The 54,092-nt window shown below is 72.9% G+C and carries 59 protein-coding genes (1 of these 59 running past the window's edge); 41 read left to right on the top strand and 18 right to left on the bottom strand.

The features are described 5' to 3' along the window. Positions 1 to 557 carry the final stretch of a glycoside hydrolase family 5 protein gene (locus ACFW3D_RS15940; RefSeq protein ID WP_500504730.1) on the top strand. 1,387 nt of this gene lie to the left of the window's left edge, so only the last 557 of its 1,944 coding nucleotides appear in the window; its start codon lies beyond the left edge, outside the window; its stop codon occupies positions 555 to 557. Between the two features lie 61 nt (positions 558 to 618). Here the strand turns inward: ACFW3D_RS15940 and ACFW3D_RS15935 are convergent, their stop codons facing one another. Then, on the bottom strand, positions 619 to 2,058 hold the full coding sequence (locus tag ACFW3D_RS15935) for a cellulose binding domain-containing protein (protein ID WP_500504729.1): 1,440 nt from the start codon (positions 2,056 to 2,058) through the stop codon (positions 619 to 621). Positions 2,059 to 2,296: 238 nt separating this feature from the next. On the opposite strand from ACFW3D_RS15935, the gene ACFW3D_RS15930 reads away from it, so the two are divergent. The 5 genes from ACFW3D_RS15930 (at position 2,297) to ACFW3D_RS15910 (ending at position 5,674) form a co-directional block, all read left to right on the top strand. Then, the gene (locus ACFW3D_RS15930; protein WP_500504728.1) at positions 2,297 to 3,139 is read left to right on the top strand and encodes a GntR family transcriptional regulator; all 843 of its coding nucleotides are present in this window, start codon (positions 2,297 to 2,299) and stop codon (positions 3,137 to 3,139) included. A 39-nt stretch (positions 3,140 to 3,178) separates the two neighbouring features. Continuing rightward, a complete protein-coding gene (locus ACFW3D_RS15925; protein WP_500504727.1) occupies positions 3,179 to 3,841 on the top strand; it encodes a DUF4328 domain-containing protein in 663 nt (220 codons plus the stop codon). A gap of 14 nt (positions 3,842 to 3,855) precedes the next feature. Next, positions 3,856 to 4,590 (top strand): PhzF family phenazine biosynthesis protein, encoded by a 735-nt coding sequence (locus ACFW3D_RS15920; protein ID WP_500504726.1) that lies wholly within the window; start codon positions 3,856 to 3,858, stop codon positions 4,588 to 4,590. A gap of 321 nt (positions 4,591 to 4,911) precedes the next feature. Beyond that, entirely contained in the window at positions 4,912 to 5,148 is a 237-nt protein-coding gene (locus ACFW3D_RS15915; protein ID WP_500504725.1) for an ATP-dependent Clp protease adaptor ClpS, read from the top strand. Beyond that, on the top strand, positions 5,141 to 5,674 hold the full coding sequence (locus tag ACFW3D_RS15910) for a hypothetical protein (RefSeq protein ID WP_500504724.1): 534 nt from the start codon (positions 5,141 to 5,143) through the stop codon (positions 5,672 to 5,674). Before ACFW3D_RS15915 ends, ACFW3D_RS15910 begins: the two co-directional genes overlap by 8 nt. 123 nt (positions 5,675 to 5,797) lie before the next feature. On the opposite strand, the gene ACFW3D_RS15905 is transcribed toward ACFW3D_RS15910, so the two are convergent. Further along, entirely contained in the window at positions 5,798 to 6,181 is a 384-nt protein-coding gene (locus tag ACFW3D_RS15905) for a hypothetical protein (RefSeq protein WP_500504723.1), read from the bottom strand. Between the two features lie 170 nt (positions 6,182 to 6,351). On the opposite strand from ACFW3D_RS15905, the gene sigJ reads away from it, so the two are divergent. Continuing rightward, positions 6,352 to 7,314, top strand: coding sequence for an RNA polymerase sigma factor SigJ (gene sigJ, locus ACFW3D_RS15900; protein ID WP_500504722.1), 963 nt, complete (start codon positions 6,352 to 6,354; stop codon positions 7,312 to 7,314). 21 nt (positions 7,315 to 7,335) lie between these two features. Here sigJ and ACFW3D_RS15895 read toward each other — a convergent pair whose 3' ends face one another. The 4 genes from ACFW3D_RS15895 to ACFW3D_RS15880 all read right to left on the bottom strand — a co-directional run bounded on the left by ACFW3D_RS15895 (position 7,336) and on the right by ACFW3D_RS15880 (position 11,693). After that, entirely contained in the window at positions 7,336 to 7,695 is a 360-nt protein-coding gene (locus ACFW3D_RS15895; RefSeq protein ID WP_500504721.1) for a nuclear transport factor 2 family protein, read from the bottom strand. A gap of 96 nt (positions 7,696 to 7,791) precedes the next feature. Beyond that, complete coding sequence (locus ACFW3D_RS15890; RefSeq protein ID WP_500504720.1) at positions 7,792 to 9,441, bottom strand: M4 family metallopeptidase; 1,650 nt, start codon at positions 9,439 to 9,441, stop codon at positions 7,792 to 7,794. Positions 9,442 to 9,680: 239 nt separating this feature from the next. Further along, positions 9,681 to 10,460 (bottom strand): crotonase/enoyl-CoA hydratase family protein, encoded by a 780-nt coding sequence (locus tag ACFW3D_RS15885; RefSeq protein WP_500504719.1) that lies wholly within the window; start codon positions 10,458 to 10,460, stop codon positions 9,681 to 9,683. A 36-nt stretch (positions 10,461 to 10,496) separates the two neighbouring features. Next, positions 10,497 to 11,693 carry an alginate lyase family protein gene (locus ACFW3D_RS15880; RefSeq protein ID WP_500504718.1) on the bottom strand — a complete coding sequence of 399 codons (1,197 nt, stop codon included), beginning with the start codon at positions 11,691 to 11,693 and terminating at the stop codon, positions 10,497 to 10,499. Between the two features lie 294 nt (positions 11,694 to 11,987). Between ACFW3D_RS15880 and ACFW3D_RS15875 the strand changes: the two genes are divergently transcribed. Then, positions 11,988 to 12,782, top strand: coding sequence for an SDR family NAD(P)-dependent oxidoreductase (locus ACFW3D_RS15875; RefSeq protein WP_500504717.1), 795 nt, complete (start codon positions 11,988 to 11,990; stop codon positions 12,780 to 12,782). Between the two features lie 118 nt (positions 12,783 to 12,900). Here the strand turns inward: ACFW3D_RS15875 and ACFW3D_RS15870 are convergent, their stop codons facing one another. Together ACFW3D_RS15870 and ACFW3D_RS15865 are read right to left on the bottom strand one after the other, a co-directional pair. Beyond that, positions 12,901 to 13,338: a subtilase-type protease inhibitor gene (locus ACFW3D_RS15870; RefSeq protein WP_500504716.1), complete on the bottom strand. Its 438-nt coding sequence runs from the start codon at positions 13,336 to 13,338 to the stop codon at positions 12,901 to 12,903. Positions 13,339 to 13,638: 300 nt separating this feature from the next. Then, the gene (locus ACFW3D_RS15865; protein WP_500504715.1) at positions 13,639 to 15,207 is read right to left on the bottom strand and encodes a cellulose binding domain-containing protein; all 1,569 of its coding nucleotides are present in this window, start codon (positions 15,205 to 15,207) and stop codon (positions 13,639 to 13,641) included. A gap of 262 nt (positions 15,208 to 15,469) precedes the next feature. Here ACFW3D_RS15865 and ACFW3D_RS15860 point away from each other — a divergent pair, with 262 nt between their 5' ends. The 18 genes from ACFW3D_RS15860 to ACFW3D_RS15775 all read left to right on the top strand — a co-directional run bounded on the left by ACFW3D_RS15860 (position 15,470) and on the right by ACFW3D_RS15775 (position 32,349). Next, positions 15,470 to 17,182 carry a hydrogenase maturation protein gene (locus ACFW3D_RS15860; protein WP_500504714.1) on the top strand — a complete coding sequence of 571 codons (1,713 nt, stop codon included), beginning with the start codon at positions 15,470 to 15,472 and terminating at the stop codon, positions 17,180 to 17,182. A gap of 201 nt (positions 17,183 to 17,383) precedes the next feature. Then, a complete protein-coding gene (locus ACFW3D_RS15855; RefSeq protein ID WP_326579194.1) occupies positions 17,384 to 18,469 on the top strand; it encodes an NADH-quinone oxidoreductase subunit B family protein in 1,086 nt (361 codons plus the stop codon). A gap of 66 nt (positions 18,470 to 18,535) precedes the next feature. Continuing rightward, positions 18,536 to 20,320 carry a nickel-dependent hydrogenase large subunit gene (locus tag ACFW3D_RS15850; protein WP_500504713.1) on the top strand — a complete coding sequence of 595 codons (1,785 nt, stop codon included), beginning with the start codon at positions 18,536 to 18,538 and terminating at the stop codon, positions 20,318 to 20,320. Continuing rightward, the gene (locus ACFW3D_RS15845; protein WP_500504712.1) at positions 20,317 to 20,838 is read left to right on the top strand and encodes a NifU-related iron-sulfur-binding protein; all 522 of its coding nucleotides are present in this window, start codon (positions 20,317 to 20,319) and stop codon (positions 20,836 to 20,838) included. Before ACFW3D_RS15850 ends, ACFW3D_RS15845 begins: the two co-directional genes overlap by 4 nt. After that, positions 20,835 to 21,485 carry a DUF5947 family protein gene (locus ACFW3D_RS15840; RefSeq protein ID WP_500504711.1) on the top strand — a complete coding sequence of 217 codons (651 nt, stop codon included), beginning with the start codon at positions 20,835 to 20,837 and terminating at the stop codon, positions 21,483 to 21,485. The genes ACFW3D_RS15845 and ACFW3D_RS15840 overlap by 4 nt, the downstream gene beginning before the upstream one ends. Continuing rightward, positions 21,482 to 22,129, top strand: a complete 648-nt coding sequence (locus ACFW3D_RS15835) for a DUF6084 family protein (protein WP_500504710.1) — start codon at positions 21,482 to 21,484, stop codon at positions 22,127 to 22,129. Before ACFW3D_RS15840 ends, ACFW3D_RS15835 begins: the two co-directional genes overlap by 4 nt. Beyond that, positions 22,126 to 23,490, top strand: a complete 1,365-nt coding sequence (locus ACFW3D_RS15830; protein WP_500504709.1) for a hypothetical protein — start codon at positions 22,126 to 22,128, stop codon at positions 23,488 to 23,490. Before ACFW3D_RS15835 ends, ACFW3D_RS15830 begins: the two co-directional genes overlap by 4 nt. After that, the gene (locus ACFW3D_RS15825; RefSeq protein ID WP_500504708.1) at positions 23,487 to 24,005 is read left to right on the top strand and encodes a hydrogenase maturation protease; all 519 of its coding nucleotides are present in this window, start codon (positions 23,487 to 23,489) and stop codon (positions 24,003 to 24,005) included. The genes ACFW3D_RS15830 and ACFW3D_RS15825 overlap by 4 nt, the downstream gene beginning before the upstream one ends. Positions 24,006 to 24,057: 52 nt before the next feature. Continuing rightward, positions 24,058 to 24,162: a DUF6893 family small protein gene (locus ACFW3D_RS15820; protein ID WP_499609831.1), complete on the top strand. Its 105-nt coding sequence runs from the start codon at positions 24,058 to 24,060 to the stop codon at positions 24,160 to 24,162. Between the two features lie 163 nt (positions 24,163 to 24,325). Next, positions 24,326 to 24,724 carry a hydrogenase maturation nickel metallochaperone HypA/HybF gene (locus tag ACFW3D_RS15815; RefSeq protein ID WP_500504707.1) on the top strand — a complete coding sequence of 133 codons (399 nt, stop codon included), beginning with the start codon at positions 24,326 to 24,328 and terminating at the stop codon, positions 24,722 to 24,724. Positions 24,725 to 24,729: 5 nt separating this feature from the next. Further along, on the top strand, positions 24,730 to 25,533 hold the full coding sequence (hypB, locus tag ACFW3D_RS15810; RefSeq protein ID WP_500504706.1) for a hydrogenase nickel incorporation protein HypB: 804 nt from the start codon (positions 24,730 to 24,732) through the stop codon (positions 25,531 to 25,533). After that, positions 25,533 to 27,902: a carbamoyltransferase HypF gene (gene hypF / locus ACFW3D_RS15805; protein WP_500504705.1), complete on the top strand. Its 2,370-nt coding sequence runs from the start codon at positions 25,533 to 25,535 to the stop codon at positions 27,900 to 27,902. Before hypB ends, hypF begins: the two co-directional genes overlap by 1 nt. After that, positions 27,902 to 28,198, top strand: coding sequence for a HypC/HybG/HupF family hydrogenase formation chaperone (locus ACFW3D_RS15800; protein ID WP_500504704.1), 297 nt, complete (start codon positions 27,902 to 27,904; stop codon positions 28,196 to 28,198). Before hypF ends, ACFW3D_RS15800 begins: the two co-directional genes overlap by 1 nt. Continuing rightward, positions 28,195 to 29,319, top strand: a complete 1,125-nt coding sequence (gene hypD, locus ACFW3D_RS15795; RefSeq protein WP_500504703.1) for a hydrogenase formation protein HypD — start codon at positions 28,195 to 28,197, stop codon at positions 29,317 to 29,319. The genes ACFW3D_RS15800 and hypD overlap by 4 nt, the downstream gene beginning before the upstream one ends. A gap of 79 nt (positions 29,320 to 29,398) precedes the next feature. Further along, a complete protein-coding gene (gene hypE, locus ACFW3D_RS15790) occupies positions 29,399 to 30,388 on the top strand; it encodes a hydrogenase expression/formation protein HypE (RefSeq protein WP_500504830.1) in 990 nt (329 codons plus the stop codon). Positions 30,389 to 30,487: 99 nt separating this feature from the next. Continuing rightward, positions 30,488 to 30,859: a low affinity iron permease family protein gene (locus ACFW3D_RS15785; protein WP_500504702.1), complete on the top strand. Its 372-nt coding sequence runs from the start codon at positions 30,488 to 30,490 to the stop codon at positions 30,857 to 30,859. 278 nt (positions 30,860 to 31,137) lie between these two features. Next, on the top strand, positions 31,138 to 31,587 hold the full coding sequence (locus ACFW3D_RS15780) for a sortase (RefSeq protein WP_500504701.1): 450 nt from the start codon (positions 31,138 to 31,140) through the stop codon (positions 31,585 to 31,587). 300 nt (positions 31,588 to 31,887) lie between these two features. Beyond that, on the top strand, positions 31,888 to 32,349 hold the full coding sequence (locus ACFW3D_RS15775; protein ID WP_500504700.1) for a DUF5709 domain-containing protein: 462 nt from the start codon (positions 31,888 to 31,890) through the stop codon (positions 32,347 to 32,349). Between the two features lie 37 nt (positions 32,350 to 32,386). Here the strand turns inward: ACFW3D_RS15775 and ACFW3D_RS15770 are convergent, their stop codons facing one another. Continuing rightward, positions 32,387 to 33,961, bottom strand: coding sequence for an MFS transporter (locus ACFW3D_RS15770; RefSeq protein ID WP_500504699.1), 1,575 nt, complete (start codon positions 33,959 to 33,961; stop codon positions 32,387 to 32,389). A 151-nt stretch (positions 33,962 to 34,112) separates the two neighbouring features. Between ACFW3D_RS15770 and ACFW3D_RS15765 the strand changes: the two genes are divergently transcribed. The 3 genes from ACFW3D_RS15765 to ACFW3D_RS15755 all read left to right on the top strand — a co-directional run bounded on the left by ACFW3D_RS15765 (position 34,113) and on the right by ACFW3D_RS15755 (position 35,525). After that, a complete protein-coding gene (locus ACFW3D_RS15765; protein WP_500504698.1) occupies positions 34,113 to 34,247 on the top strand; it encodes a hypothetical protein in 135 nt (44 codons plus the stop codon). 19 nt (positions 34,248 to 34,266) lie between these two features. After that, entirely contained in the window at positions 34,267 to 34,437 is a 171-nt protein-coding gene (locus tag ACFW3D_RS15760; RefSeq protein ID WP_500504697.1) for a hypothetical protein, read from the top strand. Positions 34,438 to 34,499: 62 nt separating this feature from the next. Further along, entirely contained in the window at positions 34,500 to 35,525 is a 1,026-nt protein-coding gene (locus ACFW3D_RS15755; RefSeq protein WP_500504829.1) for an MsnO8 family LLM class oxidoreductase, read from the top strand. A gap of 152 nt (positions 35,526 to 35,677) precedes the next feature. On the opposite strand, the gene ACFW3D_RS15750 is transcribed toward ACFW3D_RS15755, so the two are convergent. Next, positions 35,678 to 35,875: a hypothetical protein gene (locus ACFW3D_RS15750; protein WP_500504696.1), complete on the bottom strand. Its 198-nt coding sequence runs from the start codon at positions 35,873 to 35,875 to the stop codon at positions 35,678 to 35,680. A gap of 141 nt (positions 35,876 to 36,016) precedes the next feature. Here ACFW3D_RS15750 and ACFW3D_RS15745 point away from each other — a divergent pair, with 141 nt between their 5' ends. Beyond that, the gene (locus tag ACFW3D_RS15745) at positions 36,017 to 37,159 is read left to right on the top strand and encodes a glutathione-independent formaldehyde dehydrogenase (RefSeq protein WP_018560801.1); all 1,143 of its coding nucleotides are present in this window, start codon (positions 36,017 to 36,019) and stop codon (positions 37,157 to 37,159) included. Between the two features lie 730 nt (positions 37,160 to 37,889). On the opposite strand, the gene ACFW3D_RS15740 is transcribed toward ACFW3D_RS15745, so the two are convergent. The 3 genes from ACFW3D_RS15740 to ACFW3D_RS15730 form a co-directional block, all read right to left on the bottom strand. Beyond that, positions 37,890 to 38,129, bottom strand: a complete 240-nt coding sequence (locus ACFW3D_RS15740) for a hypothetical protein (protein WP_499509601.1) — start codon at positions 38,127 to 38,129, stop codon at positions 37,890 to 37,892. 109 nt (positions 38,130 to 38,238) lie between these two features. Beyond that, positions 38,239 to 38,478 carry a DUF397 domain-containing protein gene (locus ACFW3D_RS15735; RefSeq protein WP_500504695.1) on the bottom strand — a complete coding sequence of 80 codons (240 nt, stop codon included), beginning with the start codon at positions 38,476 to 38,478 and terminating at the stop codon, positions 38,239 to 38,241. A 5-nt stretch (positions 38,479 to 38,483) separates the two neighbouring features. Further along, positions 38,484 to 39,347, bottom strand: a complete 864-nt coding sequence (locus ACFW3D_RS15730; protein ID WP_500504694.1) for a Sco1979 family transcriptional regulator — start codon at positions 39,345 to 39,347, stop codon at positions 38,484 to 38,486. 125 nt (positions 39,348 to 39,472) lie between these two features. On the opposite strand from ACFW3D_RS15730, the gene ACFW3D_RS15725 reads away from it, so the two are divergent. Further along, on the top strand, positions 39,473 to 39,907 hold the full coding sequence (locus ACFW3D_RS15725) for an ATP-binding protein (RefSeq protein WP_500504693.1): 435 nt from the start codon (positions 39,473 to 39,475) through the stop codon (positions 39,905 to 39,907). 290 nt (positions 39,908 to 40,197) lie between these two features. Continuing rightward, positions 40,198 to 40,368, top strand: a complete 171-nt coding sequence (locus tag ACFW3D_RS15720; RefSeq protein ID WP_018560806.1) for a hypothetical protein — start codon at positions 40,198 to 40,200, stop codon at positions 40,366 to 40,368. 69 nt (positions 40,369 to 40,437) lie between these two features. On the opposite strand, the gene ACFW3D_RS15715 is transcribed toward ACFW3D_RS15720, so the two are convergent. Genes ACFW3D_RS15715 through ACFW3D_RS15705 form a run of 3 tightly spaced genes read right to left on the bottom strand, consistent with a single transcriptional unit; the run spans position 40,438 to position 41,726 of the window. Then, entirely contained in the window at positions 40,438 to 40,833 is a 396-nt protein-coding gene (locus tag ACFW3D_RS15715; protein ID WP_500504692.1) for a (2Fe-2S) ferredoxin domain-containing protein, read from the bottom strand. After that, entirely contained in the window at positions 40,830 to 41,216 is a 387-nt protein-coding gene (locus tag ACFW3D_RS15710) for a PPOX class F420-dependent oxidoreductase (protein WP_500504691.1), read from the bottom strand. Before ACFW3D_RS15710 ends, ACFW3D_RS15715 begins: the two co-directional genes overlap by 4 nt. Positions 41,217 to 41,225: 9 nt before the next feature. Next, positions 41,226 to 41,726, bottom strand: a complete 501-nt coding sequence (locus ACFW3D_RS15705) for a GNAT family N-acetyltransferase (RefSeq protein ID WP_500504690.1) — start codon at positions 41,724 to 41,726, stop codon at positions 41,226 to 41,228. A gap of 72 nt (positions 41,727 to 41,798) precedes the next feature. On the opposite strand from ACFW3D_RS15705, the gene ACFW3D_RS15700 reads away from it, so the two are divergent. Further along, on the top strand, positions 41,799 to 42,599 hold the full coding sequence (locus ACFW3D_RS15700; RefSeq protein WP_500504689.1) for an exodeoxyribonuclease III: 801 nt from the start codon (positions 41,799 to 41,801) through the stop codon (positions 42,597 to 42,599). A gap of 38 nt (positions 42,600 to 42,637) precedes the next feature. On the opposite strand, the gene ACFW3D_RS15695 is transcribed toward ACFW3D_RS15700, so the two are convergent. Beyond that, a complete protein-coding gene (locus ACFW3D_RS15695) occupies positions 42,638 to 42,991 on the bottom strand; it encodes a hypothetical protein (RefSeq protein WP_500504688.1) in 354 nt (117 codons plus the stop codon). 179 nt (positions 42,992 to 43,170) lie between these two features. On the opposite strand from ACFW3D_RS15695, the gene ACFW3D_RS15690 reads away from it, so the two are divergent. From ACFW3D_RS15690 to ACFW3D_RS15670, 5 genes are all read left to right on the top strand, one after another. Further along, positions 43,171 to 43,797 carry a GntR family transcriptional regulator gene (locus ACFW3D_RS15690; protein WP_500504687.1) on the top strand — a complete coding sequence of 209 codons (627 nt, stop codon included), beginning with the start codon at positions 43,171 to 43,173 and terminating at the stop codon, positions 43,795 to 43,797. A 142-nt stretch (positions 43,798 to 43,939) separates the two neighbouring features. Beyond that, positions 43,940 to 46,615: a pyruvate dehydrogenase (acetyl-transferring), homodimeric type gene (gene aceE / locus ACFW3D_RS15685; RefSeq protein ID WP_500504686.1), complete on the top strand. Its 2,676-nt coding sequence runs from the start codon at positions 43,940 to 43,942 to the stop codon at positions 46,613 to 46,615. A 222-nt stretch (positions 46,616 to 46,837) separates the two neighbouring features. Then, complete coding sequence (locus tag ACFW3D_RS15680) at positions 46,838 to 47,317, top strand: MarR family winged helix-turn-helix transcriptional regulator (protein WP_500504685.1); 480 nt, start codon at positions 46,838 to 46,840, stop codon at positions 47,315 to 47,317. Between the two features lie 31 nt (positions 47,318 to 47,348). After that, positions 47,349 to 49,097, top strand: coding sequence for an MFS transporter (locus ACFW3D_RS15675; protein WP_500504684.1), 1,749 nt, complete (start codon positions 47,349 to 47,351; stop codon positions 49,095 to 49,097). A 138-nt stretch (positions 49,098 to 49,235) separates the two neighbouring features. Further along, positions 49,236 to 50,762 (top strand): glutamate synthase subunit beta, encoded by a 1,527-nt coding sequence (locus ACFW3D_RS15670; protein WP_500504683.1) that lies wholly within the window; start codon positions 49,236 to 49,238, stop codon positions 50,760 to 50,762. Here ACFW3D_RS15670 and ACFW3D_RS15665 read toward each other — a convergent pair. Next, positions 50,731 to 51,768 carry a Gfo/Idh/MocA family protein gene (locus ACFW3D_RS15665; RefSeq protein WP_500504682.1) on the bottom strand — a complete coding sequence of 346 codons (1,038 nt, stop codon included), beginning with the start codon at positions 51,766 to 51,768 and terminating at the stop codon, positions 50,731 to 50,733. The genes ACFW3D_RS15670 and ACFW3D_RS15665 overlap by 32 nt on opposite strands. A gap of 260 nt (positions 51,769 to 52,028) precedes the next feature. Here ACFW3D_RS15665 and ACFW3D_RS15660 point away from each other — a divergent pair, with 260 nt between their 5' ends. From ACFW3D_RS15660 to ACFW3D_RS15650, 3 genes are all read left to right on the top strand, one after another. Further along, on the top strand, positions 52,029 to 52,607 hold the full coding sequence (locus ACFW3D_RS15660) for a helix-turn-helix domain-containing protein (RefSeq protein WP_500504681.1): 579 nt from the start codon (positions 52,029 to 52,031) through the stop codon (positions 52,605 to 52,607). Between the two features lie 235 nt (positions 52,608 to 52,842). Next, entirely contained in the window at positions 52,843 to 53,367 is a 525-nt protein-coding gene (locus ACFW3D_RS15655) for a GNAT family N-acetyltransferase (RefSeq protein ID WP_500504828.1), read from the top strand. A gap of 54 nt (positions 53,368 to 53,421) precedes the next feature. Beyond that, positions 53,422 to 53,820, top strand: coding sequence for a VOC family protein (locus ACFW3D_RS15650; RefSeq protein WP_500504680.1), 399 nt, complete (start codon positions 53,422 to 53,424; stop codon positions 53,818 to 53,820). Positions 53,821 to 54,092 lie beyond the last annotated feature (272 nt).

Here is a 54,092-nt window from a genome sequence, read left to right as displayed (position 1 = left end):
CCCCCGTCGCCCGCTGGTCGATGCTCGGCCCCGACCACGGCGACTTCGTGCAGAGCCTGCGCATGCGCGCCCGCCCCGACTGGGACTCCGGGGCGCGCAAGGCCGCCTGCCCGGACGGGCAGCGGCTGATCGGGCTGGCGCACACCGGCAACCGCGGTCTGTGCACGGACGCCGGCGCCGGGGACCTGTGGGCCTCCTCCGGCGCGTACCAGGTCGTCACGGACGAGCGGTACGTGCCGTCGGGCGGCGACTGGGCCTCGGGCTACACCAAGTTCCAGTGCCCGGCCGGCTCGTTCCTCGTCGGCTACGCGGTCCGCGGCGCCGCCGTCTCCAGCGCGCTGTGCGCCACCGCGGGCACGGCCCTGGGCGGCGCCGGGCGCACCGTGTGGTTCGACCGGGGCGACAACCGTCCCGCGTCCGGCGCGGGCGGGGACTTCGCGTACGGCAGCTACAAGGGTCAGTGCGCGGACGGCGAGTACGCGGCGGGCATCGCCTGGACCGGTCGCTTCGGCTCCTCCCGGACGCCGGACGCACTGTACTGCCGGTCGCTTCCGTAGGGGCGGCCCGTACCGCCGCCCATCGCGCCCCTGTGGCGGTGGGCGGCGGTACGGGGCCCGGTCAGCTGCCCGGGACGGTGTCGGTGAAGGCGGTGCCCGCGGTGCGGTACCCGGCCACCTTGGCGGCGACCTGGGCCGGGGTCAGCACCTGGTCCTTGACGAAGTAGACGTAGTCCACCTGCTGGTTGTACGAGCGCGGGGTGCTGCCCGTCTGGCCGGTGAGGTCGATGAGCCAGTGGTTGAAGTCGATCCACTGGCTGGTCTCGGGCAGGTAGGGCTCGCCGTGGGAGCCGAAGACCTGGCCGTCGATGTAGTAGGTGATGGCGCTGTTGTCGATGGTGATCTGCAGGTCGTGCCACCCCTCGTAGCTCTGGCGGCTCTCCGAGTGGGTGTTGACCGCGTTCCACGGGTCCGGGTTGTAGGTCTCCCAGGACGTCGTGTACATGATGTTGCTCGGCTCGCCCCAGCCGCCGTTGGGCAGGTACTCGAAGTCCTGCTCGCTGTAGTTCGGGTCCATCGGCGCGTTGAGCGGGGTGAAGGCGAAGAAGGTCTGGACGACGTGGTCCCCGTCGGGGCCGCCGGTCGGGGTGTCGTTGAAGCGCACGCGGGCGGCGTAGGTGCCGTTGCGGAACTTCCGGGCGGTGGTCTGTATCTCGCTCTCCTTGGTGCCGGCGGCGGTGCCGTCGGTGGTGAGGCGGAGGTTCATGACCTTGTTGCTCCCGGTGCCCGCCACGAAGGTGACGTCCTGCGGGGACCAGGTGGCGCCCGGCACGCCGGGACCGCCCTGGCCCGACTTCACGGTCCAGCCGTGGCTCTGCAGTGCCGGGTCGCTGCTGGAGGTGTAGCTGAAGTCGTCGAAGAGTGCGGGCGCGTTGGGGTCGGTCGGCGGGTCAGTCGGGGGATCGGTGGGCGGGTCCGTGGGGTCGTTGCCGGCGGGCGCGGTGCCCCAGACGACCGAGCCGCCGCGCTGCACGGTGACCTTGTCCCAGTCGGCGTACGTCGTCCGGGAGCCGTTGAACGAGTAGTCGTCGGACTGGGTCAGGCGCTGCCAGTCCGCGCGGTAGAAGCGCAGTTGCATGTCGCCGGTGTTCTGCCCGGCGGCGAGCGATCCCGCCCCGGAGGTGAAGCCGATCTCCAGGTAACGGTCGGCGGTGGCGGTCGGATTGGCCAGGGTACCGAAGGTGCCGGTGATGTTGGCGCACCCCTTGACCGCCCAGGAGCACGCGAAACGGTACGCGGTGGTGGGGCTGTCGGCCTTGAAGTAGTACCGCAGGGTCACCTCGCTCAGCGGTACGGAGGAGGCGCCCCGGTTGGTGATCTCGAGCCAGGGCTCGGCCTGGTCCGCGGTGGCCCCGGACGCGCTCGTCCGGTACTGCGCGGTGAGCGTGGTCGCCGCGGCCGACGCGGGCAGCGCGACGAGCCCGGCACAGGCGAGGCCCGCCGTCGTACAGGCGGCGATGGCGGTGCGGACCCGGGCGGTGGTGCGGAACGGTCCTGACATGGGGACCCCTTCCAGTCGGGTGGAGCGCGTGGGGGAGGGCTTACCACTTGGCAACTGGTCTTCCACTGGTAAGGGAAGGTGGCATAGACCAGATGGGGGGTCAAGTCCCATGACAGGAAGGGAATTCGGAGCGACGGCAACACATGCGACTGCGGGAAACCCTGGAGAACTGGTCAGCAACTGGATAGCCTCATGGGCACGGCACTCACCGCACGGCCACGGAGAGGGGGCGGGGCACATGCCGGGCGAGGCACCGCGGTCGCCGCTGAAGCGCGAACGGGTCCGCGACCATCTCCTGGAACTCGTCGAGTCACAGGCCCCGGGCACCCCGATCCCCTCGGAACGCGCCCTGTGCGAGCAGCTGGACGTCTCCCGGCCGACCGTGCGCTCGGCCGTCGACGAACTGGTCACCACCGGACTGCTCGTCCGTCGCCACGGGAGCGGCATGTTCGTCGCCCCCGCGAAGATCACCCAGGAACTCGCCCAGGGGGAGAACACCTTCAGCCTGCCGCAGGCCTCCGGCCACTGGCTCAGCCGCGTCCTGGAGTTCGCCACGGTGCGGGCGGGAGCCCGTGTCGGCCGCAAACTCCGGGTGTCGCCCGCCGCCGAGATCGTCTACATCGCCCGCCTCCGCCTCGTCGACGCCGAGCCGATGGCCGTCGAGTACCTGCACGTGCCGTCCGACCTGGTGCCGGGCCTGCGCGCGGCCGACATGGAGTCAGGGGACTTCTACGCCTGCCTGCGCGAGCGGCACGGCGTCCACGTCCACGAGGCCGTCCAGTCCATCGAACCCACCGTCGCCAACGAGGAGGAGGCCCGGCTGCTGCAGGTGCCGGTGCTCTCCCCCGCACTGCTCTTCGACCGCCTCACCAGCGACGCCGCCGGCCGCCCCGTGGAGTACGTGCACTCCCTCTACCGCGGCGACCGCTACCGCATCGTCTCGCGCCTGTCCCTCGCCGGCTCCGCGTCCGCCGGCCTGCCCGTGACGGCGGGCCACCACCCGGGCATGCCCCCCGACGAACGCGCCGCCCCGGCCGGCACGCTCGCCCACGTGGTGGGGGACGTACAGCCCCGGGGATGAGGACCCGCAACCCGTACACACGTGCGCCCCTCAGCCCCTATGATCACTCCGCTCCCGTGTCCACCGGAGCCGCGCACGACCCGAGACAGGCCATCCACGATGTCCAGCAAGCCCCCCAAATCCCCCTTGTTGCTCGCCCGTTGCGCCCAGACGGCGATAGCGGCGGCCGCGATCCTGGATGTGTTCCGGGCGGTTGCCGTCCAGAACCGACAGATCCATCCCTCGGCCGCGACCCGGCACACTTCCGGCTCCGTGTCCCAGGTCTTCGTCTATCTCATGACGCTCACAGTCGTGCTCTTCCTCGTGTGGCTGGCCCGGTCCCGGCGCAATGCCCTGGCGCTGGCCCCGCAGGCCAAGCTCCCGGGCGGAGGCTGGCTGATCGGGGCGTGGTTCGTCCCCCTGCTGAACCTCTTCGTGCCACGGCAGTTCGTCCTCGACATCGGGCGCGCGAGCTCCCCGTCGTGGAACCCGAAACGCGACTCGGTACTGGTGAACCTCTGGTGGGCAGCCTGGATCGGGCACGGGATCGCCCTCACGCTGACCACCGAGGCCGCCCCGGGCTCCCGGGCCGCCCTGGCGGTCGCCGAAGCGCTCATGCTCGCCGCGGCGGGGCTGCTGTGCCTCGTCATCGAGCGCATCACCACGCTCCAGAGCGCCGCGCTCCGCACCCCGGCGCCCCTCTCCCCCGCCACGCAGGCATGAGGCAGGCTGCGACCATGACCGGCTACGACATAGTGCGGGTCTTCTGCGGACCCGACGGCGGCCACGGCGAACGGCTCGCCGTGGTGCGTGACGGAAGCACCGTCGCCGACGAACAGGACCGTGTCGCCTTCGCAAGGCGATCGGGATTCACCGAGACCGTGTTCGTCGACGACCCCGAGCGGGGCATCATCGACATCCGCTCCGCGGACGGACGGCTGCCCTTCGCCGGCTCCCCCTGCATGGGTACCGCGTGGCTGCTGGACGCCCCCGAACTGATCACCCCCGCAGGGGTCGTGGGCGTCCGCCTCGACGGCGAGTTCACCTGGCTCGAGGCCAGCCCCTCGTGGGCCCCGCCCCGCACACTGCGGCAGTACGGCTCGCCCGAGGAGGTGGACGCACTGCCCGTCCCCCCACCGGGCGACTGGATCTACGCCTGGGCCTGGGAGGACGAGCCCGCCGGACGCGTCCGCGCCCGCGGTTTCCCGGGCCGCGGCGACGGCGTCGAGGAGGTCGAGGCCACCGGCTCGGCGGCGCTCCTGCTCACCGACCGCCTCGACCGCGCCCTCAACATCGCCCAGGGCCGCGGCTCCCAGATCCTCACCGCCCCGGCACCGGACGGCCTGGTCGAACTCGGCGGCCGCGTCCACCTCGAGCGGGCCGTACCGGACACCACCGCGAGGTCGCGCCCCCGGATCACGCTCGGCACGCCGACCTCGTCCCGCCGCCGCATCCATCTGCTCGACCTCTGACCCGCGGGCTCCCCGATGCCCGCATCGCCCCCTCCACGGACCGGCCGATGCGGGCGGGGACCCGTCCCCGACGCGTGGTCGATCGGCACCATGGCCGAGCGGGCGAACCCCGCCGTCAGCCGAGTCGACACGATCCGGAGCGCGTGCGAGACCTTGCCCGGCACGCGGGAGCCGACGAGGGTGCCCCCGGTCACGCCCGAAGTTGTGCCCGCGCGATGATGTCCTCCGCCCGCCCGTACCCGAGGGCTCTTTCACCGCTGAGAGGACACCGTGGCCACGCCGGTCCAAGCCGCCCCCGTCGCAGACGAACACACCGACACCGTGACGCCCTCCGCTTGGGCGGTCCTGCTCTGGAACGATCCGGTCAATCTGATGTCGTACGTGGTGCGGACCCTCGTCCGCGTCCTGTCGATCAGCGAGGAAGAGGCGAAACGCCTCATGCTGCTGGCCCACACGCACGGGAAGACAGCCGTCTTCAGCGGGGACCGCGAGGAGTGCGAGGTCATCGCCGTGCAACTGATGTCGGCGAGCCTGTGGGCGACGGTGCGCCATGGGTGACGCCGATCTCAGCGTCGACGGCGACACCGTCGTCGTCCGTCTGCGAGACCCCCTGCGGCACGCACTGCTGGAGCTGGCCGACCTGCTGGTGGCCGACGCGGCCCCCGTCCACAACGGCCCGGAAAGCGTGGTGGAGTTGACGGAGGAGGCGATCGGCGATCCCCTGCGGCGCTGGGAGGCGGACTCGGCGGCGCAGTCCATTCGCGACCGCCTGGCCGACCGCATCGCCGCAGCCGATGCCGTCGTCCGGGACGCCCTGACCGCGCCCGGGCCCGTTCGGGTGCGGCTCCGGCCCGAGGCGGCGGAACTGTGGCTGGAATGGCTGAACCGTCTCTACCTCGCGGTCCGGGCCCGCGAGCTGGGTCCGCTCAAGGTGGGCGGGGGCCAGCGCCTGGACGTCAGGGGCAGTGGGCTGCGGGAGCCCGGCGCCCACCTTCCGGAGGACTTCGGGCCCGCCGGTGCGGCCGTGGGCCGGCTCCTGACGCGGCTGATGGACACCCTCGACGAGCGGAACCGCGGCCGGTAGGCCACCGGCACGGCCCCGTCGCGAGTGGCTGCTCCCCACGCTCCTGCCCGGGTGGGAGCGCGATCTGCGCGCCGCGGCCCTGGCCCTGGTGACGGCCGCCGGCCGGATGTGACCGCGTGCCCGTCACGCCCGGCGGGCGTAGAGCACATGGCCCAGCGCCAGGACGCTCAGGCCGAACATCAGGACGCCCAGGGGGACGTGGAGCGACGGCTTGTGGGCGATGCCCAGTACCACCTGCACCGAGGCGAGGGCCAGGAAGCCGGAGGCGTACAGGATCGGGCGGGGCGATCCGCCGCCCGGTCGCCACGCGAGGACCGCGGCGAGGACGTACAGCATCGATGCCGCGTACATCACGCGCGCTCCGGCGCTGTGCAGCGCCTCGCCGTGGGACGAGGACAGCAGTGCTCCGGCGGTGGCCGCCTGGAAGAAGATCGCCACGGTCTGCAGCGCGACCGCGGTCCGAAGGAACGTGAGGCTGCGGTGTTCTGCCGTTGTACGTGTGGTCATGGCGCGGTCCCTCTTCTGTCCCTCGGCGGCGGGTCGGTACTGTCCCGTCGGTCCGACGAACCGGGCCCGTGAACTGTCAGGCGGAGCCCCGCCCTGACAAACGGGGGCGGTGTCTCGTCGTAGGTGCGAGAGCGGAAGCGGACGGGACGGACGAGGGAGCGGTCGCGGCGATGAGCACCCCATTCCAGGCAGGGCGGGACGGGTCCGAACCGGACCTGAGCGCGGTCGTCGGCGAGCGGCGTCATCTGATCAACCTGGCCTACCGGCTGCTCGGTTCGCTGGCCGAGGCCGAGGACGCCGTGCAGGAGACCTACGCGCGCTGGTACGCCATGTCGCGGCAGCAGCAGGAGGCGATCGAGTCGCCGGGCGCCTGGCTGACGACGGTGGCCGCCCGCGTCTGTCTGGACCTGCTCGGCTCGGCGCGCGTCCGGCGCGAGCGTTACGTCGGCTCCTGGATACCCGAGCCGCTGCCCGACCGTTCGGAGTGGGCCGGCGGGCCGGCCGGCGGCGGCGCGGGAGGAGGCACCGAGTCGGCCGACCCCGCCGACCGGGTCACCCTGGACGAGTCGGTGACCATGGCCTTCCTCGTCGTGCTGGAGTCGATGACGCCGGCCGAGCGCGTGGCGTTCGTCCTGCACGACGTCTTCCGGTTCCGTTTCCCCGAAGTGGCCGAGATCGTCGGCCGAACGCCGGCGGCCTGCCGGCAACTGGCCTACTCGGCCCGGCGGCGGGTCCGCGACGCGCGGGACCCGTCGGCCCCGGCGGCCGGGCAGGCCGGAGTGGTCCGGCACTTCAAGGAGGCGTGGGAGGCCGGGGACATCAGGGCCCTCGTCGGTCTCCTCGACCCCGACGCGACGATGGTCGCCGACGGCGGCGGACTGGTCGGTGCCGTCCTCCGCCCGGTGGAGGGCGGCGAGCGCATCGCCCGGTACCTGCTCCACATGGCCGGCAGGACCCCGGGCCTCACGCTGCTGGAGCGGACGGTCAACGGTCGGCCCGGACTGGTCGCCCAGCACGCCGGGACGACGGTGACGGTGGCGGCGTTCGGCATCACCGGCGGCCGCGTCTCCCGCATCTGGGCGGTCCGCAATCCGGAGAAGCTCCGGCCGTGGACGGGGAGCGGTTCCTCCTGACGAGCCCGCCGGGCCCCGGCCTCAGGCCACGTCCGCGCTGCCCTCGCGGTAGACCTTCGCCGAGGCGATGAGGCCGTCCCGGAGCTCGTAGAACGCGGCGATGGAGCAGCTGCGGCGCTCGCCGCGGTAGGTCAGGATCTCGGTCATCCGGCCGGCCGCGCGGTCCCCCTCCGCGATGAGGTCGTGGACCTCCAGGGTGGGGAGCAGCCCGCGCATGGCCTCGTCGAAGAGCGCGGTGAGCGCGGCACGGCCGCGCACCGTGGTGGTGCCGGTGATCCACACGGCGTCGTCGGTGAAGCCGGCCAGGAGCGCTTCCAGGTCGCGGGCGTTGAAGGCGCGCACGTGCGCGTGTATCGCCGCCGCCGCGTCGGTTGTCGTCACGGGGGCCAGTGTGGCAGGGCCCCGCAGGACCGCGCAGGACCGCGTGGGACCGGCCTGGCGGTGGCCGGTCCCACGGGTCCACGGCTCCGCGCGGCGTCAGTTCACGCTGACGGCGGACCAGGCGGCGGCCACGGCGGCGTACTCGGCGCTCGAGGCGCCGTAGAGGTCGGTGGCGGCCTTGAGGGTGGCGGTGCGGGCGCCCGCGTAGTTGGTGCCGGAGGTCATGTAGACCGTGAGGGCCCGGTACCAGATCTTGCCGAGCTTGTCGCGGCCGATGCCGCCCACCGTGGAGCCGTTGCAGGTGGGGCTGTTGTAGCTGACGCCGCCCACGGTCTTGGCGCCGCTGCCCTCGGCGAGCAGGTAGGCGAAGTGGTTGGCGACGCCGGAGGAGTAGTGGACGTCCAGGTTGCCGACACCGGAGCTCCAGCAGTCGGCGGAGCTGCCGTCCTTGGAGGGCTTGTCCATGAAGCGCAGCGCGGGCCGGCCGAAGCCGGACTTCACGATCCGCTCGCCGATGAGGTAGTCGCCGGTGTCGGAGGAGTTGCCCGCGTACCACTCGACCAGGGTGCCGAAGATGTCCGAGGTGGCCTCGTTCAGGCCGCCGGACTCCCCGGAGTAGGTGAGGGCCGCGGTGCGCGAGGTGACGCCGTGCGACATCTCGTGCCCGGCGACGTCGAGGGCGACCAGCGGCCCGAAGGTGGTGCCGTCGCCGTCGCCGTAGGTCATGCAGAAGCAGCTGTCGTCCCAGAAGGCGTTGTTGTAGTTGCTGCCGTAGTGCACGCGGTTGTACGAGCCCTTGCCGTCGCCGGCGATGCCGTTCCGTCCGTGGACGGTCTTGTAGTAGTCCCAGGTCTCGTCGGTGCCGTACTGGGCGTCGACGGCGGCCGTCGCGCGGTCGGCGGTGGTGCCGGTGCCCCAGTGGTTGTCGGCGTCGGTGAAGAGGACCGCGGGGGCCCGGGAGAAGCAGATGCCGAAGATGCACAGGTCGGTCTTGTTCTGCGCGTCGCCGGTGTAGGTGTTGCCCCGGGTGGGGTCCTTCAGCTGGTAGGTGCTGCCGCTGAGGGTGGTCTCCAGGGACACGGTGCCGCCGTACAGGGACTTGCCGTCGCCGGTGGCCGTCTCCAGGGCGTCCCAGGCGTCGATGCGGGCACCGGTGCGGGCGTCGGTGAGCACGACGCGGGCGGCGGGGTTGCCCAGGCTGTCGAGGCCGACGGCGGTGGTGCGCCAGGCCAGGCGGGGCGTGCCGTGCAGCGCGTCGACGACGAGCTGCGGCTTGGCCTTTGCCTGCCGGAACGAGGTCCCGCGGTGGGCGGAACGCAGTGCCGCCAGCCCCTTGTCGGCGGCGGTGGCGGCCTTGACGGCGGGGGTGGTGCTCGGCACGGCCAGGTCGGAGCGGGTGGCCCGCTCGGCGCCCTCGTAGGCGCCGCCGGGTGCGAGGTGGACGACGAGGTCGCCGCCGAGGACGGGCAGTCCGCGGTAGGTCCGGTCGTAGCGGATGTGCTGGGCGCCGTCCGCGTCGGTGACGACGTCGCGGACGCTCCGGTCCTGCGCGGAGGTGACGGAGAGCCCGGTCGCGTTGGCGGTGACGGCGGCGTCGGCGCGGGCGACGCCGGTGGCCCGGGAGGGGAGGTCACGGCCGGAGGCCGAGGCCGACGCCGTCGACGGGGTCAGGAGGGCGGCCGTGACGGCGGTCGCGGCCAGCGCCGCGGATATGACGGTCGCGGCACGTCTGGTGCTGGGCTGCATCGTGCTCCTCTGGTGGGGGGCGTGCGCGGTCCCCGCATCTGCGTCCGGCCACGGTGGGGCGGGCCCGGGTGCGGAGGTGAGGCGGTGCCAGATTTAAGTGCCCATGACATTCGGATGTCCAGAGCGCGTCCTTGGTCCACACACGGGAATCGGCCGAAGCACACACGGCGGGCACGCGATGGGCGCAGGTCAACCGGGCGACCGGCGCGGATCGGCCCCCGTCGGACATTCCGCGCCGGTCAGCTCCCGTCGAACGCGCCGTGCCTCCCCGCCCCCGCCGAGAAGCGCGCCGCGCCCTCCCCCGCTTCCGCGAGGGACACCCTGCCGTGCCGCAACTCCGCTTCGAGCGCGGCGGTTTCCTCCAGCCCCTCGCCCTCCAGCACCGCGAGCCGGTCCTGCCGTACGCAGGTCTGCGGGAAGGCCGCGATCTCCGCGGCGAGCCGTTCGGCCGCGGCGCGGGCTCCGCCGGCCGGGACGACCCGGTTGACCAGGCCGATGGCGTACGCCTCGGCCGCGTCGACCGGACGCCCCGTCAGGATCAGGTCCATCGCCCGCGAGGTCCCGATCAGCCGCGGCAGCCGTACCGTCCCGCCGTCGATCAGGGGCACGCCCCAGCGCCGGCAGAACACCCCGAGCACCGAGTCCTCCTCGGCGACCCGCAGGTCGCACCAGAGGGCCAGTTCCAGGCCGCCGGCCACCGCGTGACCCGAGATCGCCGCGATGACCGGCTTGCCCAGCCGCAGGCGGGTGGGTCCCATGGGACCGTCCCCGCCGCCCCCCTCGGTCACTCCGGTCACCTCGTTGCCGCGCGGGGTGCCGATGGCCTTGAGGTCGGCACCCGCGCAGAAGGTGCCGCCCTCCCCCCACAGCACGGCGACGGAGGCGCCGGGGTCGGCGTCGAACTCGCGGAAGACTTCGACCAGTTCCCGGGCCGTGGGACCGTCGACGGCATTGCGCGCCTCAGGGCGCGAGAGCACCACCGTGGTGACGGGTCCGCTGCGCTCGACACGTACGGGCATGGCCTGTTCCCTCCGCCGCCGATCACCTCTACCGGGTCAGGAGAGGTTATCGCCGTGGGTCAGGGTCTCCCACGCGACGAAGAGGTTGTTGCTGCCGGCCGGACGCTGGGACTCGGTGAGCGCCTGGGTGTTGGTCATGGCGATGCCGAGCCGGTTGTGCATCGCGTTGTAGCCGACCTCGGTGACCGGCCCGAGCCCCAGGTTGAGGTGCCCGCCGCACAGCCAGGACGGCACGGCCTCACCGCGCTGGTACTTGGACTGGAAACCGAGCGCCTGCCGGAGCCGCTCGCCGACCTGCGGGTACAGGTCCTCGCCCTGGATCCGGCTGGTCTCCGCGACGTGCGAGATCGACGAGATGCCGTAGCCGGTGTGCGTGAAGTCGCGGCAGGTCTCCTGGGTCAGACCGGTCACGAAAGTGGACTGACCCTGCCAGTAGCCGACGATCTCGTCCCGGGTGTCCAGCCCGCTGCCGGGCACGGTCCTGGGCAGCGCGCCGTCGGTGTCCAGGTAGACGTACGCGGCGACGCGGTTGAGGTAGCGCGTGACGGCCTTGTCGTAGGAGGTGCGGTCGTCGAGGAAGACGGAGATGCCGACGGCGGCCTCCATCATGCTGAGCTCCCAGTTGCCGTTGCTCTTGGAGCCGTTGATGACCTCGGGGAGGTAGACGTTGCGCAGCATGGTGGCGAAGCGGTTCACGTTCGGCCAACCGGTGTAGGTGTAGCGGATGATCTCCGCGGCGCGGGGCCACACCGAGCCGGCCCAGCCGGTCTGCAGCGGGGCGTTGCTGTTGGTGTGGTCGGTGATGGTGGCCGACCACGCGTCCATCAACTGGATCGCCTTCTGCGCGTACTTGGCGTCACGTGTGATGTACCAGGCCAGCGCGTTGGTGTAGGCCGCGATCGCGTCCTCGCGCTCGTCGGTGCAGCCATAGTTGGGGTTGGAGTAGGAGCCGCACTCGACGACCGCGCGCGGCTTGGGGGTGCGCGACTGCGAGGCGTAGCTCGACGCCATCATCTGGTCGTACGCGCCCTTCCAGGGCTGCGCCCCGGCCTGCACCTTGCCGCGTACGAAGTCGAGTTGGGCGCGGCTGACCAGGACGCCGGGGTGGCTGAACGCGGCCGGCGCGGCCTCGGCGCGACCGCTGCCGGGCAGCGCGGCCAGGAGGGCGGCGACCAGCGCCGCGACGAGGGCGAAGATGCCCTTGGTGAGGAGACCTTGAGACCTGTGGGACATGGGGGGACGCCTTCCCAGGAGACGGCATGTTCACATGGATGAACTATGGATGCACCCGTGAACACTGCGATTGAGGGATGACGGTAGGACTAGACCAATACCCCGTCAAGTCCTCTGTCGTACAAGGCTGATACCTGCCATCCCGCCGCACACCGCTCCGCGGCACCACCACGGCGGACGGCCATGCATCTGACCCACCCTCACACCGGGCCCCCACCCGGCGGCGCTCCGATGGCGACCCCGCCCGCCCTCCCCCAGGCTCGATACGCACCGTCCCGTCCCGAAGGGGGTCCCGTGGAACTGCAACTCCAGGACAAGGTCGCGGTCGTCACCGGAGCCGGCCGGGGCATCGGTCTGGCGATCACGGAGACGCTCGCGCGCGAGGGCGCCCGCGTCGTCGCGGGCAGCCGCAGCGTCACCCCCGGGACGGAAGCCCTCCGGGACGCCTACGAAGTGACCCCCGTGGCGGTCGACCTCTCGACCCCGGACGGCCCCGCCGAGCTCGTACGGCAGGCCGCCGAGCGCTACGGCTCCGTCGGCATCCTGGTCAACAACGTGGGCTCCGGGACGTCCCGCGGCAGCTTCCTCGAGGTGGACGACGGGGAATGGCGGCGTGTCTTCGAGATCTCCTTCTTCAGCGCGGTCCGCACCACCCGCGCCGCGCTCCCCCACATGGTGGCGGCGGGCGGCGGCGCGATCGTCAACATCACGTCCGTCAACGCGCGCCTCCCCTTCCCCATGGTCGTGGACTACTCGGCCGCCAAGGCCGCGCTGGCGAACCTGACGAAGTCACTGTCGGAGGAGTTCGCCCCGCGCGGCGTCCGCGTCAACGCGGTCGCCCCCGGCCCCGTCCGCACGCCCTTCTGGACCGCCCCCGGCGCGTTCGCCGACCAGACGGCCGCGGCGGCCGGGACCACCGCCCAGGAGGCCCTGGACGAGGTCGTGCCGCGCACCATGGGCATCTCCACCGGACGCGTCACCGAGCCCGATGAGGTCGCCGCCCTGGTCGCCTTCCTGGTCTCCCCCGTCGCCGGCAACGTCACGGGGGCGGAGTTCACCATCGACGGCGGCCAGATCAAGACGACCTGACGCCGCGGCGGACCGGCAGAGAATACAGGGGCGGCCGACCCCGTCCCACGAGTCGGCCGCCCCCTCACAGGGCTCTCCCCCACGGTGAACCCCGTGGCCTTGGTTCACGGCATCGGCGTCAGAAGGCGAAGACGCCGGCCGTGTCACTGCCGCGCAGCATGCACGGGTTGCCGAAGGTCTGCGCGAAGGTGACGCGCCGGCCTTCCCAGACCCCGTCGGCGGTGACCACGACCGGATCCCAGATCCGGGTGCAGGTCACGCCCTCCGCGCCGGCGGTCATCGCCGCCAAGTCGCCGCGGGAAGCGACGAGTTCCGCACAGGCGGCCACCGGGTCCGGGTGGTCGCCGTACGGGGTGGGCTTGCAGCGCAGCACGACCGAGCGCTGTATCGTCGCCGTCGCGGGGTCTTCTCCCTTCCCCACGGACAGGACGAGCGCGGACGGCGCGTACAGGCTCGTCGCCCCGGTCTGCCGGGCTTCCGCCGGGCCGGCCGCGACTCCCGCCGAACACACCGCCGCCACCAGGGCCAGGCAGGTCCCCACCGCACTGAACCGCATAGCGAACACTCCTTCGGCACTCGATCCGGATATCGGACGTCGAGGAGTCTTGTGCATCGAACGCCCGCCCGTCACATCGCTCCGCGACTTTCGGTCACCGGTTGTTCACAGTGTGTACTATCCGTTGTGTCGCACTTGCGGTGGGCTGGGCGTCCGGGTGAATGGACTCAGTGGAACCGGGGCCTCCGTGAAAGCGCCTTCACGGATCGACGACATCGTCTCCACATCGGCCGGAAAGCAGCGGGCCGCCGCCGTGTTCCGCACACGACGACGGCCCGTGGGGACGGTGCCCTGGAGGTGCTATCCGGTGTAGCCCGCGAAGATCCGCGAGAACTCGTAGGGCGACTGCGGGATGTTGGTGCACATGTAGAGCGCGCCGGTGCAGGCGTTGCGGTCCCGGGTCGTCTCCCAGAAGGCGAGCATGCCGAGGTGCTTGCCCTGGGCGAAGCCCACCAGCTGGCGGGCGTCGGCCTGGTCGTAGATCCGGCCGTCGTCGTTCTGCCCGAGCATCGGAGTGACGCCCACCATCGCCCAGACCTGGGCGTCGGACTTGCCGGGGTAGAGAGACTTGAGCTGGGCGAAGGTGCTGTTGGCGGCCTGGATCGCCGCGTCGCCGTAGTCGGCGCTGCGGTAGTAGTCCATCGCCATGATGTTGACGACGTCGAGGTTCACCCCGGCGTCCCGGGCCGAGCGCACGACGCCCAGTCCGTCCGCCGTGAGCCCCTCCGGCAGGACGGGCAGGGTGAGGGAGATCCGCAGCCCCGGGTGGGCCTGCTGGAGGCGGGCCAGCGCCTGGGAGCGGCGGGCCACGGACGCCGGGTCGGCGGTGGCGGCGCCCTCGATGTCGAAGTCGGCGTACGTCAGGCCGTAGGCGTTGACCACGGCGTTGTACTCGGCGTACAGCGCGTCGACGGAGCCGCAGGCCTGGGCGAGTTCGATGCCGGTGGCGCCGCCGAAGGAGATCTTGACGTCACCGCCGGCCGCGCGGATCGCGTCGATCTGGTCCTTGTTCCAGCCGTCGCGCGGGTCGTAGGCGTTGAACCACATGGCCTTGCAGGACGAGGCCGTGATGAAGGCCATGGTGAAGCTCTTCAGGCCGCTCGCCGAGGACAGCGTCGTGAGGCTCGGCGTCGGCCAGGCGCCCATGTCGACGTACGGCGCGGTCCGCACGCCACCCGGGGGCGGGTTGGTGCCGCCGGTGGTGGTGGTCCCGCTCACCGCGCCGCCGTACGAAGAGGTGTTGCCCGCCGCGTCCTTGGCGCGGACCCGGAAGGAGTACCCGGTGCTCGCCTGCAGCCCGGTCGCGGTGTACGAGGTGCCGGTCACGGCGACGGGCGCGCCGCCGTCCCGGGAGACCTCGTAGCCGGCGACGCTGCCGGAGTCGTCGGTGGAGGCCGTCCAGCGGACGGTGAGGGAGGAGGACGTGGCCGAGCCGACGGTCACCCCGCCGGGAACGCTGGGCGCGGTGGTGTCCGGACCGCCGCCGGAGCCGGTGCAGGAACCGCCGTTGAGCTTGCAGTTCGCGGGCGCGCCGGTGCCCGAGGAGACCCAGCCGAAGGCGGCGGTCGCTCCGGGCGCGAGGGTGCCGTTGTAGTCGCGGTTCTTGAAGGTGTAGTGGCTGCCGCTCTGGGTCATCAGCGTGTCCCAGTACGAGCCGACGCTCGTCCCCGAGGGGAGGTCGAACTCGACGGTCCATCCGCTGAGGGTGGTGGTGCCGCCGTTGGTGATCGTGTACTGCCCCTGGTATCCGGTGTCCCAGGTGGCCGTCTTGACGAAGGCCGCGCTCGGGGCGGCCGCTGCGGCGGGTGGGGCGAGGAGCAGGACGAGCGCTCCGACGAGCGCGGTGACCAGGGCCAGAGTTCTTCGCATCCGGGCCTCCCGTGGGGGGAACGCGCAAATGGTCTGCACCAAATGCATCTGGTGTAGACCTATCGGTTTGATGCGTCCGCGTCAATCCATGGGGCGCTCCGGGATCACACGGCCCCACCGCCCGGTGACGGGCGGGCCGCTGGCGATCGGGTGAACCGCGGCCGGGCCGCACCCGCGGGCGCCCGCGGGACGGGCATCATCGCTGAAGGCCGGGGCCGGTGCTCCCCCTCCCCGATCGTGCCGGGCGGCCCGGGAGGTCGTCATGCACATCCTGCTCATGGCGTCGGCGTTCAACAGCCTGACGCAGCGCATGTACGCCGAACTCGGCGAGCTGGGCCACACCGTCGCCGTCGAGGTGACACCGGACGGCGCCGCCATGCGCGCGGCGGTCGCCCGCCACGAGCCGGAGCTCGTCGTCGCGCCCATGCTCAAGGCGGCGATCCCCGCGGACGTCCGGACCGCCCGCACCTGCCTGATCGTGCACCCGGGCCCACCCGGCGACCGGGGCCCGTCCTCCCTGGACCGGGCGGTGCAGGAGGGCGTCGCCACCTGGGGCGTGACGGTGCTGCAGGCCGAGGAGGAGATGGACGCGGGCCCGGTCTGGGCCTCGGTGGACTGCGAGGTGCCGCCGGTCGGCAAGAGCGACCTGTACCGGGGCGAGGTCTCGGACGCGGCGATGGAGGCCGTCCTGCTGGCCGTCGACCGGTTCGCCTCGGGCGCGTACGTCCCCCGCCGGCAGAGCGATCCGGCCTTCGGTGCCGCCGTCCGCGTCCGCCCGGCGCTCCGGCAGGACGAGCGGCGCATCGACTGGGCCGCCGACCCGACCGCGACCGTGCTGCGCAAGCTGCGCGCCGCCGACTCACGGCCCGGCGTCCTGGACGAACTCCTCGGCGCCCGCTGGTTCCTGCACGGCGGCCACCCCGAGGACCGGCTGCGCGGTGCGCCCGGCCGGCTGCTGGCCACCCGCGCGGGCGCGGTGTGCCGGGCCACCCGGGACGGCGCCGTGTGGATCCCCCGGCTGCGGCCCCGTCCCGCGCCGGACGGGCCGCCCACGTTCGCGCTGCCCGCCGTCACCGCCCTCGGCGCCCTCCTGCCGCCGCTGCCGGAGGACCCGCTGCCCCCGGAGCTCGCCGGCGCCCGGGACGGCTGGGCCGACATCCGCTACCGCGAGGACGGCGCGGCGGGCGTCCTTTCCTTCACCTTCGCGGGCGGCGCCATGTCCGCCGCCGACTGCCGCCGGCTCCTCGCGGCGTACCGCCACGCCTGCACCCGGCCCACCTCCGTACTGGTGCTGGGCGGCGCCCGGGACGTGTTCTCCAACGGCATCGACCTCAAGACCATCGAGGCCGCCGCCGACCCGGGCGCCGAGTCCTGGGCCAACATCACCGCCATCGACGACCTGGTCGAGGCGGTCCTCACGACCACCGACCGCCTGGTGGTCGCCGCGCTCGGCGGCAACGCGGGCGCGGGCGGCGTGATGCTCGCCCTCGCCGCCGACGAGGTCTGGTGCCGCCAGGGCGCGGTGCTCAACCCGCACTACCGCCTGATGGGCCTGTACGGCTCCGAGTACTGGACGTACACCCTGCCCCGCCGGGTCGGCCCCGCCATGGCCGCGCGCCTGACCGGCCAGGCGCTCCCGGTCGGCGCGGCCGCCGCGCTGCGGATCGGCCTGGTGGACCGGCTGCTGATGTGCGGACCGGGGGAGTTCGGCGCCGACGTCGTCCGTCTCGCGGCCCGCCTGGCCCGCACGGCCGGGACCCAGCCCAGGATCGCCACCAAGAAGGCGGAGGCCGACCGCCGCGAGGCGCGGCGCCTCCTGGCGGCCCACCGCGCCAAAGAGCTCTCGCGCATGCGGGAGGCATTCTTCGACCCCCTGTCCCCCTACCACGCCCTCCGCTCCGCCTTCGTCCACCGCCGGACAGCGGCCGGCACCCCGCCGCACCTGCGGGAGACGCCGGCTCCCTCCTGCCCCTGATGCGCGGCGTCGGGGTGCGGCCGCCCCCGCCGCGGCACGATGGGCGACGCCCCTTTGGCCATGACTCCGCGGCCGACGCCGCCCGACGCGGGGCGGTCACCGTATTGGCCCTCTTCGACGTCCCCTCCCGGCGAGCCACTCGCTATCAAGGGGGATAGATGCCTTTATGTGGCATTTGTCGCTCGATGAGGAGGCATCCCGATGGATGCGACAGCTTCGACCCAGAACGACGCCGCGCGGACCCCGGCAGCCGGGGACGAGCAAGCCCCGATCCACATTCTCTGGATCAACGCGGGGCTGAGTTGCGACGGCGACTCGGTGTCGCTGACCGCCGCGACGTTGCCCAGCATCGAGGAGATCGTCCTGGGCGGCCTTCCCGGCCTCCCCAAGATCCAGGTGCACTGGCCGCTGATCGACTTCGAGTGCGGTCCGGTCGGGGGCGCCGACACCTTCATCGAGTGGTTCTTCAAGGCCGAACGCGGCGAGATCGAGCCGTTCGTCCTGGTCGTCGAGGGGTCCATCCCCAATGAGGCGATCAAGGCGGAGGGCTACTGGTGCGGCTTCGGCGACAACCCCGAGACGGGGCAGCCGATCACCACCAGCGAGTGGATCGACCGTCTCGCGCCCAAGGCCCTGGCCGTGGTCGCCATCGGCACGTGTGCCACCTACGGCGGCATCCACGCCATGGAGGGCAACCCGACCGGCGCCATGGGCGTGCCGGACTACCTGGGCTGGGAGTGGAAGTCGAAGGCGGGCATCCCGATCGTCTGCGTGCCCGGTTGCCCGATCCAGCCCGACAACTTCGCCGAGACGCTGACGTACCTGCTCTACCAGGCCGCCGGCTCCGCGCCGATGATCCCGCTGGACGACAAGCTGCGCCCGGCGTGGCTGTTCGGCGCGACCGTGCACGAGGGCTGCGACCGGGCGGGCTACTACGAGCAGGGCCAGTTCGCCGACCGCTACGACTCGCCGCAGTGCCTGGTGAAGATCGGCTGCTGGGGCCCGGTCGTCAAGTGCAACGTCCCCAAGCGCGGCTGGATGGACGGCATCGGCGGCTGTCCCAACGTCGGCGGCATCTGCATCGCCTGCACCATGCCCGGCTTCCCGGACATGTTCATGCCGTTCATGGACGAACCGCCCGGTGCGCGGCTGTCGAGCACCGCCAGCGGCGCGTACGGCGCGGCGATCCGGCGGCTGCGCTCCATCACGGCCAGGACCGTGGACAAGGAGCCCAAGTGGCGCCACACCGGCCGGAAGCTCACCACCGGCTACAAGGCGCCCTGGTGAGCCGACGGCACCGCCCGGGCCACTGACCACCCACCTCCCCCGCTTGACGAAGGGCACGCAGACACCATGGCTCCGAAGACGAAGACGGCCGGAGACGGCAGTGGCCTGATGGAGATGTCCTGGGATCCGATCACCCGGATCGTGGGCAGCCTCGGCATCCACACGAAGATCGACTTCAAGCAGAAGCGCGTCGCGGAGTGCTACAGCACCTCGTCGGTCTTCCGCGGCTACAGCGTCTTCATGCGGGGCAAGGACCCCCGCGACGCGCACTTCATCACCAGCCGGATCTGCGGCATCTGCGGCGACAACCACGCCACCTGCTCGGTCTACACGCAGAACATGGCGTACGGGGTGAAGCCGCCGCACCTCGGCGAGTGGATCATCAACCTCGGCGAGTCCGCCGAGTACATGTTCGACCACAACATCTTCCAGGAGAACCTGGTCGGGGTCGACTACTGCGAGAAGATGGTCCGCGAGACCAACCCGGGCGTCATGGAGCAGGCCGACCGCACCGAGGCGCCGCACGCCGCCGAGCACGGCTACCGCACCATCGGCGACATCATGCGCTCGCTCAACCCGCTCGAGGGCGAGTTCTACCGCGAGGCGCTGCAGGTCAGCCGCTACACCCGCGAGATGTTCTGCCTGATGGAGGGCCGGCACGTCCACCCCTCCACGCTCTACGCGGGTGGCGTCGGCACCATCGCGTCGGTGCAGCTGTTCACCGACTACCTCACCCGGCTGATGCGCTACGTGGAGTTCATGAAGCGCGTCGTGCCCCTCCACGACGACCTCTTCGACTTCTTCTACGAGGCCATGCCCGGCTACGAGGAGGTCGGTCGCCGCCGCATCATGCTCGGCTGCTGGGGCGCCCTCAACGACCCGGACCACTGCGACTTCACGTACGCCAACATGACCGACTGGGGACGGAAGATGTTCGTCTCCCCCGGCATCGTGGTGGACGGGAAGCTGGTCACCAACGACCTGACGCAGATCAACCTGGGCATCCGCATCCTGCTGGGCAGCTCCTACTACCAGGACTGGGAGGGCCAGCAGCAGTTCGTCACCCACGACCCGCTCGGCAACCCGGTCGACCCGCGGCACCCGTGGAACCAGCACACCATCCCCGCGCCGCAGAAGCGCGACTTCGACGACAAGTACAGCTGGGTGATGTCCCCGCGCTGGTTCGACGGCAAGGACCACCTGGCGCTGGACACCGGCGGCGGCCCGCTCGCCCGGCTGTGGTCCACCGCCCTCAACGGCCTGGTCGACATGGGGTATGTGAAGGCCACCGGGCACAGCGTGGTGATCAACCTGCCCAAGACGCTCACCAAGCCGGAGACCACCTTCGAGTGGAAGATCCCGCAGTGGAGCAACGCCCTGGAGCGCAACCGGGCCCGCACCTACTTCCAGGCCTACTCCGCCGCCTGCGCCCTGTACTTCTGCGAGAAGGCGCTGGACGAGGTCCGCGCCGGCCGCACCCAGACCTGGGAGAAGTTCGAGGTCCCGGACGAGAGCATCGGCGTGGGCTTCACCGAGGCCGTGCGCGGTGTGCTCTCGCACCACATGGTCATCCGCGACGGCAAGATCGCCAACTACCACCCGTACCCGCCGACCCCGTGGAACGCCAGCGTGCGCGACACCTACGGCACCCCCGGCCCGTACGAGGACGCGGTGCAGAACACCCCGATCTTCGAGGAGAACTCCCCGGAGAACTTCAAGGGCATCGACATCATGCGGGCCGTGCGCAGCTTCGACCCGTGTCTGCCGTGCGGCGTCCACATGTACGTCGGCGGCGGGCGCACCGTGGAGAAGCTCCACGTCCCCACCGGTCTGAGCGGTATGGCCGGATGAGCGCGGAGCAGACGGCGCGGCGCGTCGAGGAGATCCTCGACGCGTTCGCGGCCTCCGGCGACGGCGAGACGGCACGTGCCGCCGAGGAACTGGTGCGCACCCTCATGGAGTTCTACGGCGCGGGCCTGGCCCGCGCGGTCACGCTGCTGAAGAACGGCTCGACCGAGCCGCTCGCCGTGCTGATGGCCGACGAGATGGTGGCGGGACTGCTGACCCTCCACGACCTGCACCCCGAGGACACCCTCACCCGGGTCGGCCGGGCCGTGGAAGCGGCACGCGCCGGGGCGACGGTGGGCATCGAGCACTTCGACCCCGAGACCGGCACGCTGCGGCTGAGCGCCCGCGAGGACGGCGGCTGCGGATGCCCGAGCACCATGGACGCCACCCGGGAGCGCATCGAGGCGGCACTGTCCTGCTTCGCCCCGGAGGTGTCGGTGGTCGAGATGCCGCGCTCCGGTCCGGCCGCGGGCGAACCCGCGCTGCTGCAGATCGGCAACCGTCCGCCGGGGGCGCCGTGAGCCGGCGCACCACCGGGGCCGGACTGCGGCGTTTCGTGGCACCCAGGCAGCCCGCGCCCGAGCGCTGCGAGCTGTGCGGGGTGGAACTGACCGGCCCCCACCGGCATCTGGTCGACGCCGGCAAGCGTGCGCTGGCCTGCGCCTGCGTGCCCTGCGCGCTGCTCCTCGAACGGCCCGGTGCGGGCGGCGGCCGCTTCGCCGCCGTGCCCGACCGGGTGCTGAGCGACCCGGGATCGGTGCCCGACGCGGCCTCCTGGCAGCAACTGCGCATCCCGGTCTCGGTCGCCTTCTTCTTCCACAACTCGGTGCTCGACCGGCCCGTGGTGCTGTACCCGAGCCCGGCGGGCGCCACCGAGAGCGAGGTCGACCCCGGCACCTGGCGGTCCGTGTTCGGCGACTCGCCGCTGGCCGGCGCCCTGCGGCCGGACGTCGAAGCGCTGCTGGTCCGCCGGGACGGCGCCGCGGGCGACGGCGGCGAGTGCTTCCTGCTCCCGGTCGACCGGGCCTACGAGCTGGTGGGCCGGCTGCGGCTGAACTGGCAGGGGTTCGACGGCGGTTCCGGCGCCCGAGCCGAACTGACCGCCTTCTTCGACGACGTACGACAGCGGGCCGCACCGGCGGCGCCGCGGGAGGGGTTGCGGACGTGACCGAGCTGGACTTCGGCTGCACGGGCGTACGGGCCGATCGGTACGCCGCAGGACCGACGCTGGTCTTCCGGCTGCGGATCACCGCCCCGGGCGGGGAGCGGGTGCACGCCCTGGCGCTGCGCTGCCAGTTGCGCATCGAACCGGCGCGGCGGACCTACGGCGACGCCGAGGCGCGGGGCCTGGGCGACCTGTTCGGCGAGCGCGAGCGGTGGGGCAGCACGCTGCAGCCGCTGCAGTTCGCGCAGGTGCCGCTGATGGTGCCCGGCTTCACCGGCGAGACCGAGGTGGACCTGCCCGTGCCGTGCACCTACGACATGGACATCGCCTCGACGAAGTACTTCGAGGCCCTGGAGGACGGCGAGGCGCCGCTGCTGCTGCTCTTCTCCGGCACCGCCTTCGTCGGACCCGCGGGTTTCCAGGTGCAGCCGGTGCCCTGGGACAAGGAGGCCGCGTGCCGCATGCCGGTGACGGTGTGGCGCGAGGCGATCGACGCCCACTTCCCGGGGTGCGGCTGGATCCGGCTGCCGCGTACGGCACTGGAGTCGCTGCGGTCCTTCCGCAGCGCGCACGCCCTGCCCTCGTGGGAGGCGACCGTCGAGGCCCTGCTCGCCGGCACCGCCGCCCCGGCGGGAGGTGCGCGGTGACGGCCGCCGCGGAACGCTTCGCGACCGCCCGCCAGGCCGCCGACGCCGTCCTGTTCGAGGGCTACGTGCTCTACCCGTACCGGGCGTCCTCGGCGAAGAACCGGATGCGCTGGCAGTTCGGGGTGCTGGTGCCCCCGGTGTGGGCGGCCGCGTCCGGTGAACCCGTCCTGCAGCGCACCCAGATCCTCATGGAGCCACGCGCCGACGCCGCGCTCCACGCGGAGCTGCGCTTCCTGCACGCCCAGCGGCGCACGGTGGAACGGATCCTGATCGACGGCGAGTTCGAGCCCACCGACGAACTCCAGCTGCCGGACCGGGTACTGGTCCCCTGGGACGAGGGCGTGGAGGAGCGCGTCGAGGTGTCCGTGGACGTCGCGGCACTGACCGCCGAGGACAACGTCCTGCCGTTCACCGTTCCCGCGACGGAGGAGAGCGAGATCGTCACGGGCCCGGACGGTGCCACGGTGGGGCGCGTCGTGCGCCGCCGGGCGCGCCTCGAGGGCGTCCTGCGGATCTCGGCGGAGGAACTGCCCGGCCCGTACCGGGTGCTGCGGCTGACCGCGGTCGCGGAGAATACCGGGTCCGCCCTGGCCTCCAACCGCGAGGAGGCGCTGCCGCACGCGCTGGTCTCGGCCCATCTGATGCTCGGACTGACCGCCGGCTACTTCGTGTCGATGACCGACCCGCCGGAGTGGGCGAAGGCCGCCGTGACCGAGTGCCGCAACGAGAACACCTGGCCGGTGCTGGCGGGCGACCACGCCGCGGCGAACGTGGTGCTCTCCTCCCCCATCATCCTGGAGGACCATCCGCGGATCGCCCCGGAGAGCCCGGGCGCGCTCTACGACGCCACCGAGATCGACGAGATCCTGGCACTGCGCACCGCAGCCCTCACCGACGAGGAGAAGAGGCAGGCCCGCGGCACGGACGAGCGGGCCGCCGCGGTGATCGACCTGGCCGAATCCATGCCGCCGGAGGTGATGGAGCGTCTGCACGGCGCGGTGCGCGCGCTGCGCGAGGTCACCGGGCCGCAGTCCGGGCCCGCCGCCGTCCCCGAGACCCCCTGGTGGGACCCGGGCGCCGACGCCTCCGTCGACCCGGTCCGGGACCGCGTCATGGTCGGCGGCACCTGGGTGGCCGCCGGCAGCCGGGTGGTGCTGCGCCCGGGACTGCGGCGCACCGACGCGCAGGACCTGTTCCTCCACGGGCGCAGCGCCCAGGTGGAGGCGGTGCTGCACGACGTGGACGGCGGGGTGCACCTCGCGGTCACCGTGGACGGCGACCCCGGCGCGGAGATCCGCCGCGAGCAGGGCCGCTTCCTCTACTTCCAGCCCGACGAACTCGCTCCCCTGGAGGACGCGTGAGCACGGGGGGCGTGCTGGTCGCGGGCATCGGCAACATCTTCCTGGGCGACGACGGCTTCGGCGTCGAGGTGGTGCGCCGGCTGTCCGGGCACCCGCTGCCCGACGGCGTCCACGTCACCGACACCGGCGTCCGGGGCGTGCACCTGGCGTACCAGCTCCTCGACGGGTACCGCAGCGTGGTCCTCGTCGACGCGGTCGCGCGCGGCGGCTCCCCCGGCACGCTGCACCTGATCGAGGCGCCGCCGCCCGGCACCGACGGGCCCGGCGAGTCCCTCGTCGACGGGCACCGGATGACCCCGGACACCGTGCTGGCGCTGCTCGACACCCTCAGCGCCGGGACGGGTGCCCCCAAGCCCTCCCGGGTCCTGGTGGTCGGCTGCGAGCCGGCCTGCCTGGAGGAGGGCATCGGTCTGAGCGCTCCCGTCGCCGCCGCCGTGGACGAGGCCGTACGCCTGGTGCTGCGCGTCGTCGGCGAGGAGTCCGGCCGGCCCACCGACCCGCACGCGGTGGCCTGACCGGTCCGCCGCGACCCCCTGCGCAGCGACGAGCAGAAAGGAGCACCCCGCCATGTGGAAGATCGCCCTGAGCGCGGTGGGCGCGGCCGTGGCCGCGCTCGCCATGTCCCGCGTCCTGCCGGACGTGAAGCGCTACCTGCACATCCGGTCCATGTGAGGCCGAACGGGTAGGCCGTGGCCGGCCCGGCGGCGTGGCGGGCCGGCTGCCCCGGGGGCCGGGCCTTCAATGGAGCCGCGTGAGCCGCCGGCACCGCCCACCGGCCCACCGGCCCACCGGCAGCCGGGGCCCGGCCGGCACCCGCACACCGGAGAAGAGACCGATGCACGAGATGTCCATCGCAGTGGCGGTGGTGGAGCAGGTCGAGGAGGCCGCCGCCCGGCTCGCGGACGGCACAGGGGCGGCGCCCTCCGCGGACTCCGTCCACCTGGAGGTCGGCGAACTCGCCGGTGTCGTGGCGGACGCCCTCGCCTTCAGCTTCGACCTCGCCTGCGCCGGCACCGTACTGGAGGGCGCGGCCCTCACCACCGAGACCGTCCCCGGCCGGGCCCGCTGCGCGCGCTGCGCGCGGGACTGGCCCACCGGCATGCCCCCAAGGCTGACCTGTCCCGGCTGCGAGGGCGCGGCGACGGAACTGCTGTCGGGCCGTGAACTGCGGATCACCGAGGTGCGGTGGGCCGAGCAGCACCGGCCGGCCGCCCCACTCACCGAGGAGCGCTGAGAGCCATGTGCAAAGTGACCGATCTGCGGCAGTCCGTGCTCGCCAGGAACGACCGCGGCGCACAGGACCTGCGGGAGGAACTCGCCGCGCGCGGGACCGTCATGGTGAACCTGCTGTCGAGCCCGGGCAGCGGCAAGACGGCGCTGCTGGAGTCTGAACTGGGGCTGGCCCGGCTGCGCGGGGTGCCGGTGGCGGCGCTCACCGCCGACCTCGCCACCGAGAACGACGCGACCCGGCTGGCCCGCTCCGGTGCCCCGGTGCGGCAGGTCCTCACCGACGGGCTGTGCCACCTGGAGTCGTCCATGGTGCGGTCGCACGTCGACGCCTGGCTGCCGGAGGGCACGCACCTGCTGTTCGTGGAGAACGTCGGCAACCTCGTCTGCCCCGCGTCGTACGACCTGGGCGAGTCGCTGCGCGTGGTGCTCGCCTCGGTCACCGAGGGCGAGGACAAGCCGCTGAAGTACCCGACGGCCTTCGGGCTGGCGCACCTGGTGCTCGTGACGAAGTACGACATCGCCGAGGCGGTCGGCTTCGACGAGGCGGCCTTCCTCGCGGCCGTGGCCCAGGTCAACCCGGGCGTGGAGGTGGTCCGTACCTCCTCGCGGGACGGCGGCGGCGCGGGCGTGCTGCTGGAGCGGGCACTGGCCGTGCACGCGGGGGCCGCGGTGCACCGTCCGGTGATGGCCCGCACCGCCGTGCAGCACGGCCACACGCACGGGCACGAACACGGGCAGGAACACGAGCACGGGCATGCGCGCCCGCACGAGGACGCCGCCGGGCACACCCACTCCGTGGGCCGCGCGCACTGATGCCGGGTCAGCCGGGGCCCGCGGCCCGGACCGCGCAGCGCCGCCGGGTGCTGGTCCGGGGGGTCGTGCAGGGGGTCGGCTTCCGGCCGTTCGTGTTCGGCCTCGCCCGTGAGCTGGGGCTCGCGGGCCACGTCGGCAACACCGGTGACGGGGTGGTCGCCGAGGTGGAGGGCGCCCCGGGCGCGGTCGCGGCCTTCTGCGACCGGATCGGCCCCGAGGCGCCGCCGCTGGCGGTGGTGGAGTCGGTGTCCCACCGCACCGTCCCCCTCGCGGGCGGCACGGACTTCACGATCAGCCCCTCCCGCCCCGGCGGTGCGGCCTCCCGCACCCTGGTCTCCCCCGACACCGCCACCTGTGAGGCGTGCCTGGCCGAGCTGTGCGACCCGGCGGACCGCCGCCACCGGCACCCGTTCATCACCTGCACGCACTGCGGGCCGCGCTTCACGATCGTCACCGGTCTGCCGTACGACCGTCCCAACACCACGATGTCCCGCTTCCCGATGTGCCCGAAGTGCCGGGCCGAGTACGAGGATCCGGCCGACCGCCGCTTCCACGCCCAGCCCGTCTCCTGCCACGACTGCGGTCCCCGGCTGCGCCTGGTCCTGCCCGGCGCGGACCGCGCGGCGCGGGACGGCGAGCCGATCGCGTCGGCACGGCGGTTGCTGGCGGCGGGGGCGGTCGTCGCGGTGAAGGGCCTGGGCGGCTACCACCTGGCCTGCGACGCGGGCAACGAGGAGAGCGTACGGCTGCTGAGGACCCGCAAGGACCGCGGCGACAAGCCCTTCGCCCTGATGGCGCGGGACCTCGCGGACGTCGGGCGGCTGGCCCATCTCGGCCCGGAGGAACGGGAGTTGCTGACCGGCTCACGCCGGCCGATCGTCCTGCTGCGGCGGCGCGCCGCGGTGCGCGGCGTGGCTGAGGCCGTGGCGCCGCGGGTGGCCGACCTCGGGGTGATGCTGCCGTACACACCGGTCCACCATCTGCTGCTCGGTCTGCCGGGCGACCCGCCCGGCCCCCGGCTGCTGGTGATGACCAGCGGCAACCTGGGCGGGGAGCCCATCGTCACCGACGACTGCCAGGCGCTGGAGCGGCTGGCGGGACTGGCCGACGCCTGGCTGACGCACGACCGGCCCATCCATGTGCCGTGCGACGACTCGGTGGTGCGGATCTGCGACGGCGAGGAACTGCCCGTGCGGCGTTCGCGCGGCTACGCGCCGTTCCCGGTGCCGCTTCCCGTGCCGGTGGCGCCGGCGCTCGCCGTGGGCGGCGACCTGAAGAACACCTTCTGCGTGGGCGAGGGCCGGCACGCCTGGCTGTCGGCCCACGTGGGCGACATGGACGACCTGGCGACGCTGACCGCCTTCACCGACGCCGAACGGCAGTTGGAGGGGATCACCGGGGTCAGGCCGGTGCTGCTGGCCGCGGACCGGCATCCCGGCTACCGCTCGGTGGGCTGGGCGCGGCGCTCCGCGGGCGACCGGCCGCTGCGGCAGGTGCAGCACCATCATGCGCACGTCGCGGCGGCGATGGCCGAGGCCGGGCTGGACGGCACGAGCCGGGTGATCGGGGTCGCCTTCGACGGCACCGGCCACGGCGACGACGGCGCCGTGTGGGGCGGAGAGTTCCTGCTCGCCGACTACGAAGGCTTCCGGCGGACGGCGCACCTGGGTTACGTGCCGCTGCCCGGTGGGGACGCGGCCGTGCGCCGCCCCTACCGGATGGCGCTCGCGCACCTGCGCGCGGCCGGTCTCCCCTGGGCGCCCGGCCTGCCCAGCACGGACGCCTGCCCGGCGGACGAACGTGCCGTACTGGCCGTCCAGTTGGAACGCGGGCTGCACTGCGTCCCGACCTCCAGCATGGGCCGGCTCTTCGACGCCGTCGCCTCTCTGGCGGGGGTGTGCCACCGGGCGGGGTACGAGGCGCAGGCCGCCGTCGAGCTGGAGGCCGCGGCCGCGTCGGCGGGCGACCTGTCCGCCGAGGGCTACGCCTTCGCGCTGCGTGAGGGCGCAGGCGCCGGCGGGGCGACGGCCTGCGACCCGGGCCCGGTGCTGGCGGCCGTCGTGGCCGACCTGGAAGCGGGCGTGCCCGCCGGGGTGATCGCCGGACGCTTCCACCGGGCCGTCGCCGACCTCGTCCGGCGGGTGTGCGCCGCCGTACGGGAGAGCGACGGCACCACGACGGTGGCGCTCAGTGGCGGCGTCTTCGCCAACGCGCTGCTGTCCTCCGCGTGCGCGCGGGACCTGCGCGAGGACGGGTTCACGGTGCTGCGCCACCGGCTCGTGCCGCCCAACGACGGAGGCCTGGCGCTCGGCCAGTTGGTCGTCGCCGCACGCGGCATCCCCCACCATCCACAGCGAGGAGACAGCTGATGTGCCTGGCGGTACCCGGCAAGGTGCTGGAGATCGAGGAGCGTGACGGCACCAAGATGGCGACCGTCGACTTCGGCGGCGTGGTGAAGGACGTGTGCCTGGAGTACCTGCCCGACCTGCAGGTCGGCGAGTACGCCATCGTCCACGTCGGCTTCGCGCTGCAACGGCTCGACGAGGAGTCGGCGCGGCAGACCCTCGCCCTCTTCGGGAACCTCGGGCTGCTGGAGGAGGAGTTCGGCGACCCCTGGCAGCAGGCGGCCGCCGACGCGGGAACGACGGCGGAGGCGGAGCGGTGAAGTACATCGACGAGTTCCAGGACCCGGAACTGGCCAGGAGACTGCTGGACGACATCCACGCGACGGTGACCAGGCCCTGGGCGCTGATGGAGGTGTGCGGCGGCCAGACCCACACCATCATCCGGCACGGCATCGACCAGCTCCTGCCGAAGGAGGTGGAACTCATCCACGGCCCGGGCTGCCCGGTCTGCGTGACCCCGCTGGAGGTCATCGACAAGGCGCTGGAGATCGCCTCCCGCCCGGGTGTGATCTTCTGCTCCTTCGGCGACATGCTGCGCGTCCCCGGCACCGGGCGCGACCTCTTCGGCGTCCGCGGCGAGGGCGGTGACGTACGCGTCGTCTACTCCCCGCTGGACGCGCTGCGGATCGCCCGGGAGAACCCGGACCGCGAGGTCGTCTTCTTCGGCATCGGCTTCGAGACCACCGCCCCGCCCAACGCGATGACGGTGTACCAGGCGCGGAGGCTCGGCATCGCCAACTTCAGCCTGCTGGTGTCCCACGTCCGGGTCCCCCCGGCGATCGAGGCGATCATGCGCTCCTCGGACTGCCGTGTGCAGGGGTTCCTGGCGGCCGGCCACGTGTGCAGCGTGATGGGGACGCAGGAGTACCCGGAGCTGGCGGACGGCTTCGGCGTGCCGATCGTCGTCACCGGCTTTGAACCGCTGGACATCCTGGAGGGCGTGCGCCGCGCGGTGCGCCAGCTGGAGCGCGGCGAGTACCGGGTGGAGAACGCCTATCCGCGCGCCGTCCGCCCCGAGGGGAACCCGGCGGCCAAGTCGATGCTCGCGGACGTCTTCGAGGTGACCGACCGCGCCTGGCGCGGGATCGGCGTCATCCCCGACAGCGGCTGGCGGCTGTCGGAGCGCTACCGGGACTACGACGCCGAGCACCGGTTCTCCGTCACCGGCATCACCACGCAGGAGCCGGCGGCCTGCCGCAGCGGCGAGGTGCTGCAGGGCCTGATCAAGCCGCACGAGTGCGAGGCGTTCGGCGGCGTCTGCACGCCACGCACGCCGCTGGGCGCCACGATGGTCTCCAGCGAGGGGGCCTGCGCCGCGTACTACCTCTACCGCCGGCTCGGCGGGACAAGCGCACCCCTGGAGGCGAGCCCCGTTGGCTGACATCGCAGAGACCCTCGCCGCCCCGGACTTCTCCGGCTGGACCTGTCCGGCGCCGCTGCGCGACCAGCCGCGGGTGGTGATGGGCCACGGGGGCGGGGGCGCACTGTCCGCGGAGCTCGTGCGGCACGTCTTCGCCCCGGCCTTCGGCGGCGAGGTGCTGTCCGGGCTCGCCGATTCCGCCGCCGTGACGCTCGGCGGAGCCCGGCTGGCGTTCTCCACCGACTCGTACGTGGTGCGGCCGCTGTTCTTCCCCGGCGGCAGCATCGGCGACCTGGCCGTCAACGGCACCGTCAACGACCTCGCGATGAGCGGGGCCAGGGCCGCCTACCTCTCCTGCGGCTTCATCCTGGAGGAGGGCGTGGAGATGCCGCTGGTGGCGCGGGTCGCCGAGGCACTGGGCGCGGCCGCGCGCACCGCGGGGGTGGAGGTCGTCACCGGCGACACCAAGGTCGTCGAGGCCGGCCACGGGGACGGGCTGTACGTGAACACCGCGGGCATCGGGCTGATCCCGGACGGTGTCGACATCCGTCCGCAGCGCGCCGCGCCGGGCGACGTGGTCATCGTCAGCGGGGAGATCGGGGCGCACGGCGTCGCCGTGCTGAGCGTGCGCGAGGGCCTGGAGTTCGGGGTCGAGATCGAGAGCGACACGGCGGCGCTGGGAGGGCTCGTCGAGGCGGTGCTTCGCGTCACGACGGACGTGCACGTGCTGCGCGACCCCACGCGCGGCGGTCTGGCGGCCGCCCTCAACGAGATCGCGGCGGCCTCGGGTGTCGGTGTGGTCCTGCAGGAGCGGGCGGTGCCCGTGCCCCCCGCGGTGGCCAACGCCTGCGCGGTACTGGGCCTGGACCCGATGTACGTGGCCAACGAGGGCAGGCTCGTCGCCTTCGTGCCCCGCGCGGTGGCCGACGAGGTGCTGGCCGCGATGCGCGCGCATCCGCTGGGCGCCGGCGCGGCCGTCGTCGGCGAGTGCGTGGCCGACCACGCGGGCATGGTCGTCGCCCGTACGGGCCTGGGCGGGACGCGGGTGGTGGACCTGCCGCTGGGCGAGCAACTGCCGCGCATCTGCTGACCGCACCGGGCTACGGCCGGTCCGCCGCCGCGGACCGGCCGGGTGCCGTGTGCGCGCCGCACCGGCACATCGTCGACGAACACCCACCGGGAGGACGGTGTGACGTTCCGGCATCCCGCCGAACGGACCGAGGACGAGGCCGGACGGGGCCGGTTCGAGCGGCTCGCCGAGACGGCGTCCAACTTCACGGCATCGCCGCTCTTCTACGCTGTCTGCCTGCTCCTGGTGGCCGGCTTCCTCCTCGTCCACGCCCTCGGGCTGCCCTTGAACTGGCAGTTGTTCGCGGCGGACCTGATGACGGCGGTCACCCTGCTGCTGCTCGCCCTCCTCAAGAACGCCGAACGGCGCGCCGAGCACGCCGTCCAGCGCAAACTCGACGCGATCGCCGCCGCGCTGCTGGAGCAGGGCGGCGGCTCGCACGAGGCACGGGACGCGCTGCGCGAAGTGATCGGCCTCCACAAGGATGCATGACCGCCCCATTTTCTGACGATTCGTCAATGTCGTTTTTGCATAGGAGATCTGTCGCTCCGTCACCTGTTTGCGGGTACGTCCGGGCACAGATCGCGGGACGGCCGCGCACACCTCCTGACCTGCGGTGACATACCGGTCGCGAGGCCGCGCGCGGGCGCGATCGGTGCCGTGCGGGGCGCCTTCGGGTGGCAGGCCCCTCGGCGCGCTGCTTTGCTCCGCGTGGAGCGGACCGCCTGGGACCGCTCCTCCATCCGCCCGTTTCACCTGGAGGCTGCCTCATGCCTGCAACACGCGTTCTTGGCGGCGTCGCCATGGCCGCGGCCGTCATCGGTCTCACCGTTCCCACTGCCTCTGCCAATGACATCTCCGATGCCTGGGTCACCCCCTACTACGCCGTCCCCGGAATGCGGCTGACCGTCACGACCACGGCCTGCGGCCGCGACGCCAACTACTCCAAGGGCCAGTCCGAAGCCGGCGGCCAGGTCAACCTGCTGCCCCTGGGCAGGAGCGGCCTGCTGGCGGGCACCTTCCGGGTGCCGAAGCACACCCGGCCCGGCTGGTACACCGTGACGCTGCGGTGCCCGCCGCGCATTCAGACCACGGCGTCGTTCCGCGTGGTCCGGGGGCACGTGCACGGGTTCTCCGGCCTGGACCGAGGCTTCTCCGGCCTGGACCGCGGCTTCTCCGGCCTGGGCCGCGGGTTCCCGGGCCTGGACTGCGACGACTGAGGTCCCGTCGGCGGGCGCTCCACCGGACGCCCCCCCCCGAGCCCGGATCCTCGGATCGCCGCCCCGGCCGCCGCCGTGAAGCACGACGGTGGCGCGACCGGGGCGGCGGGGCACGGAACCCAGGGCGGAGGTCCGGTGAGGAACGCTCCCGCACCGGCCCCTTCCACGTCCCGCACCGGCCCTTTTTCACGCTTCCGGGTGGCGATCGGCGTCCGGACGGAAGAGTGTGGAGGGAAGAGGGGGCGCGCGGCCCGCGAGGCGGCGCCGAAGCGGTGGCGGCGCGTGAGCGAGGAGACGGACATGCGAGAGAACGAGATGGGTGACGAGGTCTACCAGCCGGACGGGTCAGAGGTGCAGGACGACGCCGGGCTGCTGGAGCCCGAGGACACCCTGGACTACCACGGTGTCGACCAGATACTCGACGAGGGCTACTCCCCGCCGGAGCGGCCCTGGGCGGTGAACAAGCCCGCCACCACCGCGGCGGGCCGGCTGCAGGGCGAGACGCTCGACGAACGCCTGGCCGAGGAGCTCCCGGACCTCCCCGTCCCCGACGGCGACGGCATCGGGGACGCGTGGGACACCGACGGGGAGCTGATCGACGGCGAGGTCGGCGCGCTGCGCGCCGGACGGCTGGTCGCGCCCGACGAGGGGGCGCACTACGACACCGACGGCATGGTCGCCCAGGACATCGGCATCGACGGGGCGGCCGCCTCCGCCGAGGAGGCCGCGATGCATCTCGTACCGGAGTCCGAGGAGTACTGACCCCGGTCGAGCCGGTCGGCACGCTGGGGCAGGCGGGTCACACGGCCTGAGGGCCGTCCTTGCGCATGTCGGGCCCGCCGCCGGTCGCCGTCCCGGGCGCGGGCCGCACCGCGCACTGCAGGGGCGGGCCGCCGATGGCGCAGTAGTGCTTGCACGGCGGGGCCGGTTTGACCGGCTCCTCTGGGGTCTCGCGCAGCACGTCGGAGCGGATGCCGAACCAGGCCAGCAGCGAGCCCACCACCAGCATCCCGGCGCAGATCACGACGGCCACGCGGAAGCCCTGGCCGAAGGCGGCCGGGTCCTCGTAGTCGTCGCCGGAGAGCCCGGCCATGAGCGGCAGGGCCGCCACCGCGAGCAGGCCCGCCGCCCGTGCCACGGCGTTGTTCACGCCGGACGCGGTGCCCGCGAGCCGTACGTCGGCCGCGCCGAGGACGGTGGCGGTGAGGGGGGCGACGGTGGTCGCCAGGCCGAGGGCGAAGACGCACACCGCGGGCAGGACGTCGGCGACGTAGGACGCGTCGGCGCCGATCCGCAGCATCAGCAGCAGGCCGACGGCGGAGATCGCCGGGCCCACGGTCATGGGGATGCGCGGCCCGATGCGCTCGGCGAGCCGGCCCGCGCGCTCGGACAGCGCCAGCATGATGACCGTGATGGGCAGCAGCGCCGTCCCGGAGGCCAGGGGGGAGTACCCGGCCTCGGTCTGCAGCTCCAGCACCAGGAAGAAGAACAGGCCGCCGAGTGCCGCGTAGACCGCGAAGGTGACCAGGTTGGCGGCGGTGAACTGGCGGTTCGCGAAGAGGCGCGGCGGGAGCATCGGATGCGGGCTGCGCCGCTCGGTCAGCACGAACCCGGCGAACGCTGCGACGCCGATCACGCCGGAAACGCTGACGGCGGTGATGTCCGGGTGGCTTCCCCCCGCGGCGATCAGGGCGTAGGTGACCCCGGCGAGGCCGACCGCGCCGAGCACGGCACCGGCGACGTCGAAGCCTCCGGTGACGCTCTCGCCGCGGCTCTCCGGGACGTGCCGGGCGGCGACCGCGACCACCAGGGCCGCCAGCGGGAGGTTGATGAAGAACACCCAGCGCCAGCTGACGGCGTCGACCAGCCAGCCGCCGAGCAGCGGTCCCAGCGCTCCCGCGATGCCGCCCAGGCCCGACCACACGCCGATCGCGCGGGCCCGGTCCTGGGCGGCGAAGGACGCCTGGATCAGGGCCAGCGAGCCGGGGGTGAGCAGGGCTCCGCCGACGCCTTGCAGGGCGCGGGCGCCGATCAGCACCTCGATGGTGGGCGCGATGCCGCACAGCAGCGAGGCCAGGGCGAACCACACCGTGCCGATCATGAAGAGCTTGCGCCGCCCGAAGCGGTCGCCGAGCGAGCCGCCGAGCAGGATGAGCGCTGCGAGGGTGAGGGTGTAGGCGTTGATCGTCCACTGGAGGCCGGCGAGGGTGGCGCCGAGGTCCTTGCCGATCGTCGGGAGTGCGACGTTGACGACGGTGCCGTCGAGGAGCGTCATGCCCGATCCCAGGACGACCGCCGCGAGGACCCACCGCCCGCTCGCCCCGCCCAGCGTGAGCGTCCCGGCCCGGCCCGTCGCGCCCGCGGCTTCCGTCATCGCAGCCTCCGCCATCCCCCGCCGTGCCCGCGGGTCCTCACCGAAATCTACTCCGGGGGCCCGGGTACCGCGTGGCGGTGGGGTGCGTCCGCGCGCTGGCTCGGGCCCGGTTGACGATCATCGCGTACCGGGGGGGCCATGCGCACCGCCGGTGCGGATCCGCGGCCCGCTGGGCATCGCCGACGCGCCGAACCGGCGGTTCGGCGCGGTGCTCATGGTTCGGGCGACGTACGAGGTGGGACTGCCGTTCGGGCTGCCCAGCCCGTATCCGCACCTGAGGCAGTGATCACGTGGTGCCGGGGAGCATGGCGGCGAGCCCGGACCTCGCGGTGGGGATGATCGTCAAGATCATGGTCGCGGGAGCCGGCGTGCCGCTGGTCGCGGGCGCTTTCGCCCCGCAGGCGTACGACGTGACCGAGGGGCGCACCCACAGGAGCGGTGTGCTGATCGTGACGTACGCCCGCCGGGCGGACTGAGCGGCCTCCGCGGCACCGCGGCGCGGGAATCCCGTGCCGCGGTGGGTGTTGGAACAGGGGTGATCGCACCGCAGCTGCCCCCGATTCCGTTCTCGGTCCTCGACCGCTCCCCCGTTCGCAAGGGCGCGGAGCCCGCGCAGGCGCTGCGGGACACCGTGTGGCTGGCGGGGCACGCCGAGGAGCTGGGCTACCACCGCTTCTGGGTGTCGGAGCACCACGGGGTGCCGGGCGTGGCGGGTTCCGCGCCGACGGTGCTGGCGGCGGCGGTGGCCGCCGCCACGTCGCGGATCAGGGTCGGCACGGGCGGGGTCATGCTGCCCAACCACCGGCCGCTGGTGGTGGCGGAGCAGTTCGGGGTGCTGGAGTCGCTGTTCCCCGGGCGGATCGACATGGGGCTGGGGCGCTCGGTGGGCTTCACCGACGGGGTGCGCCGGGCGCTGGGACGCGACGCCCGCGCCGCGGGCGACTTCGAGGAACTGCTGACCGAACTGCTCGGCTACTTCACCGGCACGGCGGGCCCGGGCGCGGTGCACCCGCGGCCGCCGGAGGGGATGCGCGTCCCGGCGTTCGTACTGGCGACGGGGGCGGGCGCGGCCACGGCGGCGGCCTTCGGTCTGCCCCTGGTGATCGCGGCGGTGCGGGGCGAGCAGCGCATGCGCGAGGCGATCGCGGAGTACCGCGCCGCGTTCCGGCCGTCGGCGTGGGCGCCACGGTCGTACGTCGTGGTCTCGACCACCGTGTCGGTCGCGGAGACCACGGAGGCCGCACGGCGGCTGCTGACGTCGGAGGCGTGGTCGCTGGCGCATTCGCGTACGCAGGGCGAGTTCCTGCCGCTGGCGCCGCCCGAGGAGGTGGCGGCGAGTCAGATGACGGCGCGCGAGCGCGAGGTGTTCGAGGGGACGCTGTCGAACGGCGTGCACGGCACCGAGGACGAGGTGACGGCCGCGTTGTCCGGTCTGGTCGCCCGCACCGGGGCGGACGAGGTCCTGGTCACCACGGCCGGCTACGACCGGTCGGCGCTGCTGGACTCGCACCGCCGCCTGGCACGGCTCGCGGGACTGGGCACGGGGGCCGTAGCGGCCGGCTGAGCCGCGGTGGCCGCGCGCGCCGTCCCGTCGGGCGGCCAAGTCCTCGACTCCGCCGCTGCGGGCGGGCCGTGAGCCGCGAGGACGGCGGACCCGGGGGATCCGCGGGGACGTTGACGGTCATAGCCCGGCAAGTCACCGGACCGCTACGGGTGTCAGAGTGCGGGGCCCTCGTACACGTCGTCGTTGCGGCCCTCGGCGAACTCCCACCACGACAGCGGCAGCCAGTCACCGTCCACGAAGGCGTCCACGGAAGAGCCCAGCCCGCTGATGGCCACGCGCGTGCCGACCGGGTACAGCGTGCCGGACAGGCCGGGCACGGGGACGAGCAGCGTTCCTGAGCGCTGGGCCATTTTTCCCGCCTTTCTCCGCGGTCAACCGCAAATCGACATATTTACCTGAAGAGTAGCTGGGTTGTCTCGCACTGCCCAAGGGGGCAGCATGAGAAATAGGTCACGTAAGCCACGAATCAGACACCAATCGGAGGTGTCCACGTGAAGGCCGTCGTCTACAAAGGACCGTTCGAAGTAGCCGTCGAGGAAGTCGACAATCCACGCCTGCAGCACCCCAACGACGTGGTCGTCAGGGTGACCTCCACCGCGATCTGCGGCTCCGACCTGCACATGTACGAAGGCCGGACCGCCGCGGAGCCCGGCATCGTCTTCGGCCACGAGAACCTGGGGATCATCGACCAGGTCGGCGAGGGGGTCACCACCCTCAAGCAGGGCGACCGCGTGGTCATGCCCTTCAACGTCGCCTGCGGATTCTGCAAGAACTGCTCGGCGGGTTTCACCGGCTACTGCCTCACGGTCAATCCGGGATTCGCCGGAGGCGCTTACGGCTATGTGGCCATGGGCCCCTGGCCGGGCGGTCAGGCGGAATACGTGCGCGTACCGTACGCGGACTTCAACTGTCTGAAACTGCCCGAGGGCACCGCCAACGAGTCCGACTTCGTGCTCCTGGCCGACATCTTCCCGACCGGCTACCACGGCTGCGAGCTGGCCCAGGTATCCCCCGGTGAGAGCGTCTCGGTGTACGGCGGCGGCCCGGTCGGGCTGATGGCCGCGTACTCGGCGATGCTGCGCGGGGCGGCCAAGGTGTTCGTCGTGGACCGGGTGCCGGAGCGGCTGCAGAAGGCCGAGGAGATCGGCGCGATCCCCATCGACTTCACCAAGGGAAGTCCGGTGGACCAGATCAAGGAGCACATGAAGGGCGAGGGGACCGACAAGGGCGTCGACGCGGTCGGCTACCAGGCCCAGGCGGGCGGCGCGGGCCGCGAGGAGCCCGCGGCGGTGCTCAACTCCCTGATCGACACCGTGCGCCCGACCGGGGCGCTCGGCATCCCCGGCCTGTACGTGCCGTCCGACCCGGGCGGCCCGGACGAGCAGGCCAAGAGCGGCCGGCTGCTGGTCGCCATCGGCCGGCTCTTCGAGAAGGGCCTGCGGCTGGGTACCGGGCAGTGCAACGTCAAGCGCTACAACCGGCAGCTGCGGGACATGATCATCGAGGGCCGCGCCCGCCCGAGCTTCGTGGTCTCCCACGAGCTGCCCCTGGCGGACGCGCCGTCGGCGTACGAGAAGTTCGACAAGCGGATCGAGGGCTACACCAAGGTCGTCCTCCACCCCGGTCAGGGCTGATCCGCCACTCCTCCAGCCCTCCGGCCATCGGCCGGGGGGCTGCGGGTTGCGGGTTGCGGGTTGCGGAGGAGGAAACGGGTGGTGCCGGTGGGTGGGTCGGCTGTCCCGCCGTCTCGCTTCCTTCGGTCGCAAAGATGCGGGCTGCGGAGGGGAGGGTGGCGGGCGTCGGGCCGTCGCCGCTGTGCGGGTCGGTTCGTGGCCGGGGTTCAGGCGCCGGAGCGGGGTCCCCCTCCGGTGGTGTCTGCCTCGTCGCCGTCCGCGGGTATGGACGGCTGGTTGCCACGCCCACCGTCTGTGGGTGGCGCGCCCGCCGTAACCGGCGTCCGCGGGTGCTTCCCCGGCAGGCCATGGGTTCGGCAGGTCGATTTCCGAGACCGGGCTCTGTTTCGCCGACATAGTCGGCGAAAGCGAGCCCGGTCTCCCGCAGACCCCTCGACAGCACCTCGAAGCAGCCGCAGACGCAGGTCACGGCAGGCGCGCCCACCACCGGCAGTAGGCGTGGAAGCGGCCATCCATACCCGCGGACGGCAACGAGACCCCCGCCACCGGAAAGACCACCTGCTCCGACGCCTGAACCCCCGCCGACCACGCACCCGCACACTGCTGAAGAGGGTCGCCCCCACCCTCCCTCCGCAGCCCGCGTCTTTGCGACCGGAGGGAGCGAGACGGCGGGACAGCCGACCCACCGACCCACTCGCATCACCGGACTCAGCCGCCCCGCGCCGAGCGGCTAGCAGCTCTCCGGGCCCTGGGCGTCGTACGGGCCGGAGGGGCTGACCTCCTCCAGGGTGTAGGTGTACAGGTCGAACTCCACCAGCCCGTCCGCGTGCGTGGTGACCCGCGGCGGACGGGTACCGGGATACCGGGAGGCGATGACGTCGGCGACCCTGTGGGCGGTCGCCGCGTCGGCCGCGGCGATGCGCACATAGGCCACGCCCGGTTCGTACAGCGGTCCGAGTTGTCCGGTCATGCTGCTCCCCTTGTCCCGTCCGTCCGGCGGATTACCGCTGGAGACAGCCCGTCGGTCGTCGCGGTTGCCCGCGCGGGCCGTGTTCACTCGAAAATGTCGATCCCGGGGCTCAGGACAGCAGGAAGTCGGCCTTCCCGTCCTTGGCACCCTCGATGAACATCCTGATCTCGTGGTCCGTGTAGATGAGGGCCGGCCCGTCGGGGTCGGTGGACTGCCGCAGCGCGATTCTGCCGTCGGCCAGCTTCATGGCTTCCACGCAACTTCCCCCGTTGCCGCCGCTCCACGGCTTGTGCCAGCCCTCGGTGCCGAGGTCGAGGGCGCGCATGCCGTTGTATATGCGGTCGTCCATGTGTGTCAGATCTCCTTGCGGATGCCATCGAGGATGGCTGCGGTGCTGTGTGCAGGCGCGGCTTGCGCGCACATCCGGTCGAGGGCCTCGAGGAAGGCCGAGACGTCGTCCACGTCGTCCAGGTAGGCGGCGCCCACCAGGCTCTCGGTGAACACGACGTCCGGCAGCTCTCGGATCTGGAACCGGAAGATGTGGAACGGCCCGTACATCGCCGGGTGCGGCCCGGCGTCGAAGGGCATGATCTGCAGTCTCACCTGCGGCAGCTCGCACGCCTGGGCCAGCCGGTCCAGCTGGGCGCGCATGACGTCGGGGCTGCCGATGGGGCGGCGCAGCACGGTCTCGTCCATCACCACCCACAGCAGCGGGGCGTCCGGCCGCGCGATCAGCGACTGGCGTTCCCGGCGGAGGGCGACCAGGCGCTCGAGTTCCTCCGTGGCGGCCCCCGGGCGGCCTGCCCTCAGCACGGCGCGGGCGTAGTCCTCGGTCTGCAGCAGTCCGGGGACGTAGTGCGGTTCGTAGGCGCGGATGATGGCCGCCTCGCCCTCGAGGCTGACGAAGGCGCTGAACCAGGACGGCAGCACGTCGCGGTAACGGTGCCACCAGCCGGGGCGGTTGCCCTGCCGGGCGAGGTCGATGAAGGTCGCCGCCTCGGCGGCGTCGACGCCGTACAGCGCGAGCAGCTTCTCCACGTACGGGATGCGCAGGCCGACCTCGGCCTTCTCCATCCGGCGCACGGTGGCATGGGTGACGTCCAGCTCGCGCGCGGCCTCCTCGTAGGAGTACCCCGCCTTCTCCCGCAGGTCGTGGAGGCGCTTGCCGAGGATCACGCGGAGGACGGTCGGCGCCCCGCTCGCCCTCGTCTCAGCCACGCTGCAACTCCCGCATGGCAGAAGTGTGCCATGTCACGAATGGAACCCACACCCTGATACTGGCGATTGTGCAATTTGCAGAATGACCCTTGCCTTCTGTGTAAGCAGTGGCCATAGTTGCGTGTGTGCTCTATGCCATAAGCGCCCGGGACACCTTCCGGCTCCGACTGCCGGCGCAGGCCTCTTCGGTCGGCGTCGCACGCCGCCAGGTGCGCTCCGCGCTGAGCGGATGGGGCCTGTCGGGGCTGGGCGACGACGCCGGCCTGGTGGTGAGCGAACTCTTCACCAACGCGGTGGTGCACAGCGGCAGCGACCACGTCGCGTGCCTGCTCTGGACGGCGGGCGGCAAGCTGCACATCGAGGTCGTCGACGAGGGACGCGAGCCGGCCGGCCCCCTGGCCCGCACGGCCGCCGACGGCGACGAGAGCGGCCGCGGGCTCGCCCTTGTCGCCCATTTGGCCGAAGGCTGGGGAGTTCGCCCGCCGGCCCACGGCGCCGGTCGCGCGGTGTGGGCGACCCTCGCCTGTGCCCGTGGCGAGGCGGTCCGGCGCAGCGGTTGAACGCCGGGTGACGCCCCGCCCGCGTGCGCGGGAAGGGTGGCCGTCCCCGGGACGTGCCGTATTGGGATGGTGGCACCCCGCCGCCGGGCATAGGCTTCTCCCGACGGAAAGGCCTTCGGGGGAGCACCAACACCCCCTGCCTCCGCCCCGGGAGGAACCGCTCACCGCGGTCCCCGCCCGGTTCCGCAACCGGCGCCACCGCGTCCGCTCAGCCATCAGCCCGACCGGGCGGTCGGCGTCCGGCAGCGGCCGGGCCGGCGTCCGGCTCACCCGACACGAAGGAGTGCGCGGTGACACCCGAGAAGTCCAAGCGGAACCAGCTCCCCAAGGAGCCCGACGATCAGCCCGCACAACAGCGGGAGGTGCGGAACCTGGACGTCTGGGCCAGGTCGGCGCCGATCCGACTGGCCGGCTACGAGGACGATCTGAACGAGCCGCACATCCTGCGCAGCATCGACTGACCCTCGGGCACGGCCGGTTCACGGGCCGTACGGGCGACGAAGCCCGTACGGCCCCTGCCGTGCCCGGCCTCAGGGAGCCGTGTCCGCCGCGCCCACGGCGCGGCCGCCGGGCGGCTGCATGGCGTAGAGGTCCAGTACGGCGGGCGGCGCGGCACGGCCCGGTCCCCCGGCGCGCACCCACGCGACGATGTCGTCGACGGCGCCGGGGTCGTTGACCAGGCCCAGCCAGACCGGGCGGCCCCCGGCCGCACGTCCCTCCGGCGAGGGCTGGACGACCACGACGTTCGCCTGCTCGCACACGTCGAGGCACTCGGTGACACGCACCCGGCAGACACCGGCGAGTTCCCGCCGGAGCCGGTCGAGTTGGGCGTCGTGGTCGACGCCGGGGACCTTCTCCGTACCGCAGCAGCAGTCGCGGCAGACGCTCACCGTGCAGGAGGCCCGACGCGGCCCACCGCCGCTCACGTGAGGGTGATCCGCACGCCGACCGTGCCCTCGCGGCCGCGGCGCAGCCGGCTGCCGAACAGGGTCAGCCGGCCGAACAGCCCGTACTTGCGGGCGACCAGGGAGCGGTAGCGCTTCGTCTCCTCCGCCCCGAGGATCTCGGCGCGCGCGGGCACCTGCTCCCCCGTGGGGTTGCCGCGTACGTCGCACGGGCCGACCAGCACGTCGGCGCGGTTGCGGATCCGCTTCACCTTGCCGGAGTCCGCCGCGGTCCAGGCGCCCAGCGCCTCGCCGTCACGGACCACCCAGACCGGGGTGGCGACGGTGCGGCCGTCCCGCCGGTAGGTGGTGACCAGTAGGTACTTGCCCGCCGCGAGCCGGGCGGCCGCGCTGTCCTCGATCATGGACCAAGGCTACGCGGGAATGGCCTCCACGGCCGGTGCCGGCAGGGATTTGCCGAGGCACACGCTGAGCGGACTGTCCTTGTAGTGGCCGAACTTGGGCACCGCCGTGTAGCCGCAGGAGGCGTAGAGGGCGATCGCCTCCGGCTGCATCTGCCCCGTCTCCAGCACCATCCGGGTGCGGCCCGCCGCGGCGGCGCCGGCCTCCAGCGCGGCGAGCATCCGGCGCGCGAACCCGCGGCCCCGGGCCTGTGGCACCACGTACATCCGCTTGACCTCGGCGTCGCCGTCCTCGAAGCCCTCCGGGGAGGTGTCCTGGCCGCGCCAGCCGCCGGTCGCCACGGGGACACCGTCGAGGTAGCCGACCATGAACTCGCCCTGCGGGCCGTCGAAGTGGTCGGCGTCCATCGCGGTCTCGTCGGGGCCGCCGTACCGCCGCACGTACTCCTGCTGCACCTGCTCGGTCAGCAGCACGGCGTCGGGGTGGTCGTAGCGCGTCTTCCGGATCTCCACCCGCACATCGTACGGGTGTGCGGCCTACGCCCCGGTACGGGCACCCTCCGGCGGGCCGGTATCGTCCCCGTCATGCTCACCGTGACCACCGTGAACGTGAACGGGCTGCGTGCCGCGGCCAAGAAGGGCTTCCTCCCCTGGCTGGAGGCGACCACGGCCGACGTGGTGTGCCTGCAGGAGGTCCGCGCCGAGGCCGCGCAGCTGCCCGAGGAGGTGCGCGCCCCCGAGGGCTGGCACGTGCTCCACGCGCCGGCGGCCGCCAAGGGCCGGGCCGGGGTGTCCCTCTACTCGCGGCGGGAGCCGTCCGCGAGCCGGATCGGGTTCGGCTCCGAGGAGTTCGACGGCTCCGGCCGCTACGCGGAGATCGAACTGCCGGGCGTCACGGTCGCCAGCCTCTACCTCCCCTCGGGCGAGGTGGGCACGGAGCGGCAGGAGGAGAAGGAGCGCTTCATGGCGGCGTTCCTCGAGCACATGGTCAAGCTCCGGGAGAAGGCCGCGGCCGACGGACGCGAGGTGCTGATCTGCGGCGACTGGAACATCGCGCACACCGAGCGCGACCTGAGGAACTGGCGTGCCAACCAGAAGAACGCCGGTTTCCTCCCCGAGGAGCGGGCGTGGCTCTCCCGTGTCTACGACGAGGCCGGGTACACCGACGTCGTGCGCCACCTCACCCCGGAGGGCGAGGGCCCGTACACGTGGTGGTCCTACCGCGGCCGCGCCTTCGACAACGACAGCGGCTGGCGCATCGACCTGCACGTCGCCACCCGGGGCCTGGCGGCCCGGGCGGCGCAGACCCGGGTCGAGCGTGCGGACACCCACCCCGAGCGCTGGTCCGACCACGCGCCGGTGACGGTCACCTACGATCTCGGCTGACCGGGAGCGGGCAGTGCGCGGCGGAGCTGCCTGCCCGGTCATCGGGACCAGCCCCGCGGATCCGCGTCGTACAGGGCGCATCTCGCCTGCCACCGGGCGAATCCATCGGTGATGTCATCGGGCGAGTGGCACCACTCGCCCTCACCGGATGAGCCATGCCAGACGACGCCGGGACGGCCTGGATTCCGGCAGAGGTCGAAACCGTGCAGGTACTGCAGAGCCATTCCGACCAGAGGGTCCTCGAAATCCGCGTCTGCCCCCTCGCCCTCCACCCATGGAGTCGCCCACGCATGAACGGCCTCACGGGTCGCTTCCCGCGCGGCCAGCGCACGCCATTGAGCAGCCACTTCGGCACGACCGGGCGGGATCGGCGTCGCATCTTGATCGTTCATGGAGTCACCATCCCAGCCGCTCGAACAAGTGGGCCACCTCGATTCGGCTCATGACCGCCGGACAGGTCCTGGCCCGCCGGGAGCGGGCGGTGCGCGGCACCCGGTGCCACCGTCCGGGACCGCCGGAGGGCGTCGCCGCCGTATCGTCTAGTCAGCTGCCCTTTTCCGGAGGAGTCCCCATGGCGCCGCCCGTCGTCCGCTCTCTGCGCGAGCAGATCCGCGAGTTCATCGTGGACGGCATCGTCAGCGGGCGGTGGAAGCCCGGGGAGCGGATCGTCGAGCGGGGCATCGCCACCGAGCTGGAGGTCAGCCAGACGCCCGTGCGGGAGGCACTGCGGGAGCTGGAGGTCATGCGGCTCATCGAGTCCGCCCCGAACAAGGGCGTGCGGGTGCGCCGGCTGACCGCCGCGGACCTGGAGGAGATCTACCCGGTGCGGGCCGGCCTGGAGCAGATCGCCGCGGAGCTGGCCGCGCCCCGCCTGCGGCAGGACCTGTCCGCGCTGGAGGCCGAGGTCGCGCTGCTGCAGGAGGCGGACGCGGAGGGCGACGCCGGGGCGCAGGTGCGGCACACCGTGGCGTTCCACCGCGAGCTGGTGCGGGCCTCGGGCAACAGCGTGCTGCTGCACACCTGGGAGTCGCTGGGCATCGAGGTGTGGACGGCGCTGTCGATCCGCTGGCTGGGCACCCGGCAGCGGCTGTACGCCGAGGAGCACCAGGCGGTGGTGGAGGCCTTCCGCAGGGACGACCCGCGGGTCGGCGAGCTGGTCAAGGAGCATGTGCTGGGCTGTGCCCCGCAGGGCGGCTGACCCCGCCGCGAGGACCGCCGAGGACCGGAGTCCCCCAAGGTGTGACCCTCGTCACATGGTATTTGATCGATCATCGATCAGATTTATTCTGTGAGAGACGGGGACACCCTGCCCGCACGGAACCATCTGGAAGGCGTTCACCATGACCGACGCCACGCTGAGCGCACTCGATCACCTGCCGGACCCCGACCCCGAGGAAACCGGCGAATGGGCCGCCTCCCTCGACGCGGTCGCCCGTGCCGCCGGCCCGGAGCGCGCGGCCTACCTGATGCGCCGCACCTTCGACCACGCGCAGGCGTCCGGCCTCTCGGTGCCTTCGCTGCTGGAGACCGAGCACATCAACACCATCCCGACCGCCGCGGAGCCCGAGCTCCCCGGTGACGCGGAGATGGAGCGGCGCATCGCCGGATGGAACCGCTGGAACGCCGCCGCCATGGTGACCCGCGGCAGCCGCCTGGGCCTGGGCGGCCACATCGCCACCTTCGCCTCGGCGGCCTGGCTGTACGAGACGGGCTTCAACCACTTCTTCCGCGGCAAGGAGGGCGACGGCTCCGGCGACCAGCTGTACGTCCAGGGCCACGCCTCCCCCGGCATCTACGCCCGCGCCTTCCTCGACGGCCGGCTGACCGAGCAGCAGCTGGACAACTTCCGCCAGGAGGCGGGCGGCGACGGCCTGCCGTCCTACCCGCACCCGCGCCGGCTGCCCTGGCTGTGGGAGTTCCCCACCGTGTCGATGGGCCTCGGCCCGCTCGCCGCGATCCAGCAGGCGCGCTTCAACCGCTACCTGACGCACCGCGGCATCAAGGACGTCTCCGGCTCGCACGTGTGGGCCTTCCTCGGCGACGGCGAGATGGACGAGCCGGAGTCGACCGCCGCCCTCGGCCTCGCCGGCCGCGAGGGACTGGACAACCTGACCTTCGTGATCAACTGCAACCTGCAGCGTCTCGACGGCCCGGTGCGTGCCAACTTCAAGATCGTCCAGGAGCTGGAGGCGAAGTTCCGCGCCGCGGGCTGGAACGTCGTCAAGTCGCTGTGGGGCTCGGCCTGGGACGAGCTGTTCGCCCTGGACACCACCGGCGCGCTCGTCCGGCGGCTGCGCGAGGTCCCCGACGGCCAGTTCCAGACGTACGCCACCCGCGACGCCGCCTACATCCGGGAGCACTTCTTCGGCGCCGACCCGGCGCTGGCCGAGATGGCGAAGCTGCTGACCGACGCCAAGATCACCGAGTGCTTCCACACCTCCCGCGGAGGCCACGAGCCCCGCAAGGTGTACGCCGCCTACCGCGCGGCCACCACGCACAAGGGCGCGCCGACCGTGGTCCTCGCCCAGACGGTCAAGGGCTGGACGCTGGGCCGCGGTTTCGAGTCGCGCAACGCGAACCACCAGATGAAGAAGCTCACGGTCCCCGAGTTCCGCACCATGCGGGACGTGCTCGAGCTGCCCATCCCGGACAGCGCGCTCTCCGGCGACCTGGTGCCGTACGCGCACCCGGGCGCGGACTCCCCCGAGGTCCGCTACCTGCAGGAGCGCCGCGCCGAGCTCGGCGGCCCCGCCCCGGCCCGGCGGGTGCACGCCGTGGCGCTGCCCGAGCCGTCCGCCAAGCCCTTCGAGGCACTGGCGAAGGGCTCCGGCGGCCAGGAGATCGCGACCACGATGGCCCTGGTCCGGCTGCTGAAGGACCTGATGCGGGAGAAGGAGAGCGGTCGCCGCTGGGTGCCGATCGTCCCCGACGAGGCGCGCACCTTCGGGATGGAGTCGCTCTTCCCGAGCGCCGGCATCTACTCGCCGCTCGGCCAGACCTACGACCCGGTCGACCGCGACATGCTCCTGTACTACAAGGAGGCGGAGAACGGGCAGATCCTCAACGAGGGCATCACCGAGGCCGGTTCGATGGCCTCCTTCACCGCCGCGGCGACCTCGTACGCCACGCACGGCGAGCCGATGATCCCGTTCTACATCTTCTACTCGATGTTCGGCTGGCAGCGGACCGCCGACCAGATGTGGGCCCTCGCCGACCAGCTCGGCCGCGGCTTCCTGGTCGGGGCGACCGCGGGCCGTACGACGATGACGGGCGAGGGCCTGCAGCACGCCGACGGGCACTCGCACCTGATCGCGTCCACCAACCCGGCGGCGGTCTCGTACGACCCGGCCTTCGCCTACGAGATCGGCGTCATCGTCCGCGAGGGCCTGCGCCGCATGTACGGCCCCGACGCGGAGGACGTCTTCTACTACCTGACGGTCTACAACGAGCCCAAGATCCAGCCGGTCATGCCGGCGGAGCCGGGCGTCGAGGAAGGCATCGTCAAGGGCCTGTACCGCTTCCGCGCCGCCGACACCGGGGCGCTGTCCGGCGACGCGCCGCGGCTGCAGCTGATGGCCTCCGGCACGGCGATCCACTGGGCCCTGGAGGCGCAGCAGCTGCTGGCCGCGGAGTGGGGCGTGGCGGCGGACGTGTGGTCGGCGACCTCGTGGAGCGAGCTGCGGCGCGGTGGCCTGGAGTACGACGCGGCGCGGCTGCGCGGCGAGGACGCGCCGCTCCCTCACGTCACACGTGTGCTGGAGGGCGCTCCGGGCCCGGTGCTGGCGGTGAGCGACTGGATGCGCGCGGTGCCGGACCAGATCAGCCAGTGGGTGCCGCAGGAGTGGCACTCGATCGGCACCGACGGCTTCGGCCTGTCGGACACGCGTGAGGCGGCCCGCCGCCACTTCGGCGTCGACCCCCGGTCGGTGGTCGTCGCCGCGCTGGCCGCGCTCGCCGGGCGCGGTGAGGTGAAGCGGGAGACCGTCCAGGAGGCCCGCGAGCGTTACGGACTCTGAGCCTCCCCACCCCGCCCCGGGTGGGGGCACGAGGGCCGGGCACGCCGTCACGGGCGGACCCGGCCCTTCGGTGTGTCCGCCCCGTGCCCGCCCGCACCGGCCTGCACCCGCCCGCGCCCGCTGCCCGCCCCGTGCCCGCCCGCGCGCCCTCTCGCGTCCCGTGCTCCCACCGCCTTGGGGAGACCCCTCCCCGAATACATAAGCCGGTGATATAAATTCCTTATGCATCTTCCCGATGACGACCCGGCCCACGGCCACGCCGTCGACGTGGCGCGGGCCCTGGAGCGGCTCTACCGCATGCTGCGCAGGCTCAGCCAGCCGAGCGAACTGTCGCTGACCACCGTGGCGACGCTGTCCACGCTGGAGCAGTCCGGACCGCTCCGGCTGACCGAGCTGGCGGCCCTGGAGGGCGTCACGCAGCCGGCGATGACCCAGGTCGTGTCGCGGCTGACGGAGGCGGGTCTGGCCGGTCGCGCGGCGGACCCGTCGGACGGGCGCGTGGTGCTCGTCGACATCACCGACGCGGGCCGGGAGGCCATCGCACGGCGCCGCGCCGTGCGTGCCGAGCGGCTCGGGGAGCTGCTGGAACAGCTGAGCCCGGACGAGCGGACGGCCCTGGTGGCCGCGCTGCCGGCCGTGGAGGCACTGACCCGGCTGGGGCAGCCCCCGGCCTCGTCGCGCCTCGCCCAGCGGAGCAATTGATCAGGCATCGGTTCTACGTCGGAGCAGCCACATGACCGCGCATGCGCAACCGTCCCGTTCCGTGAATCCGTTCAAACAGCCCAAGGCCGTGTTCGCGGTCGCCTTCGCCTGTGTGGTCTCGTTCATGGGGATCGGGCTCGTGGACCCGATCCTGCCCGCGATATCGGAGCAACTGGACGCCACTCCCAGCCAGGTGACGCTGCTGTTCACCAGCTACCTGGTGGTGACCGCGGTCGCCATGCTCATCACCAACTGGGTCTCCAGCCGGATCGGCGCCAAGCGGACGCTGATCGCGGGCCTCGCCCTGATCGTGGTGTTCGCGGCCCTGGCCGGCACCTCGGGGAGCATCGGCGGCATCGTCGGCTTCCGCGCCGGCTGGGGCATCGGGAACGCCCTGTTCATCGCCACCTCGCTGGCGGTGATCGTGGCCTCCGCGAGCGGCGGCTTCGTGGGCGCGATCATCCTCTACGAGACGGCGCTGGGCGTCGGCATCGCGGTGGGTCCGCTGCTCGGCGGGGTGCTGGGCAACGTGAGCTGGCGCGGCCCGTTCTACGGGGTCGCGGTCCTGATGGCGATCGCCCTGGTCGCCACCGTCGTCCTCGTGGAGCCGATCCCGCTGCCGGCCCGCAGGACCGGGCTGAGCGAGCCGCTGCGCGCGCTGCGCCACCGCGGCCTGCTGACGATGTCGCTGACGGCCCTCTGCTACAACTGGGCGTTCTTCACGGTGCTCGGCTACGCGCCCTTCCCGATGGGGCTCGGCGCGATCCAGCTGGGTCTGGTCTTCACCGGCTGGGGCGCACTCGTCGCGGTGTTCGCCGTCTTCGGCGCGCCGCGGCTGCAGGCCCGGCTGGGCATCGCCCGGACGCTCTACGCCAACCTCGCGCTGTTCGCCCTCACCGTGCTGGCCATCGCGATCTGGACGGACAACCGGACCGTGCTGATCGTCTGCGTGATCGTCGCCGGTGTCTTCATCGGCGTGAACAACACGGTCACCACGCAGGCGGTGATGACCGTCGCGCCCGTCGACCGCGCCGTCGCCTCCGCCGCGTACGGCTTCGTCCGCTTCATCGGCGGCGGCCTGGCACCGTTCGCCGCCGGCAAGCTGGTCGAGGCGTTCGGGATCCACGTGCCGTTCTACATCGGCGCCGGGGCGCTGGTGCTGGGCATCGTGATCCTCTCCACGGCCCACGGGCTGCTCAAGGAGGCCGAGAAGGTCCAGGCCGAGCAGGTCGACGCCACGGCGGAGCCCGGATCGGAGCCCGCCTCCGGTACCGGCGCCGCCCCGTCGCTGGTGCCGGTCGAGCACGACGCCGTGGTGTCCGGCGACGCGGGCCGCGGTGCCATCGTCGCCGCCGTGGACGGCTCCGCGAACGCCGAGCGGGTCGCCGAGGCCGCCGGCCGCCTCGCGACGATCAACGGCCGTACGGTGCACGTCGTCCACGCCGAGGAGTCCGCCGTCGTGGGTGACGCGGCCGCCGACGCGGAGGACCTGGAGTCCGCCCGGACCGCCGTGCGCAAGCACCTGGACCGGCTCGCCGCCCTCGGCATCCCGGCCGTCGGACACGTACTGCGGAACGCCACCGGGCACGGGGAGGTGGGCCGTCTGGTCGCCGAGCACGCGGAGCGCACCGGGGCCCGCGCCATCGTCGTCGGGGCGCCCGCGCACGGCGGGCTGCCCGCGCTGCTGGACGCGAGCGCCGGGCAGGCCCTGATGCGGTACGCGACCTGCGACGTCGTACTGATCAACCCGCGCTCGGCGGAGCTGCGCGCCGCGGCCTGAGTCCACGGCGGAAGATCACGGTGGCCGCGCCGTCGAAATACCGGCAAACCCGACGTATGGTGGCCTGACGGTGCCATGTGCCGGGGGACGCGGTCACCGTGACTCCCCACGATCGTGACGGCGGCGCCGGAGGCGGCCATGGCCGATCCCAAGGGCTTTCTCACCACCCCCCGCCGCACGCCCGCGCGCCGCCCCGTCTGCGAACGCGTCGAGGACTGGCACGAGGTCTACACCGGTCAGAGCCTGCTGCCGATCATCTCCGCGCAGGCCGGCCGGTGCATGGACTGCGGGATCCCGTTCTGCCACGACGCCTGCCCGCTGGGGAACATGATCCCCGACTGGAACGACCTGGTGTACCGCGAGGACTGGGCCGCCGCGGCCGAACGGCTGCACGCCACCAACAACTTCCCCGAGTTCACCGGACGGTTGTGCCCGGCGCCCTGCGAGAGCGCCTGTGTCCTGACCATCAACGCCGACCCCGTCACGATCAAGAACGTCGAGGTCGCCATCGCCGACCGCGCGTGGGAGGACGGCCTCGCCCGCCCCCGTCCCCCCGAGCGGCACTCCGGCCTCAGGATCGCGGTGGTCGGCTCGGGACCCGCCGGGCTCGCCGCCGCCCAGCAGCTCACCCGCGTCGGCCACACGGTGACCGTCTACGAGCGCGCGGACCGGCTCGGCGGGCTGCTGCGCTACGGCATACCGGAGTTCAAGATGGAGAAGCACCATCTGGACCGGCGCCTGGCGCAGATGCGGGACGAGGGCACGCTCTTCCGCACCGAGGTCGAGGTGGGCGCGGACCTCGACGCGCGGCGGGTCGTCGCCGAGCACGACGCGGTGCTCCTGGCGGTGGGCGCCACGGCCTGGCGCGAGCTCACGGTGCCCGGACGGGAACTGGCGGGCATCCACCAGGCGATGGAGTACCTGCCGCTGGCGAACCGGGTGCAGGAGGGCGACCTGACCGGGTCACCGGTCAGCGCCGAGGGCAAGGACGTCGTGATCGTCGGCGGCGGCGACACCGGCGCCGACTGCCTGGGCACCGTGCTGCGGCAGCACGCGGCCTCCGTCGTGCAGCTCGACATCAACCCGCTGCCGGGCGAGTGCCGTCCCGAGCACGAGCCGTGGCCGGTGCACCCGCGCGTCTACCGGGTCTCCCCCGCCCACGAGGAGGCCCGTGAGCTGGCCCGGCGCGGCGTCTGGGACCCGGCGGAGCACGGCGGTGTGCCGCTGCCCGGCCCGGAGGGCGACATCCGGGTGTTCTCCGCGTCGACGTTCCGCTTCGAGGGCGACGACGAGGGGCGCGTACGGTCGCTGCACCTGGTCGGTGTCGAGCCGCGGCACCGCCGCGCGCAGCAGGGCACCGAGCGGGTCATCCCCGCCCAGCTGGTGCTGCTGGCGCTGGGCTTCTCGGGGGCCGAGCGCGACTGCGGGCTGGTGACCCAGCTCGGCCTGGAACTCGACGGACGCGGCCACGTCGTCCGCGACGCCTGCTTCGCCACCGGGGTGGAGAAGGTGTTCGTCGCGGGCGACGCGGGCCGCGGTCAGTCGCTGATCGTCTGGGCGATCGCCGAGGGCCGGTCGGCCGCGGCGGCGGTCGACCGGTGGCTCACCGGCAGTACGTGCCTGCCGGCGCCGATCACGCCGACGGCCCGGCCGCTGGTGGCGTGACGGCGGCGGAACGCGGGCGCGGCTCGAAGCCCGCGGCGCGGTAGCAGGCGTCGATCATGCGCATCGACTCCACGGCGTCGTCGGCGTCCGTGGGCAGCGGGGCGCCCTCGCGCAGGGTCGCCGCGAACGCCTCCATCTGGTAGGTGTACGAGGTCCGCTTGCCGAGTTCCTCGACCCGCTCGCCGTCCGGCGTGCGGACGACGACCCGGTCGTCGGTGTGCGGCAGCACGAAGCAGGGCGCGGTGGCCTCGCCCCGGCTGCCGACGATGCGCCAGCTCATCTCGAGGGCCTCGGCGTCCATGTGGCAGCGGGCCGAGGCGGTGGCGCCGCCGGGGTACTCCAGGTCCGCGTCCAGCCACTCGTCGACACCGGGGGCGGCGGCGCGCTCGCCGCCGCGCGCGGCCACCAGGCGCGGGGCACCGCCGGCCCACGGGGCCAGGGAACGCGCCGCGTGGAGGGAGTAGCAGCCGAGGTCCATCACGGCGCCGCCGGCCAGCGGCAGCGACCAGCGGGGGTCCTCGTCCGCGGGGGCGGGGATGTTGACCACCGTCTCCACGTGCCGCAGTTCGCCGAGCTCGCCGGACTCCAGCAGCTCGTGCAGGCGCCGGGTGACCGGGTGGTAGAGGTAGTGGAAGGCCTCCATGACGACCACGCCCGCCTTGGCGGCGGCGTCGCGCACCTCGATGGCCTCCTCGAGGTTGCTGGCGGAGGGCTTCTCGCTGAGGACGTGCTTGCCCGCGGCGATGGCGGCCAGGTTCCAGGGACCGTGGAGGCCGTTGGCGAGCGGGTTGTAGACGGCCTCGACCTCGGGGTCGGCGATGACGTCGGCGTACGTGTCCAGCACGCGCTCGACGCCGTGCTCGGCCGCGAAGTCCGCCGCCCGGGAGCGGTCGCGGGCGGCCACGGCGACGAGCCGGTGGCCGGTCGTGCGGGCCGGGGCGGCGATGGCTGCCCCGGCGATGCGGGCGGCGCCGAGGACGCCGATGCGCAACGGTTCGGTGGTCATGCGGTGCGTACCTCTTCCATACGTTCGGGTCGGTGGTCCCCGGGGGACAACCTGCGGGCCTCGGCGATCCCTCCGGCCTCGACCCCGTCGGCGACGGTACACGGCGCGGGCGAACGGCCCGTGGCGGCCCCGGGAATGGGTCCGGGGGGCACTCTCGGGGCGCCGCGGCACGTGCCCGCCGGCGCCCCGGCTCCAGGGTCCCGGTACGGACGGCCGGCTCGCGCTCGACGATGTCCCGGATCTGGGATACCGTCCCGTATGTGAGAGAACCTGATCCCGCGTCCGTCGACGCCCGCCTGGCCGCGCGCCTCGCCGAGCTGCGCGACGAACGCGGCTGGTCCCTGGACCAGCTCGCCGACCGCACCGGCATCAGCCGCTCGACGCTCTCCCGCCTCGAACGCGCCGAGATCAGCCCCACGGCCGCCCTGCTCGGACGCCTGTGCACCGCGTACGAGCGCACCATGTCCCGGCTGCTGGCCGAGGTCGAGAGCGGCGGCGAGCCCGCGCAGCTCGTACGCGCCGCCGACCAGCGCGTCTGGACCGACACCCCGTCGGGCTTCGAACGGCGCTCCGTCTCTCCCCCGCACCCGGGACTGCGTGCCGAGATCGTCGAGGGGATTCTCAGCCCGGGTGCGGACATCGCGTACGAAGGCCCGCCCGTCGCCGGCCTCGAGCACCACGTGTGGCTGCGCGAGGGCGCGCTCGAGGTCACCGTCCGGGACCGCGCCCACCGCCTCGCCCCCGGCGACTGCCTCCGCTACCGCCTGTGGGACGCCTCCCGCTTCCGCTGCCCCGGCCCGGACCCCGCGCGCTACGCCGTGGTGGTCGTACTGCCGTGAAGCCTCCCCGTCCCGAGGCGGGAGGGTCCCCGGCTCGGGAGGCCCAGCGGGTCGGCGACCCGCACGATCTCGCTCCCCCGACACCAGCCGGGCCAGAACCCGGCCGGTCGGGCAACGGGTTTCGCCACGGGCGGAGGCATCCCGTTTCCCGCCCTGCGCCGCAGGGGTCCGATCGCTTCCCGGCCCGGAGGCCGGCCGTCCCCGGAGGAACCTGGTGAAGGACGCCCCCGCGCTCGTGCACACCATCGTCCCGCTGTCGCCAGGAGTCCTCCTGGACGCCGTCGACGACCTCGCCGCCCTCCTGGTGGACGCCGTCGCGGGCGGCGCCTCCCTCGGCTTCCTGGCTCCCTTCACCCACGCCGAGGCGGCCGGGTGGTGGCGCACCCGCGCCCGCGCGGTCGCGTCCGGCGACCTCGTCGTCTGGGCCGCCCGCGACGCCGCCGGCGTCACCGGCACCGTCAGCCTCGCCCGCGAGGCCAAGCCCAACGGCCGGCACCGCGCCGAGGTGCTCAAGCTCATGGTGCACCGCCGCGCCCGCGGCGCCGGCCTCGGCCGTGCCCTCCTCACCACCGCCGAACACGCCGCGGCGGCCGCGGGCGTGTCCCTGCTGCTGCTCGACACGGAGACCGGCAGTCCCGCCGAGCGCCTCTACCGCTCCGCCGGCTGGACCCCCTACGGCACCGTCCCCGGCCACGCCGCCGACCCCGCGGGCGTGCTCAGGCCGACGACCTTCTTCTTCAAGGCGCCGACGGCCGTGTGAGCCGTCGCGACGGTCCTCTAGGCTGAGCGCCCATCCGCACTGCATGGGGGAGAAATGACCAGTAGGTTCACCGAGTTGACCGTCGACTGCCACGATCCGGAGCGCCTCGCGGCCTTTTGGTGCGCGGTACTGGACTTCAAGGTGATCGACCGGAGCGAGGGCAAGGTCGAGATCGGCTCCTGGGAGCCGACCGTCGAGGAGGTCCGGGCCCGCCAGATGGCGCCGACCCTGGTGTTCATCCAGGTGCCCGAGGGCAAGACCGTGAAGAACCGGCTCCACCTCGACGTCAGCCCGATCGACGGCAGTACCGGCGACGAGGTGGCCAGGCTGCTCGACCTCGGCGCGACGAAGGTGGACGTGGGCCAGGGCCCCGGCCGGAACTGGGTCGTCATGGCCGACCCCGAGGGCAACGAGTTCGACGTCCTGCGTTCCCTGGCACCGTCCGGTGCATGACCCGTCCCACGGGTCAGCGGTCGCGGAAGCCGGTCGAACACCCGGGGACAGGCGGGCAGGCTGAAGAGCGCCTCCTTCGCCAGCCGCTCCGCGCGAGCATGGTGTCACACGTGTCACACGCCCCGGGAATCGCTCCGCTGACGTGAAAGCCCTTCCTCGCAGGCGAGGACCCCCCACTATGCTGACCGGCATGAGTGAGGGACTGCTGGAACGGCGTGAGGGCCCGGCGGGCGACGGGGCGGCCTCCGAGGCGATGGTCGTGGTCGAGGACC

It is taken from the genome of Streptomyces sp. NPDC058864 (genome assembly GCF_042742985.1).
Classification (GTDB): Bacteria; Actinomycetota; Actinomycetes; order Streptomycetales; family Streptomycetaceae; genus Actinacidiphila.
The sequence above is the reverse complement of the archived record's forward strand: the minus strand, read 5'-3'. Positions and strand labels throughout refer to the sequence as shown.

What these genes read in the sequence shown, in the direction of transcription:
- ACFW3D_RS15935 (WP_500504729.1), bottom strand. Translation starts at nt 2,058, where the DNA reads ATGTCAGGACCGTTCCGCACCACCGCCCGGGTCCGCACCGCCATCGCC.
- ACFW3D_RS15930 (WP_500504728.1), top strand. Translation starts at nt 2,297, where the DNA reads ATGCCGGGCGAGGCACCGCGGTCGCCGCTGAAGCGCGAACGGGTCCGC.
- ACFW3D_RS15925 (WP_500504727.1), top strand. Translation starts at nt 3,179, where the DNA reads ATGATCACTCCGCTCCCGTGTCCACCGGAGCCGCGCACGACCCGAGAC.
- ACFW3D_RS15920 (WP_500504726.1), top strand. Translation starts at nt 3,856, where the DNA reads ATGACCGGCTACGACATAGTGCGGGTCTTCTGCGGACCCGACGGCGGC.
- ACFW3D_RS15910 (WP_500504724.1), top strand. Translation starts at nt 5,141, where the DNA reads ATGGGTGACGCCGATCTCAGCGTCGACGGCGACACCGTCGTCGTCCGT.
- ACFW3D_RS15905 (WP_500504723.1), bottom strand. Translation starts at nt 6,181, where the DNA reads ATGACCACACGTACAACGGCAGAACACCGCAGCCTCACGTTCCTTCGG.
- sigJ (WP_500504722.1), top strand. Translation starts at nt 6,352, where the DNA reads ATGAGCACCCCATTCCAGGCAGGGCGGGACGGGTCCGAACCGGACCTG.
- ACFW3D_RS15890 (WP_500504720.1), bottom strand. Translation starts at nt 9,441, where the DNA reads ATGCAGCCCAGCACCAGACGTGCCGCGACCGTCATATCCGCGGCGCTG.
- ACFW3D_RS15885 (WP_500504719.1), bottom strand. Translation starts at nt 10,460, where the DNA reads ATGCCCGTACGTGTCGAGCGCAGCGGACCCGTCACCACGGTGGTGCTC.
- ACFW3D_RS15880 (WP_500504718.1), bottom strand. Translation starts at nt 11,693, where the DNA reads ATGTCCCACAGGTCTCAAGGTCTCCTCACCAAGGGCATCTTCGCCCTC.
- ACFW3D_RS15870 (WP_500504716.1), bottom strand. Translation starts at nt 13,338, where the DNA reads ATGCGGTTCAGTGCGGTGGGGACCTGCCTGGCCCTGGTGGCGGCGGTG.
- ACFW3D_RS15865 (WP_500504715.1), bottom strand. Translation starts at nt 15,207, where the DNA reads ATGCGAAGAACTCTGGCCCTGGTCACCGCGCTCGTCGGAGCGCTCGTC.
- ACFW3D_RS15860 (WP_500504714.1), top strand. Translation starts at nt 15,470, where the DNA reads ATGCACATCCTGCTCATGGCGTCGGCGTTCAACAGCCTGACGCAGCGC.
- ACFW3D_RS15855 (WP_326579194.1), top strand. Translation starts at nt 17,384, where the DNA reads ATGGATGCGACAGCTTCGACCCAGAACGACGCCGCGCGGACCCCGGCA.
- ACFW3D_RS15850 (WP_500504713.1), top strand. Translation starts at nt 18,536, where the DNA reads ATGGCTCCGAAGACGAAGACGGCCGGAGACGGCAGTGGCCTGATGGAG.
- ACFW3D_RS15845 (WP_500504712.1), top strand. Translation starts at nt 20,317, where the DNA reads ATGAGCGCGGAGCAGACGGCGCGGCGCGTCGAGGAGATCCTCGACGCG.
- ACFW3D_RS15820 (WP_499609831.1), top strand. Translation starts at nt 24,058, where the DNA reads ATGTGGAAGATCGCCCTGAGCGCGGTGGGCGCGGCCGTGGCCGCGCTC.
- ACFW3D_RS15815 (WP_500504707.1), top strand. Translation starts at nt 24,326, where the DNA reads ATGCACGAGATGTCCATCGCAGTGGCGGTGGTGGAGCAGGTCGAGGAG.
- hypB (WP_500504706.1), top strand. Translation starts at nt 24,730, where the DNA reads ATGTGCAAAGTGACCGATCTGCGGCAGTCCGTGCTCGCCAGGAACGAC.
- hypF (WP_500504705.1), top strand. Translation starts at nt 25,533, where the DNA reads ATGCCGGGTCAGCCGGGGCCCGCGGCCCGGACCGCGCAGCGCCGCCGG.
- ACFW3D_RS15800 (WP_500504704.1), top strand. Translation starts at nt 27,902, where the DNA reads ATGTGCCTGGCGGTACCCGGCAAGGTGCTGGAGATCGAGGAGCGTGAC.
- hypE (WP_500504830.1), top strand. Translation starts at nt 29,399, where the DNA reads ATGGGCCACGGGGGCGGGGGCGCACTGTCCGCGGAGCTCGTGCGGCAC.
- ACFW3D_RS15780 (WP_500504701.1), top strand. Translation starts at nt 31,138, where the DNA reads ATGCCTGCAACACGCGTTCTTGGCGGCGTCGCCATGGCCGCGGCCGTC.
- ACFW3D_RS15775 (WP_500504700.1), top strand. Translation starts at nt 31,888, where the DNA reads ATGCGAGAGAACGAGATGGGTGACGAGGTCTACCAGCCGGACGGGTCA.
- ACFW3D_RS15770 (WP_500504699.1), bottom strand. Translation starts at nt 33,961, where the DNA reads ATGACGGAAGCCGCGGGCGCGACGGGCCGGGCCGGGACGCTCACGCTG.
- ACFW3D_RS15760 (WP_500504697.1), top strand. Translation starts at nt 34,267, where the DNA reads ATGGCGGCGAGCCCGGACCTCGCGGTGGGGATGATCGTCAAGATCATG.
- ACFW3D_RS15750 (WP_500504696.1), bottom strand. Translation starts at nt 35,875, where the DNA reads ATGGCCCAGCGCTCAGGAACGCTGCTCGTCCCCGTGCCCGGCCTGTCC.
- ACFW3D_RS15740 (WP_499509601.1), bottom strand. Translation starts at nt 38,129, where the DNA reads ATGACCGGACAACTCGGACCGCTGTACGAACCGGGCGTGGCCTATGTG.
- ACFW3D_RS15735 (WP_500504695.1), bottom strand. Translation starts at nt 38,478, where the DNA reads ATGGACGACCGCATATACAACGGCATGCGCGCCCTCGACCTCGGCACC.
- ACFW3D_RS15710 (WP_500504691.1), bottom strand. Translation starts at nt 41,216, where the DNA reads ATGATCGAGGACAGCGCGGCCGCCCGGCTCGCGGCGGGCAAGTACCTA.
- ACFW3D_RS15700 (WP_500504689.1), top strand. Translation starts at nt 41,799, where the DNA reads ATGCTCACCGTGACCACCGTGAACGTGAACGGGCTGCGTGCCGCGGCC.
- ACFW3D_RS15695 (WP_500504688.1), bottom strand. Translation starts at nt 42,991, where the DNA reads ATGAACGATCAAGATGCGACGCCGATCCCGCCCGGTCGTGCCGAAGTG.
- ACFW3D_RS15690 (WP_500504687.1), top strand. Translation starts at nt 43,171, where the DNA reads ATGGCGCCGCCCGTCGTCCGCTCTCTGCGCGAGCAGATCCGCGAGTTC.
- aceE (WP_500504686.1), top strand. Translation starts at nt 43,940, where the DNA reads ATGACCGACGCCACGCTGAGCGCACTCGATCACCTGCCGGACCCCGAC.
- ACFW3D_RS15680 (WP_500504685.1), top strand. Translation starts at nt 46,838, where the DNA reads ATGCATCTTCCCGATGACGACCCGGCCCACGGCCACGCCGTCGACGTG.
- ACFW3D_RS15675 (WP_500504684.1), top strand. Translation starts at nt 47,349, where the DNA reads ATGACCGCGCATGCGCAACCGTCCCGTTCCGTGAATCCGTTCAAACAG.
- ACFW3D_RS15670 (WP_500504683.1), top strand. Translation starts at nt 49,236, where the DNA reads ATGGCCGATCCCAAGGGCTTTCTCACCACCCCCCGCCGCACGCCCGCG.
- ACFW3D_RS15665 (WP_500504682.1), bottom strand. Translation starts at nt 51,768, where the DNA reads ATGACCACCGAACCGTTGCGCATCGGCGTCCTCGGCGCCGCCCGCATC.
- ACFW3D_RS15650 (WP_500504680.1), top strand. Translation starts at nt 53,422, where the DNA reads ATGACCAGTAGGTTCACCGAGTTGACCGTCGACTGCCACGATCCGGAG.